The sequence below is a fragment of the Salinisphaera sp. genome (assembly GCF_002729955.1).
Taxonomy (GTDB): domain Bacteria; phylum Pseudomonadota; class Gammaproteobacteria; order Nevskiales; family Salinisphaeraceae; genus Salinisphaera.
The window spans coordinates 1-55684 of the sequence record NZ_PBYA01000037.1 but is presented as its reverse complement, the minus strand read 5'-3'; the positions used below and the strand labels follow the sequence as shown (position 1 = coordinate 55684).

56 protein-coding genes, 1 tRNA gene and 3 pseudogenes (1 of these 60 cut by a window edge) are annotated in these 55684 nt (G+C 62.9%); 29 read left to right on the top strand and 31 right to left on the bottom strand.

From position 1 onward, the window contains the following. The 4 genes in view from CMN27_RS11215 to CMN27_RS11200 are tightly spaced (at most 38 nt apart) and all read right to left on the bottom strand, a layout consistent with a single transcriptional unit that may run on beyond the window. A protein-coding gene (locus CMN27_RS11215; protein WP_293626483.1) for a class I SAM-dependent methyltransferase crosses the window boundary here: on the bottom strand, positions 1-106 show its beginning. 740 nt of this gene lie to the left of the window's left edge; the window shows 106 of its 846 coding nt (coding positions 1-106); it begins with the start codon at positions 104-106; the stop codon falls past the left edge of the window. Continuing rightward, positions 103-1146: a glycosyltransferase family 4 protein gene (locus tag CMN27_RS11210; RefSeq protein WP_293626481.1), complete on the bottom strand. Its 1044-nt coding sequence runs from the start codon at positions 1144-1146 to the stop codon at positions 103-105. The genes CMN27_RS11215 and CMN27_RS11210 overlap by 4 nt, the downstream gene beginning before the upstream one ends. After that, positions 1143-1541 carry a 6-carboxytetrahydropterin synthase gene (locus CMN27_RS11205; RefSeq protein ID WP_293626480.1) on the bottom strand — a complete coding sequence of 133 codons (399 nt, stop codon included), beginning with the start codon at positions 1539-1541 and terminating at the stop codon, positions 1143-1145. The genes CMN27_RS11210 and CMN27_RS11205 overlap by 4 nt, the downstream gene beginning before the upstream one ends. Positions 1542-1579: 38 nt before the next feature. Beyond that, the gene (locus tag CMN27_RS11200) at positions 1580-2560 is read right to left on the bottom strand and encodes a zinc-binding alcohol dehydrogenase (RefSeq protein ID WP_293626479.1); all 981 of its coding nucleotides are present in this window, start codon (positions 2558-2560) and stop codon (positions 1580-1582) included. Between the two features lie 214 nt (positions 2561-2774). Between CMN27_RS11200 and CMN27_RS11195 the strand changes: the two genes are divergently transcribed. Next, complete coding sequence (locus CMN27_RS11195; RefSeq protein ID WP_293626478.1) at positions 2775-3536, top strand: CDP-alcohol phosphatidyltransferase family protein; 762 nt, start codon at positions 2775-2777, stop codon at positions 3534-3536. A gap of 85 nt (positions 3537-3621) precedes the next feature. On the opposite strand, the gene CMN27_RS11190 is transcribed toward CMN27_RS11195, so the two are convergent. After that, positions 3622-4062, bottom strand: a complete 441-nt coding sequence (locus CMN27_RS11190) for a universal stress protein (protein WP_293626476.1) — start codon at positions 4060-4062, stop codon at positions 3622-3624. Positions 4063-4257: 195 nt separating this feature from the next. Here CMN27_RS11190 and CMN27_RS11185 point away from each other — a divergent pair, with 195 nt between their 5' ends. Then, complete coding sequence (locus CMN27_RS11185; protein ID WP_293626474.1) at positions 4258-5499, top strand: cyclopropane-fatty-acyl-phospholipid synthase family protein; 1242 nt, start codon at positions 4258-4260, stop codon at positions 5497-5499. Here the strand turns inward: CMN27_RS11185 and CMN27_RS11180 are convergent. From CMN27_RS11180 to gspC, 13 genes are all read right to left on the bottom strand, one after another. After that, on the bottom strand, positions 5469-6932 hold the full coding sequence (locus CMN27_RS11180) for a Na+/proline symporter (RefSeq protein ID WP_293626473.1): 1464 nt from the start codon (positions 6930-6932) through the stop codon (positions 5469-5471). The genes CMN27_RS11185 and CMN27_RS11180 overlap by 31 nt on opposite strands. Positions 6933-6937: 5 nt before the next feature. Further along, positions 6938-7690, bottom strand: coding sequence for a type II secretion system protein N (locus CMN27_RS11175; protein WP_293626471.1), 753 nt, complete (start codon positions 7688-7690; stop codon positions 6938-6940). After that, a complete protein-coding gene (locus tag CMN27_RS11170) occupies positions 7687-8187 on the bottom strand; it encodes a type II secretion system protein M (RefSeq protein ID WP_293626469.1) in 501 nt (166 codons plus the stop codon). The genes CMN27_RS11175 and CMN27_RS11170 overlap by 4 nt, the downstream gene beginning before the upstream one ends. Further along, on the bottom strand, positions 8184-9395 hold the full coding sequence (gene gspL / locus CMN27_RS11165; RefSeq protein WP_293626467.1) for a type II secretion system protein GspL: 1212 nt from the start codon (positions 9393-9395) through the stop codon (positions 8184-8186). The genes CMN27_RS11170 and gspL overlap by 4 nt, the downstream gene beginning before the upstream one ends. A gap of 253 nt (positions 9396-9648) precedes the next feature. Further along, complete coding sequence (gene gspK / locus CMN27_RS11160; RefSeq protein WP_293626466.1) at positions 9649-10593, bottom strand: type II secretion system minor pseudopilin GspK; 945 nt, start codon at positions 10591-10593, stop codon at positions 9649-9651. Then, positions 10590-11240 carry a type II secretion system minor pseudopilin GspJ gene (gene gspJ / locus CMN27_RS11155; RefSeq protein WP_293626464.1) on the bottom strand — a complete coding sequence of 217 codons (651 nt, stop codon included), beginning with the start codon at positions 11238-11240 and terminating at the stop codon, positions 10590-10592. The genes gspK and gspJ overlap by 4 nt, the downstream gene beginning before the upstream one ends. A gap of 5 nt (positions 11241-11245) precedes the next feature. Continuing rightward, on the bottom strand, positions 11246-11713 hold the full coding sequence (gspI, locus tag CMN27_RS11150) for a type II secretion system minor pseudopilin GspI (RefSeq protein ID WP_293626462.1): 468 nt from the start codon (positions 11711-11713) through the stop codon (positions 11246-11248). Continuing rightward, positions 11710-12249, bottom strand: a complete 540-nt coding sequence (gspH, locus tag CMN27_RS11145) for a type II secretion system minor pseudopilin GspH (protein ID WP_293626460.1) — start codon at positions 12247-12249, stop codon at positions 11710-11712. Before gspH ends, gspI begins: the two co-directional genes overlap by 4 nt. A gap of 18 nt (positions 12250-12267) precedes the next feature. Then, positions 12268-12726 carry a type II secretion system major pseudopilin GspG gene (gene gspG, locus CMN27_RS11140; protein ID WP_293626458.1) on the bottom strand — a complete coding sequence of 153 codons (459 nt, stop codon included), beginning with the start codon at positions 12724-12726 and terminating at the stop codon, positions 12268-12270. 88 nt (positions 12727-12814) lie between these two features. Then, positions 12815-14029, bottom strand: coding sequence for a type II secretion system inner membrane protein GspF (gene gspF, locus CMN27_RS11135; RefSeq protein WP_293626456.1), 1215 nt, complete (start codon positions 14027-14029; stop codon positions 12815-12817). Then, a complete protein-coding gene (gene gspE / locus CMN27_RS11130; RefSeq protein WP_293626454.1) occupies positions 14029-15579 on the bottom strand; it encodes a type II secretion system ATPase GspE in 1551 nt (516 codons plus the stop codon). Before gspE ends, gspF begins: the two co-directional genes overlap by 1 nt. Before the next feature lie 288 nt (positions 15580-15867). Continuing rightward, on the bottom strand, positions 15868-17952 hold the full coding sequence (gspD, locus tag CMN27_RS11125; RefSeq protein ID WP_293626452.1) for a type II secretion system secretin GspD: 2085 nt from the start codon (positions 17950-17952) through the stop codon (positions 15868-15870). Beyond that, the gene (gspC, locus tag CMN27_RS11120) at positions 17953-18810 is read right to left on the bottom strand and encodes a type II secretion system protein GspC (RefSeq protein WP_293626450.1); all 858 of its coding nucleotides are present in this window, start codon (positions 18808-18810) and stop codon (positions 17953-17955) included. 99 nt (positions 18811-18909) lie between these two features. Between gspC and CMN27_RS11115 the strand changes: the two genes are divergently transcribed. Genes CMN27_RS11115 through CMN27_RS11100 form a run of 4 tightly spaced genes read left to right on the top strand, consistent with a single transcriptional unit; the run spans position 18910 to position 22698 of the window. Next, positions 18910-20778: an ExeA family protein gene (locus tag CMN27_RS11115; protein WP_293626448.1), complete on the top strand. Its 1869-nt coding sequence runs from the start codon at positions 18910-18912 to the stop codon at positions 20776-20778. Positions 20779-20781: 3 nt separating this feature from the next. Continuing rightward, positions 20782-21618: a general secretion pathway protein GspB gene (locus tag CMN27_RS11110; protein WP_293626447.1), complete on the top strand. Its 837-nt coding sequence runs from the start codon at positions 20782-20784 to the stop codon at positions 21616-21618. Continuing rightward, entirely contained in the window at positions 21618-22229 is a 612-nt protein-coding gene (locus tag CMN27_RS11105) for a DUF2845 domain-containing protein (RefSeq protein ID WP_293626445.1), read from the top strand. Before CMN27_RS11110 ends, CMN27_RS11105 begins: the two co-directional genes overlap by 1 nt. Before the next feature lie 52 nt (positions 22230-22281). Further along, entirely contained in the window at positions 22282-22698 is a 417-nt protein-coding gene (locus tag CMN27_RS11100) for a VOC family protein (RefSeq protein ID WP_293626444.1), read from the top strand. Between the two features lie 61 nt (positions 22699-22759). On the opposite strand, the gene pilB is transcribed toward CMN27_RS11100, so the two are convergent. Next, entirely contained in the window at positions 22760-24493 is a 1734-nt protein-coding gene (pilB, locus tag CMN27_RS11095) for a type IV-A pilus assembly ATPase PilB (protein ID WP_293626443.1), read from the bottom strand. Positions 24494-24653: 160 nt separating this feature from the next. Between pilB and CMN27_RS11090 the strand changes: the two genes are divergently transcribed. Next, on the top strand, positions 24654-25097 hold the full coding sequence (locus CMN27_RS11090; RefSeq protein ID WP_293626442.1) for a hemerythrin domain-containing protein: 444 nt from the start codon (positions 24654-24656) through the stop codon (positions 25095-25097). A gap of 382 nt (positions 25098-25479) precedes the next feature. Continuing rightward, positions 25480-26159: pseudogene (locus tag CMN27_RS17470) on the top strand (SOS response-associated peptidase). On the opposite strand, the gene CMN27_RS11075 reads toward CMN27_RS17470, so the two are convergent. After that, positions 26160-26645 carry a hypothetical protein gene (locus CMN27_RS11075; protein WP_293626438.1) on the bottom strand — a complete coding sequence of 162 codons (486 nt, stop codon included), beginning with the start codon at positions 26643-26645 and terminating at the stop codon, positions 26160-26162. Positions 26646-26726: 81 nt separating this feature from the next. Here CMN27_RS11075 and CMN27_RS11070 point away from each other — a divergent pair, with 81 nt between their 5' ends. Both CMN27_RS11070 and CMN27_RS11065 read left to right on the top strand, forming a co-directional pair. Further along, positions 26727-27278, top strand: coding sequence for a thermonuclease family protein (locus CMN27_RS11070; protein WP_293626437.1), 552 nt, complete (start codon positions 26727-26729; stop codon positions 27276-27278). A gap of 861 nt (positions 27279-28139) precedes the next feature. Continuing rightward, positions 28140-28559, top strand: coding sequence for a hypothetical protein (locus tag CMN27_RS11065; RefSeq protein WP_293626435.1), 420 nt, complete (start codon positions 28140-28142; stop codon positions 28557-28559). 72 nt (positions 28560-28631) lie between these two features. Here the strand turns inward: CMN27_RS11065 and CMN27_RS11060 are convergent. Further along, positions 28632-28708 (bottom strand) — tRNA-Pro (locus CMN27_RS11060). Positions 28709-28710: 2 nt separating this feature from the next. Further along, positions 28711-29679: a polyprenyl synthetase family protein gene (locus tag CMN27_RS11055; protein WP_293626434.1), complete on the bottom strand. Its 969-nt coding sequence runs from the start codon at positions 29677-29679 to the stop codon at positions 28711-28713. A 163-nt stretch (positions 29680-29842) separates the two neighbouring features. Here CMN27_RS11055 and rplU point away from each other — a divergent pair, with 163 nt between their 5' ends. The 4 genes from rplU to proB all read left to right on the top strand — a co-directional run bounded on the left by rplU (position 29843) and on the right by proB (position 32816). Further along, positions 29843-30157, top strand: coding sequence for a 50S ribosomal protein L21 (rplU, locus tag CMN27_RS11050; RefSeq protein WP_293626433.1), 315 nt, complete (start codon positions 29843-29845; stop codon positions 30155-30157). A gap of 64 nt (positions 30158-30221) precedes the next feature. Further along, complete coding sequence (gene rpmA, locus CMN27_RS11045) at positions 30222-30482, top strand: 50S ribosomal protein L27 (RefSeq protein WP_293626432.1); 261 nt, start codon at positions 30222-30224, stop codon at positions 30480-30482. A gap of 122 nt (positions 30483-30604) precedes the next feature. Further along, positions 30605-31693: an Obg family GTPase CgtA gene (cgtA, locus tag CMN27_RS11040; protein ID WP_293626430.1), complete on the top strand. Its 1089-nt coding sequence runs from the start codon at positions 30605-30607 to the stop codon at positions 31691-31693. Further along, the gene (gene proB, locus CMN27_RS11035) at positions 31677-32816 is read left to right on the top strand and encodes a glutamate 5-kinase (RefSeq protein ID WP_293626428.1); all 1140 of its coding nucleotides are present in this window, start codon (positions 31677-31679) and stop codon (positions 32814-32816) included. The genes cgtA and proB overlap by 17 nt, the downstream gene beginning before the upstream one ends. 110 nt (positions 32817-32926) lie before the next feature. On the opposite strand, the gene rpsT is transcribed toward proB, so the two are convergent. After that, positions 32927-33196, bottom strand: a complete 270-nt coding sequence (rpsT, locus tag CMN27_RS11030; protein ID WP_293626427.1) for a 30S ribosomal protein S20 — start codon at positions 33194-33196, stop codon at positions 32927-32929. A gap of 239 nt (positions 33197-33435) precedes the next feature. Here rpsT and murJ point away from each other — a divergent pair, with 239 nt between their 5' ends. Genes murJ through lspA form a run of 3 tightly spaced genes read left to right on the top strand, consistent with a single transcriptional unit; the run spans position 33436 to position 36448 of the window. Then, positions 33436-35001 carry a murein biosynthesis integral membrane protein MurJ gene (murJ, locus tag CMN27_RS11025; protein WP_293626426.1) on the top strand — a complete coding sequence of 522 codons (1566 nt, stop codon included), beginning with the start codon at positions 33436-33438 and terminating at the stop codon, positions 34999-35001. A 2-nt stretch (positions 35002-35003) separates the two neighbouring features. After that, entirely contained in the window at positions 35004-35942 is a 939-nt protein-coding gene (locus CMN27_RS11020) for a bifunctional riboflavin kinase/FAD synthetase (protein ID WP_293626425.1), read from the top strand. Further along, complete coding sequence (gene lspA, locus CMN27_RS11015; RefSeq protein ID WP_293626423.1) at positions 35939-36448, top strand: signal peptidase II; 510 nt, start codon at positions 35939-35941, stop codon at positions 36446-36448. Before CMN27_RS11020 ends, lspA begins: the two co-directional genes overlap by 4 nt. Before the next feature lie 417 nt (positions 36449-36865). On the opposite strand, the gene CMN27_RS11010 is transcribed toward lspA, so the two are convergent. From CMN27_RS11010 to CMN27_RS10985, 6 genes are read right to left on the bottom strand one after another with little or no spacing between them, the layout of a single operon-like run. Beyond that, complete coding sequence (locus CMN27_RS11010; RefSeq protein WP_293626422.1) at positions 36866-37279, bottom strand: type IV pilin protein; 414 nt, start codon at positions 37277-37279, stop codon at positions 36866-36868. A gap of 3 nt (positions 37280-37282) precedes the next feature. Further along, positions 37283-40984, bottom strand: a complete 3702-nt coding sequence (locus tag CMN27_RS11005) for a PilC/PilY family type IV pilus protein (protein WP_293626421.1) — start codon at positions 40982-40984, stop codon at positions 37283-37285. A 15-nt stretch (positions 40985-40999) separates the two neighbouring features. Beyond that, entirely contained in the window at positions 41000-41599 is a 600-nt protein-coding gene (locus CMN27_RS11000; protein ID WP_293626420.1) for a PilX N-terminal domain-containing pilus assembly protein, read from the bottom strand. Continuing rightward, complete coding sequence (locus tag CMN27_RS10995) at positions 41596-42357, bottom strand: PilW family protein (protein WP_293626418.1); 762 nt, start codon at positions 42355-42357, stop codon at positions 41596-41598. Before CMN27_RS10995 ends, CMN27_RS11000 begins: the two co-directional genes overlap by 4 nt. Next, positions 42354-42866 carry a type IV pilus modification protein PilV gene (pilV, locus tag CMN27_RS10990; RefSeq protein WP_293626417.1) on the bottom strand — a complete coding sequence of 171 codons (513 nt, stop codon included), beginning with the start codon at positions 42864-42866 and terminating at the stop codon, positions 42354-42356. Before pilV ends, CMN27_RS10995 begins: the two co-directional genes overlap by 4 nt. Then, complete coding sequence (locus CMN27_RS10985) at positions 42866-43393, bottom strand: GspH/FimT family protein (protein ID WP_293626416.1); 528 nt, start codon at positions 43391-43393, stop codon at positions 42866-42868. The genes pilV and CMN27_RS10985 overlap by 1 nt, the downstream gene beginning before the upstream one ends. 321 nt (positions 43394-43714) lie before the next feature. On the opposite strand from CMN27_RS10985, the gene CMN27_RS10980 reads away from it, so the two are divergent. Together CMN27_RS10980 and CMN27_RS17465 are read left to right on the top strand one after the other, a co-directional pair. Next, entirely contained in the window at positions 43715-44923 is a 1209-nt protein-coding gene (locus CMN27_RS10980) for a site-specific integrase (RefSeq protein ID WP_006912000.1), read from the top strand. Positions 44924-45249: 326 nt separating this feature from the next. Continuing rightward, on the top strand, positions 45250-45441 hold the full coding sequence (locus tag CMN27_RS17465; RefSeq protein ID WP_202962190.1) for a helix-turn-helix domain-containing protein: 192 nt from the start codon (positions 45250-45252) through the stop codon (positions 45439-45441). Between the two features lie 374 nt (positions 45442-45815). On the opposite strand, the gene CMN27_RS10975 is transcribed toward CMN27_RS17465, so the two are convergent. Then, the gene (locus CMN27_RS10975) at positions 45816-46298 is read right to left on the bottom strand and encodes a hypothetical protein (protein ID WP_293626411.1); all 483 of its coding nucleotides are present in this window, start codon (positions 46296-46298) and stop codon (positions 45816-45818) included. Between the two features lie 48 nt (positions 46299-46346). Between CMN27_RS10975 and CMN27_RS10970 the strand changes: the two genes are divergently transcribed. From CMN27_RS10970 to CMN27_RS10955, 4 genes and pseudogenes are all read left to right on the top strand, one after another. Continuing rightward, positions 46347-46511, top strand: coding sequence for a hypothetical protein (locus CMN27_RS10970; protein ID WP_293626409.1), 165 nt, complete (start codon positions 46347-46349; stop codon positions 46509-46511). Positions 46512-46863: 352 nt separating this feature from the next. Next, positions 46864-47145 (top strand): hypothetical protein, encoded by a 282-nt coding sequence (locus tag CMN27_RS10965; RefSeq protein ID WP_006911997.1) that lies wholly within the window; start codon positions 46864-46866, stop codon positions 47143-47145. Between the two features lie 158 nt (positions 47146-47303). Beyond that, positions 47304-48668: a DUF945 family protein gene (locus CMN27_RS10960; protein ID WP_293626406.1), complete on the top strand. Its 1365-nt coding sequence runs from the start codon at positions 47304-47306 to the stop codon at positions 48666-48668. A gap of 720 nt (positions 48669-49388) precedes the next feature. Beyond that, positions 49389-50303, top strand: a pseudogene (locus CMN27_RS10955) (IS481 family transposase); the annotation flags it as partial. 108 nt (positions 50304-50411) lie between these two features. Here CMN27_RS10955 and CMN27_RS17460 read toward each other — a convergent pair. Continuing rightward, positions 50412-50501 (bottom strand): annotated as a pseudogene (locus CMN27_RS17460) (hypothetical protein); the annotation flags it as partial. A gap of 974 nt (positions 50502-51475) precedes the next feature. Here CMN27_RS17460 and CMN27_RS10950 point away from each other — a divergent pair. The 6 genes from CMN27_RS10950 to CMN27_RS10925 all read left to right on the top strand — a co-directional run bounded on the left by CMN27_RS10950 (position 51476) and on the right by CMN27_RS10925 (position 55261). Beyond that, the gene (locus CMN27_RS10950; RefSeq protein WP_293626405.1) at positions 51476-51928 is read left to right on the top strand and encodes an A24 family peptidase; all 453 of its coding nucleotides are present in this window, start codon (positions 51476-51478) and stop codon (positions 51926-51928) included. A gap of 918 nt (positions 51929-52846) precedes the next feature. Beyond that, positions 52847-53026, top strand: coding sequence for a hypothetical protein (locus CMN27_RS10945; RefSeq protein WP_293626402.1), 180 nt, complete (start codon positions 52847-52849; stop codon positions 53024-53026). Between the two features lie 61 nt (positions 53027-53087). Further along, positions 53088-53537, top strand: coding sequence for a hypothetical protein (locus tag CMN27_RS10940; RefSeq protein WP_293626400.1), 450 nt, complete (start codon positions 53088-53090; stop codon positions 53535-53537). Positions 53538-53644: 107 nt separating this feature from the next. Beyond that, the gene (locus CMN27_RS10935; protein WP_293626398.1) at positions 53645-54691 is read left to right on the top strand and encodes a tetratricopeptide repeat protein; all 1047 of its coding nucleotides are present in this window, start codon (positions 53645-53647) and stop codon (positions 54689-54691) included. 300 nt (positions 54692-54991) lie between these two features. After that, on the top strand, positions 54992-55117 hold the full coding sequence (locus CMN27_RS10930) for a hypothetical protein (protein WP_293626397.1): 126 nt from the start codon (positions 54992-54994) through the stop codon (positions 55115-55117). A 6-nt stretch (positions 55118-55123) separates the two neighbouring features. Continuing rightward, a complete protein-coding gene (locus CMN27_RS10925; RefSeq protein ID WP_293626396.1) occupies positions 55124-55261 on the top strand; it encodes a hypothetical protein in 138 nt (45 codons plus the stop codon). Positions 55262-55684 lie beyond the last annotated feature (423 nt).

The following is a 55684-nucleotide window of genomic DNA, read 5'->3' as shown; positions in this document are numbered from 1 at the left end:
GGCTGGCGGCGTCGGTCAGCAAGGTGGCGCGAGCCTGGTGATCGGCAACCTCGCGCAGGCTCAGCCAGTCGGCTTCGAAATAGGCATGGGGTGCGGTGTCCTTCATGACGAGAGCACGGCCGCGAACTGGCGTGCCACGGTGGGCCAGTCACGTTGTCGTTCGCGCGCGGCGCGAGAGGCCGCCGCTGCACAGCCGCGCTGTTCGCTGTCGGCGATGAGCGTGCGCAGTGCCCCGGCCAGTGCGGCCGCATCGCCGGGCGCTACGGCCATGCCGGCCCCGGTGGGAAAGGTATCGGCGAGGGCACCGCCGGTTGTGGTCACGATCGGCAGGCCGTGGGCAACGGCTTCGTCGATGACCATGCCATAGCCTTCGTACCAGGAGGCAAGCACGAAGATATCGGCGCGGGCGTAGTAGCCGTCGAGTGCCTGTTGGTCCTGTGCGCCGCACAGGCGAACTCGCTCTTCCAGGCCTTGGCGAGCAATGGCTTCGCCTATGGCCCGGGCCTCCTCCGCGTCGCGCCGGTCGTCGCCGACGAAATCGCAGAGCCAGTCCAGCTCGGCGACCTGCGCCAGCGCCTCCACCAGCAGGCGGTGGCCCTTGCGCGGGGTGAGGCTGGCCACGCACAGCAGGCGGCAGGGCCCCTCGGACGCGGCTTGCGGTTGCATGACGGGGTGCACGCCGGGCTCGACGACCGTGATATCGCCTTCGGCGGCCAGGTTGAGCGCGACCAGACGGTGGGCGGTGAAGTGGCTGGTGACCACCACATGGGCTGCACAGGCCAGCGCGCGACGTTCCAACTCGAGCAGATGGTCGCGGGTATCGGCGGCCAGCCCGGTCTCGTCGCAGAGCGGATGGTGAACCAGGATCACGATCGCGCGGTTGGCGGCATGGAGGGCCACCACGTCGGGCAGGGCGCAGGCGGCCAGGCCGTCGATAACGATGGAGGCGTCGGACGAACAGGCTGTGAGTGCATCATCGAGCGCGGTGCGGGCGGTCGTGTCTGCCAGCGGGAATGCGCCCTCGAGTTCGACGATGTTCACCGCGATCCCATCGGCCCGGAGGCCATCGATGATGGCGCGATCGTAGAGGTAGCCGCCGGTCGGCTGGTCTAGCGCCCCGGCGACCATGAACGTGACCGGCTTCACACGTCGCCCTCGTAGCTGGCCCAGGCGATATGCGACTCGGCCAGGGTGACGCGCATGGCCGCGAGCGCGGTGGCGGTTTCGCCAAGCTCGCCAGCATGGATGGCGCTGCGCAGTCGGTCGAAGACCGCCTTGGCCAGGAATTCAGTGGTCGTGTTGCGGCCGCTGAATTCGTCCACGTCATCGAGATTGCGCATGTTCAGTTCGGCCAGCGTGCGCTTGAGCGCTTCGCTGGCCAGACCAATATCGATGACCAAGTCGTTGTCGTCCAGCTCGGCGCGCATGAACGACACGTCCACCACATAAGTCGCGCCGTGGGTGTGCTGAGCGGGGCCGAAGATCTCGCCGGTGAAGCTGTGGGCGATCATGAAGTGATCGCGAACGGTCAGGCTGAACATATTCAGTCCTTATTGATGGGTAAAGAGAAAACGCCCGGTCAGTCGTAACGGATGCGCTGGCACAGGCTGTTATCGGACGGTGATGCCAGGCGATGCATCACCGATGGCAGATCGTCGAAAGCCGCATCCTCGGCCTCGAAGAGTGCATCGAAGCGGGCATCGGCAAGCAGCGAAACGGCAAGCGCCAGACGCGAACCATGATCGCGACGCGTGCGCCGGCTGGGCGATACCGCGCCCACCTGGCTCGAACGCAGCGTCAGGCGCTGGGAATGAAACGCGCCGCCCAGGCCGACGGTCACGGGTGCGGCACCATACCAGCTCATCTCCAGTACCGTGGCCTCGAAGCCGGCCAGCGCGATCGCCGTATCCAGACCGGCACTGCTGGCGCTGGCATGCACGACCACGTCGCGATCGATGCTCGCCGTATCGGGCCGCTGGAAGGCAACACCGAGCGCCTGTGCCAGCGCGGTCTTGGCCGGGTCGATATCGATAAGCTCGACCTGGGTGCCCGGTATGCCAGCGGCCAGCCCGGCGATCAGCGCGCCGATCACCCCCGCGCCCACCACGCTGACCCGGTCGCCCACGCCGATGCCGGCGTCCCAGAGCGCATTCACCGCGGTTTCCATATTCGCGGCCAGCACGGCCCGTGCGGCGGGCACATCAGCGGGCAGGGCGACCACCGCATCGGCGTCCACCACATAACGTGTCTGGTGGGGATACAGGCAGAACACTTCGCGGCCGAGCCAGTCCTCGGGGCCGTCTTCGACAACGCCGACGTTCGCATAGCCGTGCTTCACCGGCCCCGGCAGGCTGCCCGCCTGAAATGGTGCACGCATACGCGCGTATTCGCTTTCCGGAACCGCGCCCGAAAACACGAGGGTTTCGGTGCCCCCGCTCACCGCCGAGTAGCGGCTGCGAACGAGCAACTGACCCGCCGCGCGTTCGGGCAGCGGCTCCCGGTGCAGTGCACAGGCATAAGGCGGCTCGAGCCACAGGGCGCGGGCGAAACGATCGGTCATGGGCATGTCATACAAATGAAACGAAAAACGGCGGGTTTACGTACACTCGTGATCAGGCTGATGCCCCGATGACGTCAGCCGCCAAACGCCGGCGCCGATGCGCGCGCTTGATCGAGTACGAGCTTCAGTGCGAAATGTAACCCGCATCACACCCTTGCAGCGACCGGTCGCTTCCCACCGGCTGCCCGCGACCCGGGTTTTAACCACCCCGGGCATGCGCGACGTTTCGCCTGTGGCACGGGCGCGCTCCAGCGATACGCCTGCGGCGCTGTTCGAGTTGTTGCTGGGGTTCACGGCGCTTGGCGTGGTGATGGAAGCGTTGCTCTATGCGCTGGCTGGCCCGGCCGCGCTGCGCGTGACCGTGGCGGCTCTGTACATGGGCTTGGCGGCGCTGCTTTATGTTCGCCGCGCGGCCTGGCCACGGCCGTTCGGCTGGGCCAATCGAATCACGCTGCTGCGCGGCGCGATCGTCATGCTGCTTGCCGGCGCGGGCCTGTTTCCCGCGTTTCTGAGCACCCATGTTCATACGTTCGTCGCGCTGGCTTTGGGCTGTCTGCTGCTCGACGGTGTCGATGGCTGGGTGGCGCGCCGTACCGCCAGCAGCGGCGCATTCGGCGCGCGCTTCGATATGGAGCTTGATGCCTTTTTTCTGCTGGTGCTGTCGATCGTGCTCGTCGCCCTGGGCAAGGCCGGCCCCTGGGTTCTTGCCATCGGCCTGGCCCGCTATGCCTTTATCGCCGCACAGGCAGTGTGCCCGTCGCTCAGACGGCCCTTGCCGCCCTCGCGCCTGCGCAAGATCGGCTGTGTATGGCAAGGCGCCACGCTCATGATCTGCCTGCTGCCCGTGGTCAGCTCATCGGTCGCCAACACGGCGCTTCTCGTCGCGCTGGCGCTGCTCTTGCTGTCGTTCGGGCGCGATACGGTCTGGCTGCTGCGGCGGGCGAACGAGCCGCTTGCCGCCCCTGCCAATCCCTGACTGAGCCCGCCGCCCGCACCAGCGCGCCGTCGGCACGCCTGGGCGACGATTTCTGTACGGGCCAGACTGGGCTGGCCGGGGCGTTCTAACGCGTCGTAAGGCAGGCACAGGGCGCGAGATGGGCGACCTTGTGCGAGGTGCTGCCGATGACCAGGCCGGTGAACTCGCTCAACCCGCGCCGGCCCATGACGATAAGATCGGCCTTCACCCGTTTGGCGGCGGACACGATCTGCTGGGCCGGGTCGCCGCCCATGATCTCGGTTTCGATTTTCTGGCAGCCGGCGGCTTCCAGCAAATCCCGGGCGGCTGAGACGACCGACTGCCCTGCGGCTTCAAGTTCGGCCTGGGAGGGCTGCAGCGTGATCGCCGCGCCGCCCAGCGCAAGCGTCTTTTCGTGGCCGGTATGTTGCGGGATGTGCACAACATGCACCGTGGATGCATAGCGGTGGCCCATATCGGCGGCGATTTCGATAGCGCGTTTCGAGTGCTCGGACCCGTCGACTGCGACGAGAATGGTGTCGAACATCCTTTTTCTCCTTGTAAGACCGACTTGTCTCCAGACTACACGCGAGAGCGCGTATGAAAAGCGCATGCGCAATCGAAATCAGGCATCTTTCATGCTTATGCAATATGCATGGAATCGGTGACTATGTAATATCGGGTTGGGCATGAGAACGCGGTTGGGCGTCGCGCATGCGTCGCCCGCGGCGGGCGGGACACCATGAAGACACGCTTTTTCGACCGGCTGATCGATCAAGGCACGCTCGTTATCCATTTTCCGGATACAAGCACCCGCGTTATTGGCCAGGGGCCGCCGACCGCGCATATCCATTTGCGCGAACGCAAGGTGCTGGCTCGCCTGCTTTCCGACCCCCAGATGGCCTTTGGCGAAGCCTATATGGACGGTGACTGGTGGCCGGGCGAGGGCGGCCTGCTCGCAGTCTTCGAGCTTTATTTCGCGAACGTGGACAAGTTCGCTTCCAGCCGTCTTGTCGATCTGGCGCGCCATGCACTGCGCGGCCTGCGCGAAGCCAATTCCTGGCTGCGCTCACGGCGCAACGCCCGGCACCACTACGATATCGATCACGAGCTGTTCGCGCGGTTTCTCGATCGCGAGATGCTGTATTCCTGTGCCTATTTCGAAAGCGCGGACATGGACCTGGAAGCCGCACAGCAGGCCAAGTGCCGCCATATCGCGCGCAAGCTCTGCCTCGAACCGGGCGACCGCGTGCTCGATATCGGCTGCGGCTGGGGCGGATTGGCGCGCTATCTGGCCCGCCACTATGACGTAACCGTCACCGGCCTGACGCTCTCGGACGACCAGTACGAATATGCCCACACGCGCGCCCAGCGCGAAGGGCTGGGTGATCGCCTGCGTTTTCTCAAGCAGGACTACCGCGAGCATCGGCGCCACGAAGGCGATGGCTACGACGCCATCGTGAGCGTGGGCATGTTCGAGCACGTGGGCCGGCCGCAGTTTCAGATCTTTTTCGACCAGGTGCAGCGTCTGCTCAATCGCGGCGGTCGCAGTCTGATCCATACGATTGGCCGCAATGGTCCGCCGATCGAGGACACCCATGGCTGGATCGAGAAATACATCTTTCCGGGCGGCTATGTACCGTCGCTGTCGGAGGTGTTGCCCTGTGTGGAGAACACCGGCATGAGCCTGGCGGATATCGAAATCTGGCGCCTGCACTATGCGCGGACCCTGGCGTGTTGGAATCAACGCTTCCAGCAGCATCGCGACGCGTTTGGCCAGCGCCTTGGCGAACGGTTCTGTCGCATGTGGGAGTTCTATCTGCTGGGCTGCCAGGCCATCTTTCGATGGGGCGACCTGGTGGTGTTCCAGCTACAGCTCGCGAAAAACAACCAGGTGGTGCCCGTGACCCGCGACTATCTCTACAAGGCGCGGGTCACGCCTGCGCGTCGGATTCAGGATACCGAGTTCGATCGCACCGGCTGAATGGCCGGCCGCCGCGGGCCAGCGGCGGCAGCGGCTGCCACGAACAGGGGGGTACACAGCGCCAGCCCCCAGACATTGATGCCAAGCGTCTGGGCGTAGGGGCCGCTGCCCAGTGCGAATGCGTCCGGAATCAGATCGAGGCCGGCCAGGCGTTCGAGGGCGAGGGCGATACCGATGACGACGCCGGGCCAGAGCGCGACATGAAACGAGGCCCGACCCGCGCCGGGCAGCCAGGCCAGCAGGAAGATGGGCGCCAGGCCCATGATCGCAGTGCCGCTGATGGTGGTCGCGGCAATGACCGCCGGGCCGACGCCTTTGATATAGAGCGACAGCAGCGGCAGATTACCCACCAGGGCGATAACCCACATCGCCCGGCGGCCGCGCCGCTGGTCTTTGTAGGTCGGTACGGCACGGGCCACCCGCCAGTCGCGAGCCGTGAACTTGGCCGTGGAGGCAAAGGTGGAATCCAGCGTGGAACCCGCGCTGGCGAGCATCACCGCGTTGAACAACAGCATCATGCCCAGGCCCAGCGCCATGGGTACGGCCACGGCCACCGATGGCGTCGCCGCGATGTTTTGTGCCAGCGCATACAGACCGGCCACGCTGAAGCCCGCGATCAGCGCGCCGCCGAGCAGGGCCGCGAGTACGAAACTGGCCACCATTTTTTGCGGCGAGCTGACGAAGGCGCGGTCGGTGAGCACCGGATCGTGAAAGCCGTACGACAGCGTCTGCACAAGGGCGAGCAGGGCAAAGGTCAGGCCGTGCATACGCATCTCGGCACTCACAAGGGACGCGTCGGCGCCGTTGTCGCCGGCGCTGATCAGCCCCGGCGCGAGTACGACCAGGGTCACGATCAAAAGCAGCGCGATCAGCACCATCTGGGCGGCGTCGGTCACGATGGAAGAACGCAGCCCGCCGCGACGTGCGTAGTAGAGAGTCAGGCCGGTGAAGGCGATCACCGCCACCCAGTAGGGCGCGCTGCCCTCGCTGCCGAAATAGAGCGCGGCCACCTTGGTGTTGGACCATATCTCGTTGAACAGCCGAATGCCGATCACGACCAGAAACAACCGGGTCGCCGCTGCGCCGTACTTGCGTTCGAGAAAGGCGGCCAGCGAATTGTCATGGCCACGGCTGCGGATGAAATAGACCGCGATGGCCACCACCACGAAGGCTAGCCAATAGCTCGCATAGCCGATGCCGCCCCAGTAGCCGAAGGCGGCGGTCAGGTTCATGGCGTTGTCGACGCTTTTGGCCATCACCCAGGAGATGGCCGCGGACGCGCCAAGCAGCCATACGCCGGGCGCGCGTCCACTCAGCGAATGCCCGCCGAAAAACCCCATGGGCCCGGCGGCTCGCGGCGTGGCCCGGAGCACGATCAGCGCATAGATCGCAAAGACGAGCCACGGGGTGAACGCCAGGGCGCCGGTGAGCACGTGATTCAGAGTCGGCCCTGTTCGCGTATCGGGTGCCAGCCGTCGGCGTCGGCCCGGCCGAGCTGGTCGAGCATCTGCGGCAGGCGCTCGTCGGCCCCGGCGCGCGCGCGTAGACGTACGTCGAGCAGATAGCGCCGGGTGGCGTCGAGGGTCAGGCCGCCGTCGATCGCCAGCGGGCCATCGCTTTCCACCACCGTCGCGCGCAGGCCTTGTTCGGACTGGGCGAGGGCCGCCGTGAAGCGACCGAGCGGCACGGGCGGGTTGAACAGCTGCCAGCGCGTGTTCACGAGGCTGATCTGGCCGGCCAGCGCGTCGAACTGCAGTTCGTCGTCGAATACGGCTTCATCGATGTTGACTCGAACATCGCCGGATAGCGGCAGGAAGGTATAGCCGCCCAGTTTCGCCAGCCAGCCGGCCGAGGCGCTGCCACTGACGTTCCTGATCGTGGTCTGCCCGAACAGCGAACGCGATACATCGGCATCGAAGCCGCTCAGATCGGAGTCGATCTGCAGGCGTGCACTGATACGGGCGAGCAGAAGCGATGCCGGCTCAAGCTGCCAGGAGACATTCTCGATGGCCCCGTCGGGCCCGGAAATATAGCTGGCCCGGCCGTCGAAGAGCGTACCGCTGACCCCGCCCATGGAGATAGGGCCCATCTGTTCGGCCCAGCCGGCCGCCACCCGGGCCGGCAGGAAGGCCACCAGCCCGATGACGAAAGCGACCAGACCGATCAGGCCATAGCGAAGCGCGCGCATCATGCGTTGCCTCGCGCGAGCGTCAGTCGTGCCTGCACGGTGCCGGCCTCCTCATCGCGGGTGATCGTCATCTGCTGGGCGGCCACGCCGTAGTCGCGCTGGAGGCTGCGCAGCCAGAACAGCATCTGGTTGAAGTTGGCCTTTTCGAGCGTGACTGTGGCCTGATTGTCGTTGTCCGGCTGGATGCGTCGGACCGCCTCGCCGAGGCCGTTTTCGCGGCTGGTGGTATCCACGATCGACAGAAGCGAATCGTTGCGGCCCTGGATACGGCGCTGCGTATTGTCGGCCTGCAGCAGCCGGGCTTCGTCGCGAATGCCCAGCATCCAGCGTGTTTCATCGGCCTGGGCGGTCAGGCGCAGGCGGCCTTCCTCGACGCTGCTGTTCAACGGCCGCCACAGGGCGTAGTAGAAAAGTGCGATCGTCACCACGATCGCACAGGCGAGCACGGCCACGCGCTCGCGCGGGGCCAGGCCCTCGTACCACTGGCGTAATGCGTTCATGAAGCCCCCGCGGTTACGCTCGCGCGTATCTGCACACCGTTGGCTGCCGCATCGGCGCTTTCCACGTTCAGCGTGGTGCCGGGCTTGCGTGCGAAGCCGGCGCGCAGCGCTTCCAGTGACTGCACGCTGTCGCCGCGCAGGCTCAGATACAGCGCGCCGTCGCGATATTGCAGCGATTGAATGGTCAGGCTGCCGGCCTGGCCGGTGACTTCGGCCGTGGCCTGAAGCAATGGAAAGACGCCGCCGCTGCCCCCGCTGCCGCGCAGCGCACGAATATTCTGTTCGGCCTGCACGCGCAGGTCGTTGATCGTGCCCACGTTGGGGAAGGTTTCACGAAACACGCTTTCGCTGCGTGCTTCGAGTGAATCGATACGCTGGTGCAGCTGATAGCTTTCGATACCGCGGGCGGCCAGTGCCACCAGAAGCCACGCAGCGGCCAGCCCGGCAGTCAGCCGAAATGGCTGCCACCAGGCCTGCATCGCCGAGGCGCGGGCCAGCTCGCCCTGGCGCAGGTTGATGGCCGTGCGGGCATGGGCGTCGGCTCGGGCGAGCAGCTGGGCGAAGACGGTGTCGTCGTCGCCGTGCTCGATTGATTCGATTTCGGGTGCCGGCTCGAAGGCAAGCTCGTTGCGCAGCCGTTGCGCGTTGTCATTGCGCCTGGCCGCTTCGAGGCACAGCCGCTCAGGCGGCGTACAGCCGCTGGCCAGCACCGGCCAGAGCGACGCCTCGCAGGCAAACCCGTGGCCGTGGTCGGTACGGGTGAGCACGCGCTCGTCGATGACGGCTACATGCCAGCTCTGCTGAGCTTCGGGCAGGGCGAATACGTCGGGCACGGCCTGTACGATATCCAGCCCCGCGTTCGTGCAATCGTCGACCAGCCCTTGGAGCAGGGCGCGATCGACCACCAGAACCGGGGTATCGCCGTCGGCGTCGGCCTTGGCAGCCAGGGCGAAATGCAGGTCGTCCACCCGCGTGACCAGGCGATCTTCCAGGGCAAAGGCGGCAGCCTGGAGCCGGCGCCTGGCCTGACGGATCGGCGGCAGTGCGACCCGGGTGATGAGGACGTCTTCGCTGGGAACGAGCAGCGTGCATTCACGCCCGTCGGCGGCCAGCGCGGCCTCGTCGAGCGGACCGCGCACGAGTTCATCGGCCGCATTCAGCCAGGCGGCGCGCTCGCCGTCGAAATGCACGATGAATCGTTCAGCCACGAAAACATACCCCCGGAATCGCGGACCGTGACGCATCTGGCAAGGCCTCGCCCTTGCGGGCCGCACAGGCGTCGATCCGCGGCCAGTCTACCTGAATCGAAACGGCTTTCAGTAATCCGAAAATCATCTATTTTGATGCCGGGTTAGTAACGTGCATAGCTGCCGGGAGACCGCCGCCGAGTTCGAACGCCGCGGGCAGGCGCGCGCTCGGCTGCGACGAAACCCTTGCAGACAGCCCCGTCGTTCTGTCGGATTAATCGACATTGGTACTGTGGCGCACGGTACGTACGGCCCCGTTGTCGCCGCGCTCGAGCACGCTGAAGAACTGGACCTGGGCGCGATCCACGGTGATCTGGCCGGTGGCCAGGAAATAATGGGTCTTTACGTCCAGACGGTTGGCGTTGATCTCGCGGCCGGCCAGGGCCGGATCCTGAAGAAAGGCATCGACCGACTTCCAGGGCTCGTCGGCGCGCGACTTCACGAGTGCTTCGCCGGTGCTGGGCGGCAGCTCTGGGGCGATCGTCGCAAGCACCGGGGCGGGCGCGGTATTCACGTTAATGGCCGTAAGCTGGGGCAGTGCGGTGATATAGGGCTCGAGCGCGGCATAGATGGCCGGGGTGACGCCCTTGACCAGGCGCAGCTCGCTGGCGCTGGCCATCAGGGTGTTCGCGGCGCGGTAGGCCGGCGACAACCCCAGGTAATAGTCGTCTTCGGCGCCGTCCGGCAGGGTCGGGTTGATATCGGCGTCCAGCCAGTCGCGCGTCGAGGCGGCGATGGTGCGCGCGGTGACCTGATCGGTATCGGCGACCAGTTCGATGAGCCGCTGGAACTGCTCTTGTGCCGCTTCGGCGTCCGAGCCGCTGAGGTTGTTCAGGTTGAAACGGCCCTGCAGATCGATGATGCGGCCCTGCAGTGCGCCGCCGTCCAGCGGCAGATAGTCCACCGGCTGGGCCCAGGCTTCTTCCAGGCTGTCGATATCGCTGTGCTGGGCATCCTGGCGCAGCAGCTTGCCCAGCCAGTTCTCGATACCGACCGCATACCACCAGGCCTGTTCGGATTGCCAGATGTTGCCGCTGCGATGCAGGGCCAGGTTCATCTGCGAGAGCATGCCGGCGCCGATGATGCCGACCAGGGCGATGATGAGCATGGCGGTGAGCAGGGCCACGCCGCGCTGGGCTTGCCGGCGCAGGCGTGTCATTTGTCGGCCCCCGGCACCATGAACAGCAGGCGCAGATCGCCCCATGCCGGGGTGGTCACCCGCAGTTCGATCGCCAGCGGCGGATCATAGCTGGCCGCGACCGTGCCCGCCGGGGTCTGGACCGCCGACGTAGCCGCGCCTATCGACGTATTCGCTGGCCAGCGGTCCTGCCATTCACGGTCGCCGTCGAGAAAACGCCATTCCAGGTTGGAAACGTCTTCGAGCAGCACGGACTCCACCGGCGCGCTGTCCTGCGAGCGATCGAGCACCCGCCAGTGCACGCGCACGAGGTTGTTGTCTTCGTCGATACGATAGGCCACCCGCTGCAGATTGCTGCGGATATCACCGAGCGGGTTGCGCCAGCCGTTACGGGTGAACTGCAGGCCGATATCGGGGCTGCCGTACAGGGCGGGCTCGCTATCGCCGAAGCTGTCGCGAATCGGCCGGTTGACGATCTGTTCGAGGTCGTTGCGCATGCGCCAGACCGCCATCTGCAGCGTCTTGCTGCGATCGAGCGCGGCGGTGACCGTTTCGCGAGTCGAGATCACCGACGACAAGCCGCCATAGGCCATGGCTGCCATTACCACGAAAACGGCGATCGCGATCAGCAGCTCGATGAGGGTGAAGCCGCGTTGTCTTGCCGACATCGCCATCAGAAGTTGGACCCGTAATCGCGGGCGGTATCGGCGTCGGCCTCGGTCGCATTGCCATCCGCGTTGGCGGGCGCGTTCTGAAGCGCGACATGCTGGGTGACGAAGCCGCTGAGCAGGGCGACCGAATCGGCTTCCGGCTCGCCGCTGTTGGGGTCGATACGGAATACGCGAACATCGATACGGCGTACGTCAGGGTCCGGCGATTCCTGAATTTCGGCTTCCCAGTGCCAGTTGGTATCGCCCATATCGGTGTCGCCGTCTTCCGTTCCGGTGCCGGGCCACTGTTCGGCGATCTGGTACTGCACCAGCTGATTGCGGGCCACCCACTGGGCGATCGTGCGGTCGTGAATATAGCGAGCATAGTCGGCATAGCGCGCGCCGCCGGAAACGAACGCCCCGAGCGCGAGCGCGATGATCGCGGTCGCCACCAGCACTTCGACCAGCGTGAACCCCTCTTCGCGTGTCATCGGGGGCCGTCGACCCGAATCATTTCGAGCGTGCCGCCCGCTTCGCCGGTGATGCGGTAGCGATAGTCGACGTCGTTGGCGTAAAGCTCGAGCTCGAAGGGCACGAACTCGCCGCTGGAGAGCAGCACTGCCTCGGGGCGCACGAGGTCTTCCTCGTCTTCGTCATCCTCGGCGCGTACCAGGCGGGGCCGGTCATCGCCGCGGTCGACCAGCACCAGAACGATGGCATCGCCCAGCTCGCGCGGGCGCAACGGCGTGTCCGGTGCGTTCAGCGGTTGCCAGCCGTCGTCGCCCAGGCGCAGGAAGCGATAGCCGCCGCGGGTGATATCCAGGCCGAGTTCGCGCCCGTAGAGAATCGCGTCGTCGGCGGCGGTCTGCAACAGGGCGTTGAGCCGATCGGCTTCGGTATCGAGCCGGTCGGCCGGACCGGTGGGGTTGATCGACAGCGACACGAAGGCCAGCACCACGCCGATGATCAGGGCAACGACGAGTACCTCGATCAGCGTGAAACCGTGCTGTTGACCCCGTGCCGGCACCTGCAAATCAACCGAGTGCTAGCTGTCCAGCGCCCAGTTGCCGATATCGGCGTCCGAATCCTCGCCGCCGGGGCGGCCGTCGCGGCCCAGCGTGTAGACGTCGATCTCGCCGTGTTCGCCGGGGTTGCGATAGTGATAGACGTTGCCCCAGGGGTCGGTCGGAATACGGTCAAGATAGCCGCCGGACTTCCAGTTGCGCGGCTCGGGCTGGGTGGTCGGCTTGTCCACCAGCGCGGCCAGACCCTGTTCCGTGGTGGGGTACTGGAAGTTGTCCAGACGATAGAGCTTGAGCGCGGATTCCACCGCGCGTATGTCCTGGCGGGCCTTGGCCACGCGCGCCTCGTCCGGGCGCGAGATGATCTGCGGCACGACCAGCGCGGCGAGAATGCCGAGGATGACCACCACGACCATGATCTCGATGAGGGTGAAACCGCCCTGTGCGCGCGGCGTTGCGGCGCGAAGCCCTTGTCGTGTCATGTCCTTCTACTCCTCGATGGCTATCGGTTCGGGTCGATGTATGAGTGTACGCGCGCCGCCCGTGCGCTCGTGCAACGCAGGCCGCGGCTTATTTGACCAGCTGGTTGAGGTTGAATACCGGCTGCAGGATCGCGAGCACGATAATCAGCACCAGGCCGCCCATGAGCAGGATCACGGCCGGGCCCAGTATGCCCATGACACCTTGCCGTAATGTTTCCACCTCGCGTTCCTGATGTTCGGCCGCGCGTCCCAGCATCATGTCCAGTTCGCCAGAAATCTCGCCGTTGGCGATCATGTGCAGGGTGATGGGCGGGAACAGCCGCTCGCGCCCGAGCGCGCGATGAATCGCATCGCCTTCACGCACGCGGGTGGAGGCCCGCTTGATGGCATCGCGCATGGGCAGATTGGTTACAACGTCGGCGCCGATGGTCATGGCATCGAGCGCCGGCACGCCGCTGCGGGTGAGAATGGAAAGCGTACGGGTGAAACGAGCGGTGTTCACGCCGCGCACGAAGCGCCCGATCAGCGGCAGCTTGAGAATGCGGGCCTGCACCGCACGCTTGAACGCGGGCCGGCGCATGCCGTAGACGAAGGCGGTGACCGCGGCCGCGATGATAAGTGCCAGCAGCCAGCCCCAGACGCGCAGAAAGTCGCTGACCGATATCAGGCCGGTGGTCAGCGCGGGCAGGTCGGCGCCGACGCTGTCAAAGACCTGTACCAGATCGGGTACCACGGTCGTCAGCAGCGCGATCACGATGGCAATGGCCACGATCGACAGAAACGCCGGGTAGATCAGCGCGGCCATGACCTTCTGGCGCATCGACTGCTGATCTTCCACGTAGTCGGCCAGGCCGTTGAGCACTTCGTCGATACGTCCGGACTGTTCGCCCGCGGCGGTGGTTGCACGATAAAGCTCGTCGAAGCTGTTGGGGAACTCGCCCAGGGCGTCGGCCAGGGTATGGCCTTCCACCACCTGCGAACGCACGCCGACGATGATCTTGCGTACCTTGTCGCTGTCGGTTTGTTCGGCCACGGCCTTGAGGGCTTCCTCCATGGGCAGGCCGGCATGGGTGAGCGTGGCCAGCTGGCGGGTGAATAGCGACAGTTCGGTGACGCTGATGCCGCGCCGGAAGGAAATACTGCGCGAGCCGCCGCTCTTGCGGTCGGAGACCTCGCTGACCTCGAGCGGGGTCAGCCCCTGTTCGCGCAGCTGGGCACGAATGGCACGGGCCGCATCGCCTTCGAGAATGCCTTTCTTTTCCCGCCCGCGGGCGTCAAGCGCGGTGTATTCGTAGGCGCCCATCAGCCTTCACGCGTGACGCGCAGCACTTCCTCGAGGGTGGTGTTGCCGGCCAGTACGTTGGCGACACCATCCGCGCGGATGCTGGGCGTGCTCTGGCGAGCATGTTTTTCCAGCTTCTGTTCCGAGGCCTGTTCGTGGATGAGGTTGCGCATTTCGTCGTCGACCACCACCAGTTCGTAGACGCCGGTACGGCCGCGAAAACCGGACTGGTTGCAGGCATCGCAGCCGGCGGGCTTGTAGAGCGTGGGCGGTGTGTTCGGGTCCACACCGAGCAGTTCGCATTCGCGCCGGTTGGCCTCGTAGGGGGTTCGACAGCTCTTGCAGAGCGTGCGCACAAGACGTTGCGCCATGATGCCGATCAGGCTCGAGGACAGCAGAAACGGTTCCACGCCCATGTCGCGCAGGCGGGCAATCGCGCCCACCGCAGTATTGGTATGCAGGGTGGAGAGCACCAGATGGCCGGTCAGCGAGGCCTGAACGGCGATTTCGGCGGTTTCCAGATCGCGGATTTCGCCGATCATCACCACGTCGGGGTCCTGGCGCAGGATCGCCCGCAGCCCGCGCGCGAAGCTCATGTCCACCTTGGAGTTGACCTGGGTCTGGCCGATGCCGTCGAGGTAGTACTCGATCGGATCCTCCACGGTCATGATATTGCGGGTCCGGTCGTTGATGCGGGTCAGCCCGGCATAGAGCGTCGTGGTCTTGCCCGAGCCGGTCGGGCCGGTGACCAGCATGATGCCGTGCGGCTTATGAATGAGTTCGTCGATCGCGGTGAGCGTATCGGCGGGCATGCCCAGCTGGGGCAGATCCAGCCGCCCGGCCTGCTTGTCGAGCAGACGCATCACCACGCGTTCGCCGTTGCCCGAGGGGATGGTGGATACACGCACGTCGACGGGGCGGCCGGCGATACGCACTGAAATACGCCCGTCCTGGGGCACGCGTTTTTCGGCGATATCGAGCTTGGCCATCACCTTCACGCGCGAAATCAGCCTGGGAGCGAGCTGGCGCGGCGGGTTGAGCACCTCGCGCAGCACGCCGTCCACGCGAAAGCGCACGGTCAGCCGCGCTTCGAACGGCTCGATATGAATATCCGAAGCGTTTTCCTTGATCGCCTCGGTGAGCAGCGCATTGATCAGGCGGATGATCGGCGCGTCGTCGGAGGATTCCAGCAGGTCGGCCGGCTCGGAGAGCGCACGGGCGGCATCGGACAGGTCCATGTCCTCGTCCATGCCCTCGACGATCTGCATGGACTCGTTGGCCTTGCCTTCGTAGTCGTGCTGGAGCAGGGCATCGAAAGAGCCGGCGTCCACGCGTTCGATGGCCAGCGGGCGTCGGCAGTAACGGCGTACTTCCGACAGCGCGGCCTGATTGACGGGGCTGCGTACGGTGACCTGCACGGCGCCGTCGCGTTCGCCCGCGAGCATGATCCCGTGGCGCTTGGCGAAGGCGAAAGGCAGCCTGTCGATGCTGCCGGCGCCCGAGGCCGGCGCGGCATCGCGATCGTGCTCGACGATCGGTTCGAGGCTGAGCGTTTCCAGGCTGTCGCTCATGTTTGCTCCTGCCGGTGGCGGCTAGGGCCTGTTAACGCTAGCGAAATCGCCGCGCCGCGGCCCATTTTGTACAAGACACTGCGCGGTGCGCGTGGTGTGGCTTTGCGACATGAGCGCGCTGCAATGCCGGATTGCACAAAAATGGCCCGCGTCCCGACGGGTTGCGTCCAGAAATCTACCATGCCGCGTTGCTCGTCGTTCATTTGGCTCACCAAACATCTCTCCCCGCGCCTTGCCGGGCGAATTTCCGGAAGGCAACGCGACGATCGGCGTGAGTGTTAACCGGCCCTAGAAATCGTCACCGCGGCGTTTTCCGCCGCCGTTGCCACGCTCGCTGTCGCGTACGCTGCTTGTATCGCTGCTCACGCCCGAATCCCGCGAGAACGAGTCACGGTCATCATAGTCTTCGATCGGCGGTAGCTGCGGGCGCTGTTCTTCACCCATCAGCGGGATGCTGGTTTCGGCCTGCTGTTCCTGCAGCGAACGAATATAGTTGTACTTCTTACGGGTGAAGTAATCGGCTTCGCCGCCGCCACGAAGAATGGTGGGGCGGATGAAGTTCAGCAGGTTGCGCTTGTCCTTGGTTACGGACCGATTGGTGAACAGCGCGCCGAGGATCGGGATATCGCCGAGCACCGGCACTTTCTGTTCCGTCTCAGTCACCTGGTCGTCGATCAGGCCGCCGAGCACCAGGATCTGACCGTTCTCGACCTCCACGGAGGTGGTGAGCGTGCGGTTGTTGGTAATCAGGTCCACCGCGCCGGTCGCGCTCGAGCCCTGGGCGATGCTCGAGACTTCCTGGTCGATGGTCAGCTGAATCGTATCGCCCGCGCTGATCTGCGGGGTGAAGCCGAGCGTCAGGCCCACGTCCTTGCGCTCGATGGTCTGGAAGGGGTTGGTCAGGCCGTTGGTGGCACCGCCGCCGGTGGTACCGCTGGTGTAGTTGCCGGTCACGAACGGGACTTCCTGGCCGACCTTGATCTCGGCTTCCTCGTTGTCGCGGGTAATCAGCGATGGCGTGGAGAGCACGTTGGTATTGGTATTGCCGGACAGGGCGTTCACGAGCACCGCAAAACTGGTGCCGCTGTCGTTGATGGTGCCCAAGCCGAGATTAATGCCCTGCTGGACGAGATCGAGCGGCGTGCCGTCGAGCGCGAGCGAGGGCACGACATTCAGCGTTCTCTGATCGAGAATGCTGGCCGCCGCCGGTCCGCCGTCTTCAAACGCGGCCACGTTCACGCCGAGCTGGCGAGAACGCGAGAGCGTGACTTCCGCGATGATGGCTTCGACCAGCACCTGGCCGCGGCGGATATCCAGCTGATTAATGACCTGCTTGATCTCGCGCATCATATCCGCCGGCGCCGTCACAACGAGGGCATTGGACGCCGGCTCGGCGATTACGGTGACGCCGTTGGCGCTCGCGCCGCCGGCCGAGCGCGTGGCCGCGTTGCTACCGCTGGCCGAGGTCGGGTTGCTGGCACTGCTCGCTGTCGCGCCGTTACCGCTGGCGAAGTTCTGCAGGACGGGGGCCAGAGATTCGGCGTCGGCGTAGTCGAGATAGACGACCTGGGTGCCGCCGGTCTGTTCGGTGGCCGTGTCCAGATCGGCGATGATGGCACGCAGGCGCAGACGTTCCTTGCGCCCGCCGCTGATGATCACGCTGTTGGTGCGCTCATCCGGGATCACGCTGAAGTTGACCGCGGCCGCATTGCCGCTCGAGCCGGCCTTGAGTTGGTCGATCACTCGGGCGACTTCCGGCGCACTCGCATACTGCAGGCGGATCGTCTCTACATCCTGCAGGCCGTTGCGATCGATCTTGTTGACGATCTCGGCGATGCGCTCGGCGTTGGCTTCGCGGTCGGAGATGATTAGCGTATTGGAAGCCGAGTAGGCCGCCAGATGGCCGTATTGCGGCACCAGCGGACGCAGAATCGGCACCAGCTGATCGGCCGGCACGTTGGACACCGAAATCACCCGGGTCACGATATCTTCGCGGGTCGAGCTGCCGGACCGGCCGAAGCCGCCGTCCTGCTTGGCGTTGATCTGCGGGATGATCTTCGTGATTTCGCCCGAAGGCACCGCCGCGAAGCCGTGTACTTCCAGCACCGACAGGAAGGTTTCATAGAGTTCGGCCGGGGTCATCGGCTCGGTCGACAGAACCGTGACATCGCCCTTGACCCGTGGGTCTACCACGAAATTGCGGCCGGTCACCTCGCTGACGGTGGCGATCAGGGTAGTGATATCGGCGTTCTTGAGGTTGAGCGTGAACGCATCGCCCGAACCACTGGCGCCCGACTGGGCCATCGCGCTCTGACTTACGGCAAGCAGTAGAAGTGCAAACAGGCAGAACCGGCGCAGAACAATAGCTGTCATCTAGAAATTCACCGTAACGGTACGTTGCTGGCCATCGCGTTCGAGCGTTACGGACGCGCTGCTCGCCGACGCGAGGTTGCTCAACAGCTTGAGCGACGCGGCCGGGTTGTCGAGCGGCTGTCCGTTAACGGCGGTGACCAGTTCCCCCGATTTCAGGCCGGCCTTTTCGAAAAGCCCTCGGTCGGCCCCCGGATAGATCCGGTAGCCGACGAGGTTGCCGTTTTGTCGCTCCGGCTGCAAGCGAATGTAGCGCTGCGCATTGGCCGGGTTTGCCAGGATCTGCTCGCGCACTTCACCGAGGTCGTCGGCCAGCTCGCTGGAGACGGCCTGGGTGCGTTGTACGCCGGTCATGTTACGAGCTTGTTTCACGCTTTCCAGCGTCAGCGTCTCGTAGCGGCCGCTACGATCCAGAATCACGCGATTGGCATAGATCGCATGCAATTTCACGCCGTTACCGATGTCACCGCCGACGGCATAGCTGTCCTGATCGTTGCGCCCGCTCTTGATGAGCGCTCGCGAACGATCGCCGTTGGCTTCCGAAATGATGCCGGTCAGCACCAGATTGAGCCGTGTTTCCGGCGCGTCGATGATCTCGCGCTGCTCGGCCGCGCGGTCGGCGACCGACTGTTCACCAAACAGATGGGCGCTGGCGATGGTATCGACGTCCACGGCACTGTCCTGTGCCGCGGCCTCGGCACGCGTGGTGGTGGTAGGCATGAGCTCGTTTTCATCGGCGGGCCAGGCCAGCCAGAACAGGCGCGCCAGCGACAACGCGATGAGAATCACGAGCAAAATGTTGACGATTTCCGGCAGCCGGCCAAGCCAGCGCTGGGCGTCGCGTGAGAGTTCAACGGCCATGCGGGCAAGTCTACCCCAGCAGAAAGCGTCTGCGGTTGTGATGCATCGAATTTCACTTGGCCGCATGCCAGTTTGCTCGGCCGCGGGTGGAGGTTAGACTTGGCGGGTTGCCGCCTTCCCTGTTTTCTACGCATGTATCTGCGCTATTACGGCTTTGACGACTACCCGTTTTCGGTTACCCCGGATCCGGCGTTCCTGTACCTGAGTGCCAGCCACCGCGAGGCGCTCGGGCACTTGTTGTATGGCGCGGGCGAGCACAGCGGCTTTGTCGCCCTGATCGGCGAAGTGGGTACGGGCAAGACCACGCTCATCCGCGCGCTGGTCGAAAACGACATGCCCGACCTCGATATTGCCCTGTGCTGGAACCCGCATCTGGAAGTGCGCGAGTTCGTGGCCACCATCTGTGACGAGTTGGGTGCGCCCTACGACGCCCGCCGGGATACCTCGCTGAAGGATCTGGTGGATCGGCTCAACCAACACCTGCTGGCCACCCATGCCAACAATCGGCGTACCGTGCTGGTCATCGACGAGGCACAGAACCTCAGCCGCGGCGTGCTCGAACAGCTGCGCCTGCTCACCAATCTGGAAACACACAAGCACAAGCTGCTGCGCATCATTCTCGTAGGCCAGCCCGAGCTGGAACAGCTGCTGGCACGCCACGACCTGCGCCAGCTCTCTCAGCGCATTACCGCACGCTTTAAGCTCAAGCCGCTCGGCTATTCTGAAACCCGGGCCTATGTACAGCATCGCCTGCGCCTGGCGGGCGGCTCGCAACACCTGTTCACGGGTACGGCGCTGCTGGCCATTCGCCAGACTACCGGCGGTATCCCGCGGCTGATTAATATGGTCTGCGAGCGTGCGCTCATGGGCGGCTATGCACACTCGCGGGCGCGTATCGGCGCACCCATGGTGCTGCGCGCGGCGGCAGAAACACTGCCGCGCGAACGGAGGTCGCGCTGGCTGCGCGTGGCCGTGCCGGCACTGAGTCTGTCGGCGCTGGCGCTCGCCGGGGCGCTGGCCTGGTATCCGGGCATGGAGCTCGGTCGGGCGGCCGAGTGGGTGCAATCGTCTCATCTCTCCAGGGATGATTCGGTGTCGCAAGAAGCGAGCGCCGCGCCAGCCGTTCAGGCCGATGCCGATGCGGAGGCCGAGGACCGCGGCCACGGCGGCGACAGCTACGGGCCCGAAGGCCAGGACGCCGGCGAGAAGGCCGCCGAGCCCGAGGGCGAGCAAGCGTTGGCCGCGGCCGCGGAACAGGCGGGCGTGCCGACCGCCGCCGAGGGCGCGCAGCCGGAGGCGGCAGACGACGACACCCAGCTCAGCAGCGACAGCGGCGGTGGCATGAGTGCCCGGGATGCCGCGGCACTCGAAGGCGTGCCCACCGGCGATGCCACCATCACCCAGCTGCTCCGGCTGTGGGGCGTGTTCGGCGCCCAGGTGCGCAGCGGCTGTGCGAACCTGCGTATCGGCGATCTGCGTTGTCTGGCCGACACCGGCGACTTTTCCATTATCAAGCGTTACAACCGACCGGCGCTGCTCACCATTCAGCGCGACGGACGGACCCACAAGGTGCTGTTGAGCTCGCTCGAAGAAGGCGACGCGACGCTGGTGGGCAGTGACGGCACGCGGCGTATCTCTCAGGCCGCGCTCAAACAACTATGGACGGGCGAATTCGAGGTGGTCTGGCGGGCCGATTCCGGTGTCGGCCTGATTCAGCCCGGTGCGGTCGGCTCTGCGGTGGTATGGCTACGCAAGCGCCTGGACCGAATCGATGGCCAGAACCCGGAAACCCGGCTGGGGCCGGCGTCGCCGGTGTATGACGACGCGCTCGAACGCCGGCTGCGCACCTTTCAGACCGCCAATGATCTGAAGGTGGACGGAATCGCCGGCCCGCGTACGCAGATGATGCTCAACGGCGCCGTGCCTTCGCCGGGCTCGCCGGCGTTGATCCCGGTGGCACAGGAGTAGGCCGTGTCGTATCTCGTCGATGCGCTGAAAAAAGCCGAGCGCGAACGTCACGAAAATCAACGGGCTGACCTGCGTTCGCTGGCCGGCGGCGGCCCTGCCTCCACCCCCGGCGGCACGGCCCTGCGCTGGCTGGTGGGCATACTCGTGGCCTGTAATGCAGCGCTGCTAATCTATCTTTTCTTGCCGGCCGCGGTGTCGGACGCTTTCGTGGCGCCGGCCCCCACCGTCGAGAATACGGGCGCATCGGCGCCGTCGGTGCCGGTGGCCGAGCCCAGCCCGGTGGTCGGGACCGGGCCGGCGCAGCCGGACGAAACCGAGCCGCGGCGTTTGCTGGACGATGGCGCATCCGCAACTGCGGCTGCACCCGCGCCGCCGGCGGATTCCGCCGATGTAGCATCCTCGCCCGCGGTGGCGGGCCAGGATGCCTCGTCAATGCCGGCACGGGATACGTCTTCGAGCCCGACCTTGCCGCCGGCAACGCCCCGCGTTGACGACGGCCGCTTCGATACGTCTGCGCCGGCGTCCCAGGCCGATGATCGGCCTGCGACACGGGGGCAAGTCACCTATTCGGCCACGCCGCTGGACGACGACGCTGATTACGTGGAGGATGAATCGCGCTCGGCCCCGGTCAGCGACACGGCGCCGCCCGGGGCGCCCGATGTGGCCATCAACGGCCATTTGTACAGTTCGGTACCGGGACGCAGCTTCATTCTGGTGGGCGGCCAGCGCTACCACGAGGGCGAGCGTCTGGTGGCCGGCCCCGCGGTGGAGAGCATCGATGCCCGCGGGGCAACGCTCAACTACCGCGGCCAGCGCTACCACGTACGGGGACCCGGCTGATGAACACGAACCGATTATTCCGGCCATTCGTCCTGGCCACCGCGCTGATCGTCGCCGCCGGTGTGCTGGCTACGCCGGCCCGCGCCGATAATCTGCGCTGCGGTGGCTCGCTGGTACAGGAGGGCGATCCGGCCGCGGCCGTGCGTTCGAGCTGCGGCGAGCCCGACTTCGTCGACCCCTGGATCGGCGGCGTGGATATTGCCTACGGCGCGGTACCCAATATGGAAGCCTGGACCTACAACCGCGGGCCGGGGCGTTTGCTTCAGGTGCTGATATTCCGCGATGGGCGGCTCGACCGCATTCGCGAGGACGGCTACGGATTTCGTGTGCCCGCGGGACCGTCTGAATGTCAGCCGGCCAGCATCACGCGTGGCATGAGCAAGTATCGACTGTTGGTCGCCTGCGGCCAGCCCGCCCAGAAAAGCGGCGGCTATGTGTTGAGCACGCGTGGTTCTCAGAGCACTTATGATTTCCGCCGACGCGGCGTGGTGCCGGTGTATCGCGAGCAGTGGATCTTCAATTTCGGCAGCAGCCGGCTGTTGCGCGAGGTCACCCTCGAAAACGCTGTCGTGGTCGAAACCGATACGCTCGATCGCGGCTACGACGATTAGACACTGCCCGGTGCGCGCCACCGTGCGCGGGCCGGGCCCATCGGGTTAAGCCATGCCAAAACTCAACGGTGTACTCGAAACGGTGCTCTATACCCGCGACATGGCGGCCGCACGGGCGTTTTTCGAATCCGTGATGGGGCTGGACGCACATACGGCCGATCATCGCTTTACCGCCTACGCGCTGGACTGGAACATGCTGTTGCTGTTCGCGGTGGGGGAGACCACGGAAACCGTGCAGCTGCCGGACGATATGGGCACCATCCCGCCGCACGACGGCGAAGGCCGGCAGCACGTGGCCTTCGCGATCGAAGACGAGGCGCTGGCAGCTTGGGAGAAACACCTGGGCGCACACGATATCGCCATCGAAGGCCGTACCCGTTGGCCAAAGGGTGCGGTGAGCCTTTATTTCCGCGATCCGGACGGCCATTTGCTCGAGTTGGTCACCCGCGGCATCTGGCCCAACTACTGAGGCGAGCACGCCCCCAGGCGCAGCAGGCTCCTGTCGTGGCCCCGTTCTTACCGTCGGGCGGCTAGTCGACGGTTACGCGGTTGACTTCGGCGAGGCTGAGCAGGCCGGCACGCATTTTCTGCAGGCCGGCTTCGCGCAGGTCGATCACGCCGTCGAGCGTGGCCTGGCGTTCGATATCGGCGGCGTTGCCGCCTTCCATGATGATCTGGCCGATTTCGTCGGTGACCGGCATCACCTGATAGATGCCGATACGGCCCTTGTAGCCGTTGGTGCAGTTATCGCAGCCGTCGGGGTTGGCTTCGTACAGCTCGAGCTGGTCGAGTTCGTCCTCGCGAAAACCTTCAGCGATGAGCTCCTCGCGCGGAATCTGTGCCTCGAGCTTGCATTGGGGGCATAGTCGTCGCGCCAGGCGCTGGGCGATGATCAGCGAAACCGAGGCGGCGATGTTGTAGGCCGGCACGCCCATGTTCACCAGACGGGTGAGGGTTTGCGGCGCATCGTTGGTATGCAGGGTGGAGAGCACCATATGGCCGGTCTGCGCGGCCTTGATGGCGATTTCCGCGGTTTCGAGATCACGAATCTCGCCGACCATGATCACGTCCGGATCCTGGCGCAGAAAGGCGCGCAGACAGCTCGCGAAGGTCAGTCCCACCTTCGGATGAACGTTGACCTGGTTGATGCCGGGCAGATTGATTTCGGCGGGGTCCTCGGCAGTCGAGATGTTGCGATCCGCGGTGTTGAGCATGTTCAACGCCGTGTACAGCGATACGGTCTTGCCGCTACCGGTCGGGCCGGTGACCAGCACCATGCCGTAGGGGCGGTGAATGGTTTCCTCGAACAGCGCGCGCTGGTCGTTTTCGTAACCCAGGGCCTCGATCCCCATCTGTGCGCTGGTCGGATCGAGAATACGCAGCACGATTTTTTCGCCGTGCAGGGTCGGGCAGGTCGAAACACGAAAGTCGATGGCGCGGTTCTTGTTCAGGTTGAGTTTGATACGCCCGTCCTGAGGAACCCGGCGTTCGGCCAAGTCGAGTCGGGCCATGACCTTCAGGCGGGCCGACAGGCGCATGCCCAGCCCGGCTGGCGGGGCGGCGACTTCGCGCAGTACGCCGTCCTGGCGCAGGCGTACGCGATAGCTCTTTTCGTAGGGCTCGAAATGAATATCCGACGCGCCCCGGTTGATCGCGTCGAGCATGACCTTGTTCACGAAACGCACCACGGGTGCGTCGTCGGAATCCACGCGGCTGGCATCGGCCTGCGCATCGGGGGTTTCGCCGGTATCGTCGAACTGAATGCTGTCGAGGGATACGTCGTCCAGGCCGGCCATCGCGCTATCGATAGCGCTGAAGGCATTGCCGATCGCCTTGGCCAGCTTGTCCTGCTCGACCAGAATCGGCTCGATATTGAGGCCGGTACTGAACTTGAATTCGTCCAGGGCCTGCAGGTTGGTGGGGTCGGCAACCGCCACCATCAGGTTACGGCCGCGCTGGTAGAGCGGCAGCACGCCGTGCTTGCGGATCAGGTTCTCCGGTACCTTCTTGATCGGCATCTGGTCGGCGTTGACCGCGCGCAGATCGAGCAGCGGCATGGAGAACTCTTCACAGGCCGCCTTGGCCAGCACCGCCGCCGAGAGCACGCCGCTGTTGACCACGCGGGCCACAAAGGACTCATCCTCCTGATAGGCCTGCTGCTGTATCTCGCGTGCCTTGTCGGCATCGATCAGCCCGTCCTCGACGAGCTGGCGTGCCAGGCCGCCCAATGCCGGCGTGGCAAGCGTGTTCTTGTTCGTGGCCATAGGGTGTTCTCGAAATCGGTCGTATCCACCGTGCATGTTATCGGCAGGCGCGCGAATCACGGCAGGGTGGCTTCACTGCAACAGCAAGGATTTTATGGCGTATGCCGCCAAGGTACCATCAACGCCGTCAAGACCACCGAGACAGATACAAGGATTCAAAGTGAAAAACATTTTCCAGGCACTACGCGAAAGCCACGACAAACAGCGCCGTCTGCTCGACGCGTTGACCGACACGCACGGCGATACGGACAAGCGCGAAGGCCTGTTCGCTGCCCTCAAGGCGGAGCTGCACCACCACGCCGCGGCCGAAGAGCGTCACTTCTATGTGCCGCTGATGGAATACGACCAGACCCAGGAGAAAGCGCGCCATAGCGTGGCCGAACACCACGAAATCGACGAACTGGTGGAAACGCTGGAACAGACCGACTACAGCTCACCCGGTTGGCTGGCATCCGCCAAGAAACTCCAGCACCTCGTCACCCATCACCTGGATGAAGAGGAACAGGAAGTCTTCCAGGTCGCCGGCAAGGTGCTCAGCGACAACGAAAAGACCGAGCTGGCGCGAACTTATGACGAAATGATGGAAGAACAGGCGGGCGCGTAGAGCCACGCCTGCGATTGGCCTTAAATCGGGCGCAACAGCGCCCGGTTGCCAGTCACACGCCTCGCCGGTAAGGCGCGCGCCGGCTGAATAAGTAGCCGTCGGCCGGAGCGCTGATATAGAAGCGAATAACCACTAATCGTCGACTTTGCATCTTGCCGTTTTTTTAAAGTTTGAATGCGCGTTTATTGGTGAGAAGGTGGGAAAAAGCCCACATATGGTGTGCGGGGCAACTAAGTTCCGGGGCGGTCGATCACGCAAGCGACAACCGCGAAACTGCAAGTAACTGGCTAGGGTGGCCTGCCGAATAGTTTTCGACGCGCGGCAATTTGGCGCCTCGTGCGGCGCCTGAACTTCGCCCGTTATCTCAGGCATACTCCGCGCAATGTGCGGACGTTACAGCAGATACACCGCGGCCGAAGCTTATGCAGGCATCATCGATGCGATGGTTTCGAATCGTTTAGACGATTCGCCCAGCTACAACCGGCCGCCCGGTACGTTCCAGCTCGTGGGGCTGTTGAACCCGGACAATGGCGAGGCTGCGCTCGGGCCCGCGTGGTGGGGCTTCATTCCGAACTGGGCGACCGATACCAAGCTATCGCCGATCAACGCCCGGTCAGAGACGGCCGCCGAAAAAAGCTCTTCGTGAAGGCCTTCGAACGCCAGCGCTGTCTGGTCGCGGCCGACTACTGGATTGAATGGCAGCGCGGCGAGGGCGGCAAACAGCCGTTCGCAATCCGGCCCAGCGAGGCCCAACCGTTTTTCTTCGCGGGTATCTGGAGCAAGGCGGCGAAGCTGCCAGACGATCACCCAGCGAGCGGCGAGGTCACCTTCGCGATTCTGACCGGCGAGCCTAACGACGACATCGCGCACATTCACAATCGCCAGCCGCAGGTGCTGACCGCCGAGGCATTGCGGGCGTGGATCGATCCGGACACCGAGCCGGCGCATTTGTCCGAGATCCTTTTCGACGGTCGATACTCGAGCTACGAATCGTGGCCGATAGACAAACGCGTCGGGAAGCCGAGCGAAGATCATGCGGCGATTCTTGAACCCATAGCGTAGCTATTCTGGGATTAGGTCCTCGATAGCATGCTTTAGCCTCGCAACGGTGCGCCTGATTCTGTTGCGGGCCGTCTCTTCGCTATCGGTTAGGTCTTCACCTAAAGCGCTGACGTCTACTTCATCGTAGTTGTTAAAGCAGAATGCGACCGTTGTTAACCATTGTCCATTGGCCGTTTCAAGAGCGTTGAAATGCGGGCCGAGCGACCGATCGAAGTACAAGCGCACTAGCATGCGAATTTGTTCAAGCTCTTGGTGCGCTGTTTTCTTCACCGCCCGTTCATTGCGATTTACACCATGGATACTATCGTGCGTTTCTTCGACTATCTCTTTCACGCGGTCGCAGAGCTTGTAAAGCTCTTCTAGACGTTCGCGTTTTCGCCGATCTTTTTCTTTCGAATTGTGCGAGTACGTCTGATAAACCGAAGCGCCGACCGTTCCAATTGCGACGACCAACGCGCCGACCAGTGCGGCGAAAGGCTCATTCATATGTCATTCGATGATCTAGCCGATGCAAAGGTATGAGACGGGAGGGGTATGGCATGTACACGCTAGCCTTAGCGTTGGCGCTTGTTTTTGCAAGTCGCGCAGGCTAGCGGCTACGGCACCGCCACCGTCGAGCGCATGACGTCGATCTACGACGGCGACACATTCCGCGGCGATATTGCGGGCTGGCCGCCTATCATTGGCGAGCGCGTGCCGATCCGGCTGCGCGGCGCGGATACGTCCGAAATGCGCGGCAAATGCCAAGCCGAAAAGGACCAGGCGAGGGCGGCGAAGCAGTTCACCGTCGTCAAGCTGCGCAGCGCGCGCGAGACCCGGCCCGATGACATCGACCGCGGGAAGTATTTCAGGATCGTGGCCGATATCATGGTCGACGGCCGCGACCTGTCCGACATGCTCATCGGCGCGGGCTGGCCCGCCCTTATGAAGGCGGGCACCGGCAGGCTTGGTGCGCCGAATAGAGGAGATATAACGAATGGATCTAGAAGAGTTCGTCGCGACATCAATCGAACAAGTCCTGAACGGGGTGAAGCGAGCACAAGACAAGGTCGAATACGGCACCGTTTCACCCAGGTTAACGATCAAGGCGCAGCAAGAAAATCTGCTTGCTACCGCTGATTACAATGCTTCGGCTTTTATGCTCCGGTTTGATGTCGCCGTTCGCGCCACCAACGAACAATCAATGGGGGGCGGGGCTAAGCTCAAAGTAGCGAGCGTTCTGTCGGTTGGTGGAGAAGGTGATAGGAGCTCGACAGATGAATCGGTGAGTCGCATCCAGTTCGAAGTCCCGATTTCTTATCACTTGGATGCTACGTCGAATGACGAAGCGAGGGACAGGGCTAAAAGGCAGCGAGAGGCGACGGCGAAAGCGAATCGTCGACGACGATCACATGGGCCGCATTTCGGCTAGTGGTGGCGGACTGTGCGCACGTACAGAATCGGCTATGCCCAAACCAGGTGGACCGACCCTCGAGCTCTGCCTACCGCTTAACGACGAGCTGCGCGTCTACCTATGGCGCGACTTCGATCTTGTATGCCTGGCGTGGTTTGCGCGCCTGCAGAAGCGCGTAGACGGGCGTTGGCGCAACGCGGGCCGTACGTGCGCGAGGCAAGCGAGGTTGAGCTACTGGGGGCGCTGGTGAGGGCGTATCGGGATACGGCCGACCTGATCGAAGCCCGCTATAAACACCCGTCAGTTGATGCGATTGATGAAGACTGTCCAGGGTGCGGCTATCAGCACCCGGCGTTATTCCGGGGCGAGGGTGGGCTCGTGCTTCGGTGTCCGATATGCGGCGGTCGGTGATTCTTAAGTGGCCGTAGCGCTTCACCGAAGATGAGCGCGGTACTAGACTTCTCAAGCTGTCATGGTTTCTAGGGGGGTGCATGGTTACGGTGCTGAGTTCCTTTCTCACTGTGGTTGGGATGCTTGCGACGACTTGGCTAACTCTTCGAGCTGCTAACCAAAGGTCTGACTCTGAGTTGAGTCACGAGGCTGACCGCGAGTTAAAGGAACGTGCGCGGAGTAGGCTGGAGCGCCTGTACCTGGCGACATTGCATCTACGCCGCGATGTAAATCTTCAGCTAGCGAACGCCACCTTCGCCCTTAAAAGGGGTATCTCGCCGGAAGGTCGCCCCGCCCGAGAGGTGCCGCCTTTGTTTGAACTAGAGATGCTTGTCGAACTGTATTTCGGCGAGTCGCTCAGGGATGGTTTTGCGGGCATGCTCGCGGCGGCAGAAGACCACGTGAACGCTTATCTAGCAGCCGTAAAGATCGCGCAAAATAGCGACGACGCGGAAGAGCGATCAGAGGCTTTAGCCAATGCAAGAGAAAAGGCGAGTATCGCTAATGCGCGAATAGACGAGTTCGCGACGAGCCTAAAGGTGGGCGTCCCGTTTTAGTGTGGCCGCACTTATCCAATACTTAGGCAAAATAAAAGGGCTTAGGCGATTCGCCTAAGCCCTTGCTTTGTATGGTCGGAGTAGCAGGATTTGAACCTACGACCTCCACCTCCCGAAGGTGGCGCTCTACCAAGCTGAGCTATACTCCGAATCAGTGTCGTCGCTGGACCGAGAACCGGGCCAGCTCGACGAGTCCTTGCTTTGCTTCGGACTCTTCGAAAGCGGCGAGTGAGGCGATGGCCTTGTCGGCCTCCTCCTCAGCGCGGCGGCAAGTGTATTCCATCGCTTGAGTGGATTCAATCGCTTTCATGATTGAATTCATCGCATCGAGGTTACCGTCGCGAAGCGCGGTGCGAATGGGGGCGGCATGATCCGCGTCGAGACAGGCCAGGGCACGGATTACGGGCAGGGTGGCCTTGCCTTCGGCGAGGTCGTCGCCGACGTTCTTGCCGTAGCCACCATCGCCGCGGCCGTAGTCGAGCGCGTCGTCGATGACCTGAAAGGCCACGCCGAGGTGACGGCCGTAGTCGGCCATGGCCTGCTGCTGTTCGGCGCTGCAGCCGCCCAGCTGTGCCGCGAGGCGGCAGCCGGCGGAAAAGAGGCTGGCGGTCTTGCGATCCACCACTTCCAGATAGTCGGCTTCGGCGAGGTCGGGATTGTGCGCATGCATCAGCTGGAGCACTTCGCCCTCGGCGATGCGATTGGTGGCATCGGCCAGCACGCGCATGACGTCGAAGCTTTCCAGTTCGACCATCATCTGGAATGCGCGCGAGTAGAGGAAGTCGCCGGTCAATACGCTGGCGTCGTTGCCCCATACCGTGTTCGCCGTTTCCTGGCCGCGGCGCATGGTGGATTCGTCCACCACGTCGTCGTGCAACAGGGTGGCGGTATGGATGAATTCGATGATCGCGGCCAGCAGATGGTGCTGTTCGCCGGTATATCCGCTCGCGCGTGCCGCCAGGAGCACCAGCGCGGGGCGTAACCGCTTGCCGCCGCTGGATATGATGTATTCGCCCAGCGTGTTGATGAGAATGACATCGGAATTCAAACGTGCGCGTATGAGCGCGTCGACCGCGCGCATATCATCATCGACCGGCTTGAGAAGCGGCTGAATACTCATGGGACAGGGGCTGAGAAAACAGCGGCAAACTTAGGCGCGCGCCCGTTTGCTGTCAAGAACAGCGATCGCTGTATTCAGTCGTTGACCGGGGGCGTTCGAAAACGTATCATTCGCGCTCTTCAAACGGGCATCAGCCCTTGTTTTTACGCGATGTGGAGTGGTCATGCACGCGGTTATACGCACCGGCGGTAAGCAGTACAGAGTGGCAGAAGGCGATATTCTGCGCGTCGAAAAGCTGGATGTTGAAGCCGGCAGCACCATCGATCTGAGCGACGTGCTCTTGATTTCGGACGGCGACAACGTCCAGATCGGCACGCCGGTACTCGATGGCAAGGCGGTCTCCGCCGAGGTGATGACGCATGCGCGCCACGACAAGATCCAGGTGATCAAGTTCAAGCGTCGCAAGAAGTATCGTCGTACCCACGGCCATCGCCAGCACTACACGCAGCTCAAGATCAAGTCGATCCCGGGCGCTTAAGCGCCGGACGATTTGCGGGCGCTTTAGCGCTCGGCTCACCCGATCAGGTTAGAGGACAGCACTCATGGCACATAAAAAGGCAGGCGGCAGTACCCGCAACGGTCGCGATTCCGAATCGAAACGCCTGGGCGTAAAGAAATTCGGCGGCCAGAAGGTCAAGGCCGGCAACATCATCGTGCGTCAGCGCGGCAATACGTTCCATGCCGGTGATGGCGTGGGCACCGGCCGCGACTTCACGCTGTATGCCAACGCTGATGGCATCGTGAATTTCGCCGTCAAGGGCCCGCGTAACCGCAAGTTCGTCTCGATTCAGGCTGTCGAGTAACGAATAGCGCGTAACTCGCGTAAAAGGCCTCGCCGAGCGCGGGGCTTTTTTTTGTCCGACAATCGGGCGGTGCGACCATAGCGCGCATCTTCCTTTGCGGTCACGAGCCAAGAGAGTACGGCATGAAGTTCGTCGATGAAGCCAATCTGCGTGTTGAGGCGGGCGATGGCGGCCATGGCTGCCTGAGTTTTCGGCGCGAAAAATACGTCCCGCACGGTGGGCCGGACGGCGGCGATGGCGGTGATGGCGGCAGCGTCTACATGGTGGCCGATCACAACCTGAACACGCTCTACGACTATCGCGTGAGCCGCGTTTTCAAAGCCGAGCGTGGTGGCAACGGTGCGGGCAAGAACCGCACCGGCTCCAAGGGCGAGGATCGCTATCTGCCGGTGCCGGTGGGCACGCTGTGCTATGCGCGCGAAACCGGCGAGCTGATCGGCGATCTCACCCATGACGGGGATACGCTGCTGGTGGCCCAGGGCGGCTTCCACGGTCTCGGCAACGCACGCTTCAAGTCGAGTACCAACCAGGCGCCGCGCAAGACCACCGACGGCACGCCCGGCGAAATCCGCGAATTGCGCCTCGAGCTCAAGCTGCTCGCCGACGTGGGCCTGGTCGGCATGCCCAATGCCGGCAAGTCGACGCTGCTCGCGGCCGTCTCCGGCGCACGCCCGCGTATCGCCGATTATCCGTTTACGACCCTGAACCCGCAGGTGGGCGTGGTAAGCGTAGGCGCGCTCCGAAGTTTTACGCTCGTCGATCTGCCGGGGCTGATCGAAGGCGCGGCCGAAGGCGTGGGCCTGGGCCATCGCTTTCTGCGCCATATCCAGCGCACGCGACTGCTGTTTCACGTGGTCGATCTGCTCGATTTCGAACAGGGCGACGTGGCCGAAAACGTGCGCATGATCGCCGACGAGCTGGCCCGGTTCAGCCCGCAGCTGGCCGAACGCCCGCGCTGGCTGGTACTCAACAAGACCGAGGTGCTCGACGCACAGGAAGTCGCCTCCCTGCGCGATCGCATCGTACAGACCCTGGAATGGGAGGGGCCGGTTTATACCGTCTCGGCGGTCAAGCCGGATACGCTGCGTACGCTGCTGGGCGATGCCATGGATCATCTCGATGCCGAGCAGGCCCGGCGCGAATCGGAACCCGCTGCATCGCAGGACGACGTGAGCGATAGCGACGGCGAAGGCGATGATTTCGACTCGTGAGGACCTTGCCGGCGCGCGGCGCTGGGTGGTCAAGATCGGCAGTGCGCTGCTCACCGCGGATGGCCGCGGGCTCGACCGCGAGCGTCTGGCCGGCTGGGCAGCCCAGATCGCTGCGCTGCAGAAATCCGGCTGCCAGGTGGTACTCGTTTCATCCGGCGCGGTGGCGGAAGGGCTGGTCCGGCTGGGCTGGCGTGAACGCCCTTCGAGTCTGAGCGCGGTGCAGGCCGCGGCGTCGGTGGGCCAGGCCGGGCTGGTGGAAGCCTATGCCCGCTGTTTCGAAACCCACGGGCTGCGTACCGCGCAGGTGCTGCTGACGCACGAGGATGTTTCCGATCGCCGGCGCTACCTCAATGCGCGTAGTACGCTGATGACGCTGCTGGGGCTGGGCGTCGTGCCGATCGTCAACGAAAACGATGCGATCGCCACCGACGAAATACGGGTGGGCGATAACGACACCATGGCGGCGCTGGCAGTAAACCTGCTCGACGCCGACGGGCTGATCATCCTCACCGATCAGTCCGGCGTCTACGACGCGGACCCGCGCCAGGCGCCGGATGCCCAGCGGATCGCTGAATGCGATGCCCACGACGCGGCCCTGCTGGCTGCCGCGGCCGGCACGGGCGGCGCGCTGGGCCGGGGCGGCATGCGCACGAAAGTGCTCGCCGCACGCCAGGCGGCCGATTCCGGGGCGGCGACGATTATCGCCGACGGTCTGGCACCGGATGTGCTTGCGCGCATCATGGGCGGGGAGTCGATCGGCACGCTGCTCACGCCCGGCCAGGGTGCACGCCGTGCGGCCCGCAAGAACTGGATTGCCGGTCAGCGCCAGGTGCGGGGTGCGGTTCATCTCGACGCCGGCGCGGTGAAGGTGCTGCGCAGCGCCGGACGCAGCCTGCTGCCGATCGGTATCACTGCTGTGGACGGCAATTTCCGACGGGGTGATCTGGTCGCGTGTATCGGCCCCGAGGGCGAGGAAATCGCGCAGGGGTTGGCCAACTACGATGCGCGCGAGGTTCGCCAGCTTGCCGGTCAATCGAGCGATCAGATCGAAGCGCTGCTGGGTTACGGCGGAGAGCCGGAGTTCATCCATCGCAACAACCTGGTGCTGTCGCGGGCTGGCTAGCGCAAAGCTATTCGCTGCGAGACAGCGCTGCCGGCGTTATTCTTGTAGCCACAAAAAAGCCCGCACGTAGCGGGCTTTTTCGTTAGGGCCAAGTGGCCCGTCGAGTCTTATCAGGCGCTCGCCAAGGCCTTGATCTGAGCGTTCAGGCGCGACTTGTGGCGTGCGGCCTTGTTGCGATGGATCTGGCCCTTGCCGGCCATGCGATCGATGATCGGTACCGCGGCCTGGAAAGCGGCGCGCGCGTCGGCTTCGCTGCCGGCGGCGATGGCTTTCTGCACCTTCTTGATGTGGGTGCGCACGAGCGAGCGCTGCGCCATGTTGCGTTCACGACGGGTAACGGCCTGTTCGGCGCGCTTGCGGGCTTGCGGAGAGTTCGCCACTGAGCGGCTCCTCGAATTCGTTGAATGTAAGGTTGGCAGGCGCGCGATTATTATGATTCGCAGCGCTTTTGTCAACTATGGCGCTGCCCGCCTTCAAATAGAGCGGGGTGGCAGAACGGCAACGGCCGGTTATAGAGAGGGTTTGCGCGCGGCAGCGCTCGCCCTGTCACGGCTCGCTTTCACAGCATTCGGCAATCCGGCTATAGTGCGCCGCACTTTGGCGCATTCCTAGGATATCCATGGCTTCGTCGCTAGCGCGATCCACGAGTACGGTCGGCGTAATGACGCTGTTGTCACGCGTGCTCGGCTTCCTGCGCGACGTGATCTTCGCGGTGATCTTCGGCGCGGGCGTGGGCATGGACGCGTTTCTGGTTGCCTTCAAGATTCCCAACTTCATGCGCCGGCTGTTCGCCGAGGGCGCCTTCGCACAGTCGTTCGTGCCGGTGCTGTCGGCGACCAAGAGCCGGGATACCGGGTCTGATGTCCAGCATCTCATCGATGTGGTCGCCGGCACGCTCGGGCTCATCCTGTTCGGCATTACCGTGGTGGGTGTGATCGCGGCACCGCTACTCATTTACTTATTCGCGCCGGGTTTTTCCCAGCAACCGGAACAGTTCGAACTTGCCGTCGATCTGCTGCGATTCACCTTTCCCTACCTGCTGTTCATTTCGCTGACCGCGCTCGCGGGCGGCATTCTCAATACGTACGGGCGTTTCAGCGTGCCTGCGTTCACGCCGGTATTACTCAACGTATGCCTGATCGGCGCGGCCGTCGGCCTGGCGCCGTATTTCGCGCGCCCGGAAATGGCGCTCGCCGTGGGGGTGCTCGTCGCCGGTGTGGTCCAGCTGGCGTTTCAGGTGCCGTTCCTGCTGCAGATCGACCGGTTGCCGCGCCCGCGCTGGGGCTGGTCGGAGCCGCAGGTACGCCGCATTCTGTCGCTGATGCTGCCGATCTTGTTTGGTTCGTCGGTGGCGCAGCTCAATCTGCTGCTCGATACCGTCATTGCCTCACTGCTGGCCGCGGGCAGTGTGAGCTGGCTCTACTATGCCGATCGGTTGATGGAATTCCCGCTCGGCGTGTTTTCGATCGCGATCGCGACCGTCATCCTGCCCAGCCTGTCGGCACGTCATGCAAGCAAGTCTGCACGCGAGTTTTCCGATACGCTGGACTGGGCGCTTCGGCTGCTGGTCGTGGTGGGGCTGCCGGCGATGGTGGGCATGTTCGTGCTCGCCGGGCCGCTGGTTACGACGTTGTTCAATTATCACTCGTTCGATGGTCACGACGCGCTGATGAGTCAGTATGCGTTGATGGCCTACGCGCTGGGATTCATGGGGTTTTCGTTGGTCAAGGTACTGGTCACCGGGTTTTTCTCGCGGGAAGATTCGCGCACGCCCGTGCGTTGCGGGGTGATATCGCTGATCGGCGCGATGGTGATGAACCTGTCGTTTGTGGGGCTGTTCACCTATATGGGCTGGCCGGCGCCGCATGCGGGGCTGGCGCTGGCGACCTCGCTGGGTGCGTTCATTAACGCCGGTCTGCTGTATCGCTATCTGCGCCAGGCGGACGTTTACAAGCCCAGCGCGGCCTGGGGGCGTCTGATGCTGCAGGTGGGTATCGGCTGTGTCGCGATGGGCGGTGTGCTCTGGATCGGCGCGGCTGATCTGCCGGTCTGGGTTGCGCGCGGCGCGCTGGCCCGGGTCGAATGGCTGCTGATATGGATCGGTGCCGGCATTGGCGTGTATTTTCTTGTGCTTGCGCTACTCGGCGTACGCCCGCGCCAGTTCATTCTCCGGGAAACGGATTAAGCATGCGTGTCGTTCGTAACGTTCGCCGCATGGGTGCGCTCGACGCAGGCTGCGCGCTCACGATCGGCAACTTCGATGGTCTCCACCGAGGTCATCAGGCCATCGTGCGCCAGCTGCGCGAGCGTGCGCAGACGTTGGGTGTGCCGAGCGTACTGATGAGCTTCGAGCCGATGCCGCGCGAGTTCTTTGCGCCCGAAAGCGCACCGGCACGACTCTCGTCACCGCGCGAAAAGATGCGCATGGCCCAGGCCCTGGGCGTGGATATCTTTGCCTGGGCGCGCTTCGACGCCGCCTTTGCCGGCATGTCGCCGCATGCGTTCCTGGAAGATCTGCTCTCGGCGCGCCTGAATGCACACTATCTGTTGGTTGGAGAGGACTTTCGCTTTGGCCAGAAGCGGGCCGGCGATATCGAAACCCTGCGCGCATTCGCCCACGACCGTGAAATGGAGGTCGCACCGCTGCCCGACGTACAGGTCGACGGCGCCCGGGTCAGCTCCACACGTGTACGCGATGCGCTCGCGGCGGGCGACGTGGACCAGGCCAATCGTCTGCTCGGCCATGCCTATTGGGTGAGCGGGCGGGTGGTTCGCGGCGAGCGCCTCGGGCGCACCCTGGGTTTTCCGACCGCGAATATTCGGCTCGCGCGCAAGCCCGCGCCGCGCTTCGGCGTCTACGCCGTGTGGGTCTATATGGCTGACGGCGTGCGCCGGGCCGGGGCCGCGAGCTTTGGCGTGCGCCCGACGGTGAACGGCCGTGAGCCGCTGCTGGAAGTGTTCGTGCTCGACTTCGACGGCGATTTATACGGCCAGCGGATTGACGTATCCTTCGAAGCGTTCATTCGTGCCGAAGAGCGCTACGATTCGCTCGAGGCGTTGACCGCCCAGATGCATCGCGATGTCGAGCGCGTGCGCTCGCATCTGCAAGAGCCGAAATCCCCATGACGCTATCCACCGACAAGACCACCACGCCCGACGAACGCGGCTTTCAGCTGCAGAACGTGCACTGGCTGTGGCTATCGGCCGCGGTGATTGCCGTGGATCAGATCACCAAACAGCTGGTGGTAAACAATCTCGAGCTGTTCGATCGCATCCCGCTGTTTAGCTGGTTGAACCTGACCCTGATGCACAACACGGGTGCGGCGTTCAGCATCTTTGCCGGGGCCACGCCGTGGTTCTTCGTTGGCCTGAGCGTGATCGTGGCGATCGGCATCCTGGTGTGGATGCGCCGGCATCCGCACGGCGAGCGGTTGGTCGCTGCCTCCTTGGCCCTGATCATGGGCGGCGCGCTCGGCAATGCGATCGATCGCGCCGCAAGGGGCTATGTGGTCGACTTCGTCGATTTTCATATCTACGGCTGGCATTACCCGGCGTTCAATGTCGCCGATAGTGCCATCGTGCTCGGCGCCATCCTGATGGGCGTTGATATGCTGCGCCCGCGCCGGGGCTAGCTAACCGTTGGCGCTGAGCGTCGCCGGCGGCTCGTGAGGCTGCTACGCGCTATATTGGCCCCAATCGTCCGTTGCGGACGATTTCAGCGATGCTCGCGTTTCATGACGCGCCGTAGTACACGAAGCGTGCTTCCGGGCGCCTCCTCAACGTCCCGAATTCTCGTCGGCCAGCGATGACCGAAGCGCCCGATACGTCGGGTTAGCGACACTTCTCTGGCCTGCGCCAACTTCGAGACGGCGGTTCTGGCCGTTGCGTAAAACGTTCTGCCAGGTGACGCCTATGGCTGCCAAATAGCAGCGTAGCCTCTACGGCCGCTCGCGGACATTGGTTCGAGCCGTCCCGGAAGGTGCGGTATAGCGCTCGCCAAATGACGCGCTCACAACCGTCTACAGCGGCCGGCGCCGAGTGTTTCGCTGTTACCAGCAGTCCTGACTGATCGCCGTGCCCACGCCGGTACCATTCGCTGTTTTCTCACCACGCTGGTTGATCGTAAGCGTGGTGCAGTCGTCGTTGGTCTGATCGTCCTTGGCGTTCGCGGATATCTGAAAGCCGTTCGCGTCCGCACTATTGATCGTGAGCGTGTACGCCTCGTTCTCGGTTTCGGCCGCCATGCCAAGATCGCTTAGGTTCTGGGTATAGCTGTACTGCGTCGTGTACAACCGCTCCTGGCGGTTGGCGGCCTGGAGCAAGGCGCTCTGTGCATCCGCACGCCGCGATTTGCGGACCTGGTCGAGATAGGACGGGTAGGCGATCGCGGCAAGAATGCCGACGATCGCCACGGTGATCATGAGCTCGATAAGCGTGAAGCCGTATGTTTTGCGGTGTCGCATGGTCTATCGCCTGATCTCGCGCCAGCTGACGCGCGAGTTCGTATTTTGCCCTGTATCCAGCAGCCAAGTGAGGATACCGCCTTCGCTCGTACCGGACTGTACCTGAGCGATGCCGTCACCGTTGCTATTGACACCCAGGCCACCTACGGGCGAGGCGCCGAGAACAATGCCGGAGGGGGCGACCTGGTTATCGTCTCCGCCGATCAGATCGCCACTGTCGTGCTGGCGATTGCGGTCCAGATCGAATACCGGCCGGTTGGCGCGCCCACCCGTGTCGGCGCGCACCGCCATGATGGCGCCCGATGCCTGATCAAGCGAGCACGCCTGCTCCGGCGGGACTAGGGTGGTGAACAACACCAGATCGCCTACGAGCGTCGGCGTGTTGATCAGCAGTTCGCCGCTGTTCGCCGGCATATCCATATACCAGCCACGTTGCCCGCCATTTCCGTCGGCGTCCGTGGTGTAGTTGACCGGGTTATCACTGACGACGCGGTAGGTTGTGCCGCCGGATTCGACGTTCGTTAGCGTCTGGTTCTGAAGATTGGCGCGCGTAAAGCCGCCGGGTGCGATTCCTGGCGCGGTGGCGGTGGCGCGGTAACTGAATACGCTGCTGTCCCAAACGGCGTAGAAACTGTTTTCCAGGCCGCTGTTGAACAGGGCGTCGTTTTTCTCCAGGTACTTGCCGGTGCCGAAATAGACCATCACGCCATAACCGGGCCCGTAAGGGTGGATGCCGACCTGGGGCGCCATGGTGATGGGTTGTACGCTGCCGCCCGGGCCCCTGGCCGTGAACAGCTTCGTAACTGACCACTCCGACGTTGATTTCGACGTGAGATCGAAGCGCCACATATTGCCGTAGAGGTCGCCCGCGTAGACGTAGTCGATGATGAAATCGCCATCCACATCGATCGGGGTGACCTCGCTGAGACCGTTCGGGTAGGCATCCGCGACCGGCGCGGAGTTCGTATCGATCGCGCTACGGACCGGTATGCCGTCGGCCATTCGTACGATATGAAGCGACGCGCTGCGGCCCTCGCTGTTATAGCCGTTGCCGAACAGAGCGGCCCAGTCACCGTTATGAAGACGCGAGATCGAGGGTTTACCGTAGGTCTGGCCCAGTGCGCCGGAGGCTGTGTATTCCCATAGAACCGTGCTTGAGGCATTGGCTTCGCTGAAGCTATCCGGATCGGTGATATCGAGCGCATATACGGCATTGCCGCCGTTGTTCATGCCGCCCACGAGCACCGAGTGCCATTCGCCGCCAAAGAATGCATCGCCGGTCGCTGGTGAGCCATCGACGTAATAGCGGTGGGTGTAGCCGGGTTCGGTCAGCGCATCCACGTCGTCGAGCAGCGTGCCCGGCACATAGGCAATTCGCTCCGCGCCCGTGTTGGCATCGAAGCCATGAAGCATGCCGTCGTTGGCGCCGACATAGACCATCGGGTCGCGATTGGCGTTTTGCTGTGCGAAACCGTTGCTGCCCGGATTGCTGTACGGGGTGCCCGCGTTTTCGGGGAAGTTACCCGGGTCGCCTTTCAGGTGGTTGTCCTTCCAGACGAGCGGATAACGAACCCGATCCGGTTCGGCGACGTACGTGGGGGTCGAGTTGATGATATCGCCTAATACATGGTCGCCGCGGTTACGGAAAGGCCCACCATTGCTTTGCTCCAGCGTCCGGACGCCCCGGAGATATTGGGTTTTCTCTGTACTTAGACCGAGTACGTCGTACAGGGATTCGAGCGCGGTAGGGCGGAAGGGCTTGCCGGTGAATTTCCCACCGCTTTCGGTCGAAGTCAGTATCACGCGGTCGTTAGGCGCGGGCACGTTTTCCGAAGCTTGCCATTCGGCTGTGCTGCCAACAGAGCCGTCGCCCAGGCGAAAGGCCTTGAGATCACCCGCCCAGTCGCCTCCCGAATACGTTGCCTGGAAAGCTAGGCTTTCCGACGCCAAACTGCGTGAGTTGAGCGCTACGCCACTAAACGAGCCTTCAGCGCTCAGGATTTCTTCCAGCGCGCCGGAGAAGGCACTGGCGATCTCTGCCGGCGTGCGCGCGTTGAGTAGCTTGCCACGCGTGTTGATGGTGGCGTGCCACAAATCGTCAATCTGTTCGCTGCCGTAGTTATCGAGGCTGGGCAGTGCCGACCAATTGGGTGGATTCGTTCGATACACCCGCTCGTCGGTATAGTTCTGACTGGGGTCGAACAGGACGCCGCGCTGGCCGAGCGTTACACCAAGCGTGACCATGTGCAGATCGGTCTCGCAGTCGAGCCATGGGTCGGGCCGGACATCATTACAACCCGGCGGTACACGCATCTGGCCGCGCTCAAAATCACCGATCTGGCCAAGATTTTCGTAATATTCCATCGCCACATCGGCGATTGAGTCGGATTCACTATCGCCAAAGGGCGCCCCGTACCTGGCGTTCGCGCGGCTGTCGCGATCGGCGTTGTCGACGCCGCTGACAGACGAGTTGTTATAGCCGTCAGTGAACAGGATCGCGAAGTTGGCCTGACAGGCGGACTCGATGATGTTGTTGTTATTGCGCAGCTGTTCGCCAAGATACTTCAGCGCCGGGCGGTTCGGCGTACCCCTCGCCTGCGAGAAATCGGTATTGAAAACCTGGCTGTAGAAATTAGCGCGGCCATCGGGCTGTTCGCTGTTTTCGATACCGAGATTGCGCATGACCAGGTTGGGCGGACTGCTCTGGTTGGCCTGATTGATCGTCGTTGCACCCACGCGCACGCCGCTGATTTCGTCGAACGCTGCGACCACGCCTGCACGGGTGGCCAGATGACGCTTGCGGTAATACGTGTACCAGTTGGCGAAATTCTGGATGGCCTTGTTATAGGCCGTGGTGCTGGCGAAATTGGCCGGCTTGATTTCGTAGCCCACGAGCGTCCGGTCGCCGCCGGGCGTGCGACCGACCAGCGTCGGCGCGCCAGACTTCCAGCCGAAGGTTGCGGGCAGCGGCACGTTCGATGGCAGGTAGAAGGTGGCCGGGAAGTAAGAGATCGGGACCAGCTGATTGTTGTTGAATGTCGCCGTGCTTGAGCTGGTCTTCCATTCGTAACCGTATTCGCGACAACCGAAAAAGCCGGAGCGTACGCACACGACGTCGGCATATCGGACGTTGCCGAACGGGGTGTTGTTGAATACGGCGAAGGTATAGCCATCGTCCGTGCGCTCCAACACCTGGGTCAGGTTGAGTCTGTGGCTGCCGGTGACCGGATCGGCCGGTGCGTTCGTTGGGCTGCTATTCGGCTTGCCAAGCCACGGATCGTACGTAGGCACCGACGGGTCGAAATAGGCGCTGTTGTAAGCTGGGGAGCGCGCGAACGCGAAGGCCGGAATGGGCGGTGCCGCGTAGTAGTTCGAATAGATACGGCGGTCGCGATCGGAGCCGTTATAACCGTTTGGAAACAGATAGGCGTAGGAGTTGTTGCTGCTCCGCACGAAACCAGTGCCAGTCCAGGTCGAACTGCGGTTGCTATCCCAGTACAGCAGGCCGCTGTCGGTGGGAAAGAGCGTTTCAAAGTCCATCGAGCCCGAGTCATCAACCGCGACCAGGATATTGGGTGGCACATTCACGCCGGACAGGAGCGGCCGATCAGCCAGATCGAGATTGGCTGCATGTGCCGTACCCGCAAAGAGCAGGGGCGCCATGCAGGAGAGGACCAGGCGAAAGATGCGAGATTTGATTGGCATAATATCGCCCTCGGCTCAGGGGAAGGTTCGTTCGTAGATGCTTTGCGTCACGGCGATGGCAGCAGGATTGGCACCGCGGGCCAACGCAGTGACGCGATAGCGGATCTTGCCCGCTGCACGTGCGCAAACGTCGGGATTTACAGTGTCGGTACAGCCTTCGAGTTCTTCGATGACGTATCGCACGCTCGGCGTCGTGGTAGCGCTGGTCCCTGTCGACGCGGGCGGTGAATAGGTCTGAACGCCGGCCGAACCCGAATCCCATATCGCCGCGTCGAAGTAATTCTCGCCGCCGCTGTCCTCGAATATGCCTTGCCGACAGATTACGAGATTGCTCGTGGCATTCCCGGTGCTTCCATCCGCAGAACATTCCCGCGCACGCTGATAGTTTGCCGTCACCGCGGTCGAAAGACTGGTTTCGGCAGCGCGCAGGGCGGCGTCGGCGGCTTGACGAGCCCGTGATTTCTCGCGCAGGTTCGACGCCATACGCTCCTGCAGCGTCGAGGAACTGATCGCCGAGACGGCGAGCAGGGTGATGACCACTAGAAAGATAAGGCTGGTGACGAGCACAAAGCCGTTTTCGGTTCGGGGGTTCGGTAGCTTGATCGTATGTTTCATGGGATCGCGTTACGCAGAGCGACGACCTGGTCGACCAATTGGTATGCGTGACGGTTGGTAGCGGTGAAATCGTTGCCGTAGGCGAAAGCGAAGTTGTGACTCGTCGCGGTGGGAGTGATGTTGTCGTCGCTTTCCAGCAATAACTGCAGACGAACGCTCACCACGTTCGCGGCATTGGCGCCGCCAAGCGAGTTGGCGTAGGTATTGACCGAACCGTCACCGTCGGTATCTATCCCATAGGTGACCTTGAATCGTGCCACGTTCTCGACAATAGGCTGCGGCACCGAGCCGGACGAACGATCGCGGCACAAGAGACTGTTCTGGTCGTTCACGTACAGCTCCAGATCGGTCATCCCCAGGTTGCTGAGCGGCAGTTCGGCTACGCCGGCGTCCGGGCCATTACAGCCGTCGTGGCCGGTGCCTGCCTGGAAGCGCAGGCGCAGGGAATCATTCCCGTCTGCGCCGCCGCTCGTGCCCGTCACGAAGGCACCGTTGGCAAAAACGCCGCCCGCATCGAACAGGTCATTTCGGTCCAGTTCCACGCGATAGCCAGCGTGCGCCACGACATTTTCGATCACGAAGGATGCCAGGCGCCCGTTTTCCTGCAGGCCGGCCATATCGCGCTGAAAGCTGAAGCTGTCGCGATTACTCAACAAAATCTGAAGCACGCCCGCGAGCAGCACGAGCGAGACCACCATGGCCACCATGAGTTCGACCAGGCTGAAGCCCGCGCTACGGTTTGGCTTAAAAGGCGTCATGGGCGCACCTCGGTCACGAACGAGCGGCTCGTCGGCGCGGTGGACCCGCTGGTGTCATCACGCTCCTGCCAGGTGATGGTGACCTGATAGCGCAGGCAGGCGGCACCATCGTTTTGTACGCAGTCGATCGCACCGCGCCCGTTGGGTAGCAAACCCTGTCCGCTAGCGCTCTGATCGCCCAGCGACCGATCCCAGACATAAGCGTCGTAGGTCGCCATTTGCGTGGGCGAGCAGGAGGCACCGTTTTCACACAGTGTCGGGGCCGAACCGGCCGAGGGATTGTTCACGCCGTCGTAGGCGTCGGCGGCGACCCCGGCCCGGTTCGCGCGCATGCGGTCCGCGATATTATCGGCGGCGAACGTCGCCTGGGTTCGAGCCGAAGACACCTGGGTATTGACGATGCTGACGGTCTGCAATCCAAGCAGCCCCAGCAGTCCAATGGAAACGATCACGATCGTGACCAGGGCCTCGAGCAGGGTGAATCCGGCGGCGTGGGTCGGATGGTTCATCAGGAGCCCCGGGATTCCAGACGTTCGATCCGTCCGCTGGTGGCGATACGGATTTGCGTGCTGTCACTGGTGTCGTTGGAGGTGATGGCGAAGGTGCCGTTGCTGGCACGAGCGAAGCCGTTGGCATCGAAGACCACCGGTGTGCCGGTGCCGCGGCTGAAACCCACGTTGATGGTGCCGTCCAGGCGGCCGTGCACGCGAAGAATGTTGTCGTTCGTGGGTGCTGTTGTGCCCGCAGCGGGTGCGAATATGATCCAGCCGTCATCCCAGTCGCCGCCGCAGCTCGTCTGATTGGAGCTTGCGCAAACATGGACCGGCCGCCCGCGGGTCACGGCCTCGCTCCGGGCGTAGTTGAAGTCGCCGACCAGATCGTTCGCATTGGCCGCGATCGTATTGCGTTGGACCATGCCCAGATACGACGGGATGGCGATCGCCAGCAGGATGGCGGCCACGGCGATGGTCACAAGCAGTTCCAGCAGGGTGAAACCGCGGGTGTGGGTCGGAGCAGACGAACGCAGATTACGCATGATTGCAGTATCGGCGTTCAGTCGGGGTTTATTGCGGATGTGCCGACCGGCGTAAAACAGGCGCCGATAAACGGCAGCGGCGTTCGCTCGAATAGGGTGAGTCTTCGGCTATGGGTCGGTTTTGACCGAGCCTTTCAACGCACAGGGCCATGCGTTGTGAGAGGCCGATGGTGCCGGGGAGAAGTGTCGGGAACATGTTTTATCCAGTATCAAGGCTTACCAATGAGCTGTATATTCCTTTTAAAATAAATAGTTACTTGATTCGTCCAGTAACGCCACGTATCTTCCAATACCATCGCTATTGTTGGGTAGGTCGTTGGGATGCCAAAAAAGGGAATCGAACTAAGCGCGATTCAGGTGAAGCGATTAGATAAGCCTGGCATGCATGCCGTGGGCGGCGTGGCCGGATTGCTACTCCAGGTTTCGAAATCCGGTGCTAGATCATGGATTCTCCGTGCCACCGTCGGTAGTCGAAGACGAGATATCGGGCTCGGCGGTTTCCCTGACGTCACTCTGGCTCAGGCGCGCGAAAAAGCACGCGTTACACGCGGCAAGATTGACCAGGGATTTGACCCCATCGAGGAGCGGAAAGCGGCGAAGGTGGCGTTGCGCGCGAGTCAGGCTAAACGATTGAGCTTTGCCGAGGCTGCTCGTCGCAAGCACGAGGCGATTGCTCCAGAGTTTCGCAACGCGCGTTCTCGTGCAAATTGGCTTTCCTCCCTAGAGCTATATGCAGTTCCAGTCGTTGGCGACATGGAAGTGGCGGACGTCGAGATGTCGCACGTCTTATCGGTTATCGAGCCGATATGGAGGGACAAGACGCACACCGCGAATCGCGTTAGACAACGGATGGAGGCGGTCTTTGATTGGGCGATTGCCCGCAAATATCGCGAGACCGCGAATCCAGCAGCATGGAAAGGAAATCTAGCGGAGGTGTTGCCGAAGCCGACAAAAATTTCGACGGTAAAGCATCACCGCGCACTACCGTGGCAAGAAATACCTGGATTCATGAGACGGCTCCGAAAACGTACAGGGATGTCGGCGAGGGCGCTTGAGTTTGCGATATTGACGGCCGCTCGATCTGGGGAAGTGCGATTCGCCACTTGGAATGAAATCGACTTGGACGCTGCATTGTGGGTAGTGCCAGGACAGCGAACAAAAAACGGTAAGGCGCACCGAGTGCCACTATCGAAAGAGGTAGTCGCGTTGTTGCGTACCTTACCCAGATTTGAAAACGAGGACACGGTATTCACGGCCTCGCGCGGCGGGTCTTTATCAGATATGAGTCTATCGTCGTTAACCAGAAAAATGGATGTCGACGCCGTGCCGCACGGTTTTCGATCTAGCTTTAAAGACTGGGCCCGCAATTGCACCGACGCCTCAGATGAGGTGAGCGAGCTAGCGCTTGCACATGTCAATAGCGATTCCACGCGAGCAGCTTATGCTCGTGATGAGCTGTTGGAGCAACGCTCCATAATGATGGAGCAGTGGGCTAGGTTTTGCTGCAACCCGATCCCGCTTGGCGAATAGCTACTTGGTCGCCTCATGCCAGGGGGATCTCAATAGCCAACTATAGGGTCGCACTCGGCTCTCGTGGGAGACTACGAGCCGCTGCAGTCTACAGTCTGAAAGAGCGAGCATTTCGTGACTCGCCGATTCCTTCGCTTGCTTACTGTCCAACATGAGGCGGTCTGTGCTTGCAGCGTTACGTAATAGGTCTAAACGTTTTCGTCGCTTTAGATATCTTCTCAACGATGGCGATAGCACTCGTGTTCATTGCGTGTATTTAACTCGACAAAATAGATCATGTAATGCCGTAGCTTGTTCTTGTGAATTCAAACAGCGCACTGAAAAGCATGGCGGGAAAAATCGACATGACACTGCGGTACGAGCGAGACCGGGACCTTGCAGATCGCTTTCTAGTATCGCGAAATACGATATGGCGTTGGGCCCGGGAGGGGCGGCTGCCGCAGCCGGTCCGACTCGGACCTGGATGCACGCGCTGGAGACTTTCCGATGTAGAGGCGTTCGTCGCAAGCAGGGGTTGAGAATGATTCACTCGTATCCTCCGGAGCGATGCCTACGGATCAGACTGACTCGGTTACGTACGCTATAGCCGGGCCTGGCGTGGAGTTAATCAGTTGCCAGAGCCATTTAACTGGTACGGAAAATGGATTTGCTGCACAGCGCCAATTCGAAACCGAACTACGCTAAATTAAGCGTGGCGTGGCTCTCCTGAAAATGCTTTGCGGTGCTAAAACTCAGCGCTGGGTAAGGAACCGCGAGGACTAGCGGAGGCGCCTGTGGCGATTCTTGTACTTTTCCCGTTCATTATGGTCGCTGTCTTAATGCTCTGGAGATTGAACCGGTACGGTGTATCCAGCGACACAGAACACCGCGAGCACGAACGTGACGGCAGAGATCAATAGGCGTCCAGCCGTTCGAGCGTGGTATCGATCAGTGCTCTGTCGTGAACATCGTAGAGCACGAAGCTATAACTCGCTGCCGACTTAAGCCACCGCCGCAGGTTGGCAAATCTACCTTCGAGCTGCGAGCAATAGTAGCCAGCTGGGGAAATGACGACGTTTATAGCTGGTGCGGTAGGGCTTGTAGCAAACGGGTATGTCGATGAACGGCGATAGATCGGCGCGCCGGCCGCACACGCAGTTGGGATCGACAGCATGGTCATCAAGGCGGTCGCAGACCGGCTGCGCATGCCGGCCTCCTCGATGATGCCCTCCCAATGCGCGGTGGCGTCATGAGCATGGCCAGCAACGACCTGGTCAAATTCGCCGAGGAGTTCGGCGAGCTTGTCTAGCAGGCAACAACGACTGAAACCGACGAACACGGCAATGTCAGCCCCGGTGTCCAGGCCGGGCTGACCAAAGAAATCGCGGACGTTCATGCTGCGTCGCCTTCGTCGGCGAAAAGCTCGCTCTGGATTCAGACACCCATGTGCAACACCCTTAAAAACCGGCAGATGCTGGACGCGACCAAGCCCGACGACGGCGGTCGCGCCTACCAACTGGCCGGCCCGCTTGTTCAACAGGTCGCCAAGAAGGCCAGTTGCCCCGCCAGAGGTAAACACTGGGACGAGGCTGTGTCGTTGGCCGAATGACCGACGCGGGACATGGCATGAGTCATCGCAGCCGCGGAGTATGTCGCCGGCACGCACAACCTCGCCCGGCACGCTATTCAAGATGGGATACAGCACAAGATTGCGCGCTTTCGCGGGTGGGCTACCTTTCGATCGCTTAGCCGTCAAACGCCCGGCAGGGCGAAATCATCGGGGCGCAAGCTGCGGGGTAGGGCAGCGACAACCGCTTGTCTGAAGCCGCCTTTGCGATCCCTGGCGGCCGTGCCATGCTGAAACCGGCCAATGCGGCAGAGCTCAATACACGCCGGCCCCGAACGGGTCGAATAAGAACAGACCGCCGGTTCTCGCCGGCGAGCAGCCAACGCATATTCCAATGACCGCAACCCATACCGCTACCGTTCAATCCATCGACGTGCCGGGCGACTGGCCACTGCCGGTTCGACACTTCGACAGCCAGACCGGCCAGCTCGATATCGTCGAAGGCACCATCGAAGCACTCGAGGACGTCAACGACCTCGAGCGCGGCACCATCACCGACGACGTGTTCGGCTACATCCTCATGGCCTGGTACCGCCAGCGTCGACAGGCCGGTGATCCGCCGCATTCGGTCATGGAAAAGCTCAAGCACGCCCGCGAAATTCGCACGCTGCACTAAGCGGCGGCGTAGACGAGTCGCCTCAGGGCGCGGCCCGTCGAACTGTTGTCCGCATATCGGCGGGCAACGCTTTACCCGGTCGACCAAGCGCGTAGCCGTTTTTTGCGGGATAGCCGTGTGCCGGCGTTGGCCATCATCATTACGAGGGGGAAACTCACGTGAAAAAGATCCTTGCGATCGTTTTGGTACTGGTCGTGGCCATCGCCGCGCTCGTGCCGTATTTGACCGGCTCCGAAGTCGAAAACCAATTCCGGGCCGGCATCGACAACATGAACAAGCGCGGTGACTTCGATTTCGCGATCGAATCCTATGACCGGGGCTGGATGAGCTCACAAGCCGAGGTCTCGGTCGGTGGCCTGGGTGACGAGCGCGCGACGTTCAACAACGAAATCACCCATCCGTGGGTGCCTGGCCTCGGGCAGACGCACATCGTCAGCACGCTGTCGCGTGATGCTGACCCGGACCTGTCGAGCATTTTCAGCGAACCCCCGCTGCGGATCGAAACGTGGGTTACAGACGACGAAAACTTCCGGGTCGAGCTGCGCTCGCCCGTCGCGCAAGGCACGAGCGAAGATGCCAACGGTGTGCAGACCTATGTCGAGTGGAACGGTCTGTCTGGTTTCTACGAACGCGCTGACCTTGATGAAACCTTCGAGCTGGTTGCCCCCGGCGTGCGTATTTCCGACAGTCAGGGCGGCGTTGCGGTGAACGAGCTTCGTCTCGTCGGCGATTCGCGCATGGATGACCGCTATGAGCAGACGGTACTGCGCTCCATGCTCGGCTCCGGGCAAGCCAAGATCACGATCGGCAAGTTCTCGTTCAACGCACCCAGCGGCGAGTCGGTCTCGTTCGCAGCCGACTTCGACGCCACGGCAGACTACCGCGACGAGCGCGGCGACTTCCGATCGAAGCTGGCCATCAGTGACGTCGAACTCGATCGCCCGGGCGTTGCGCAACGCGACCAGGTCGACATCAAGGGCGGCACCGTCGAGTTCAACCTGAACAAGATGCGCGTGGATGCGCTCGCCCGTACGCTCACCACACTGGACAAGATCGGTAATACGCCGATGCAACAAGTGCCCGAGCGTCAACGCATGGCATTTCTCGATGACGTGGCCTCCATCTTCGATACCGACTCGGAAATCGAACTCGACGTGTCATCGTTGGAAACCAGCCGGGGGAATGCCGGCATGGGCGTCACGCTCAGCCTCGGTGAGCCGCTATCCGAACGGGCCCGTGAGTACATGCCGCTGCCGGCGCGGGTGATGCAGCGCATGCAGGTCAGCGCCGCCGCCTTCGCGGATCGTTCATTGCTGGCCTACGGGGTCGAACAATCGTCCAACCCCAATCAGGTCGCACGCATGATCGACCAGTGGGAGAATAACAACCTCGTCACTGTGAACAACGCGCGCTACAGCATGGTGTTGGACTACAAGGACAACAGCCTCGCGCTCAACGGCAACACGTTGCCGCCGCAGGTCATGCAGGCCCTGACCGCCCAGATGGGCGCGCTCGGCCAGTAGCCATAAAAAAGCGGCTGCGGCCCCGAAGGGCTGCAGCCGCCATGTCTGGGATCGAGGGCCTTATCCGGCCAGCAACTTGGCCTTGCGTGACTCGTATTCCTCCGCATTCAGCACGCCTTTCTCAGTCAGATGGGCAACCGTTCCCATTGACCAAGGCAGAAGAGCGCACGATAGATCTAGTGCAGCGCCAGCGGCCCGTAGGCCCTGTCCGGCGATCCCGCACCAGCCATGCCAGACGCTGTAACAACGACAAATTCCGTGTTGCCACTCCGCCTCAGCGCCGGCCATGTAAGCCTCGGTATCCGCTGATATTTATTCGCGACCCACCAGTGCGGCCATCGACGTAACAACGACAGATTCCGGGTCGGCTCAAGCCCGCCAAATGGCGCTGTACATCCGCTTTATAATCAGCAACCTAATCAGGGCTTCGCAGTGCCTGTGAGGAGTCTAACAACGACAGATTCCGTGTTGAGCGACAGACGCGAATTCCGATGTGAGTTGCGTCTTAAAATCAACAACTTAAAGCGCGAATTCTAGTTCTAGCACCATGCTAACAACGACACATTCCGTGCAGCATGCGGGCCGGGGTTCCACTAACAACGACAGATTCCTGGCCGAAACTGGAACGCCTAGCTGTGATCTCTCAGTGGGTTGTTCATCCGGGGCGACCGCCTTGAGGCTGATGGGTGTCGAATCCTTCAAGCTTCAGGAGTGACCCGGATGAACACGCACAAGAATGCGCGTCTGACCGTTCATGGTCGAGCCCTGCTGGTCCGCCGGATCCGGGAGGACGGCTTGCGACCCATCGAGGCGGCGCAAGCGATGGGCGTAAGTCCGCGAACAGCCTACAAGTGGCTTTCTCGATACCGGGCGCAAGGACAAGCAGGCCTGCATGAACGCAGTTCACGCCCGGCCCGTTGCCCGCATCAGCTGTCGGCGGTGACCCAGCAACGGATCGTAGCCTTGCGGCGTGAGCGCCGTATCTATCGCGCGATCAGTGGCGAGGTCGATGTGCCGGTGACCACGGTTGCACGCGTGCTTCAGCGGGCCGGCCTGAACCGGCTGTCCGTGCTCGATCCGGCGCCGCCGATCCAGCGCTATACCCACGAGGCCCCCGGTGACCTGCTGCATCTCGACATCAAGAAACTCGGCCGCTTCAAGCGCCCCGGCCATCGCATGACCGGCGATCGGCAGGCCGGCCGCTCACGGGGTGCCGGCTGGGATTATGTGCATAGGGCGATCGACGACCACAGCCGCGTCAGCCATGCCACGATCTGGCCCAAAGAAAAGGGCGTCAGCGCCGTGGCGGCACTGATCGCGGCCTTGCGATACTACCGACGCCTGGGCGTGCCCTTTGATCGCGTGCTCACCGACAATGGCGCCTGCTATCGCTCACATGTGTTTGCCAAGGCGTGTCGCCGACTCGGGCTCAAACACCGAAGAACGCAGCCGTACCGTCCGCGCACCAACGGCAAGGCCGAGCGGCTGATCCAAACGGCGCTCCACGAGTGGGCGTATGCCCGCGCCTACGAGAATGCGGATCAACGCGCGGCGCATCTGCCGCACTGGCTGCATGACTATAACTGGCATCGCCCGCACGCCAGTCTCGATTACCACACTCCGATCAGCACACTCGGCATCGGCGTGAACAAGTCGCCGTGTAGTCGGAATGGATTTCTCTCTGGGGGAAGCAAACCCGCTTGGTTCGACACCGGCGACCCAGCTCTGACCTCTCACGTCGACATCAACACCGCTGGTCTGGTTGCCGCCGAGCGATTCATCCAGATCAGCCGCGGGTCCGGCGCCGGCCGGCAATCGCTCATGAATCGTCATGTTGCGAGCCGCACCACCCGCCACCTTCAGGTTCGAATAGCCAACATCGAGGCCCATGAAATACATATCTCGTTCCTTAAATAGTCGATCTGGACACGTGTCGGCCTCCTTAGAGACGACGTCAGAGCGAACAAACGGTAAGTCGAGATGGGCTCAGGGAATGTCGAGGAAACTGCTGTCGCACTGCAGTCGCACTCTAGTGCGACAGGGCGGGGCCGAAACGGGACGGCGCAGACGTGCGGATCCGCCTGTCGCACGCGTGTCGCACTCTAGTGCCACTAGAGTTCACTTCCTGATAAAGAGGCGACGGTAGATCAGTGGGGTAGCACGCGTGTCGCACTAGAGTGTGACCCGATCGCCATGCTGCCCGAACAGGCGAATCCCGAGCGGCCAGGCCGTACGAGGCCACCGCCGCCATGCGGTGCTTGTCGCCAGCCGGATCTTCGGCAGTCGAAAGGTCGACGTGGCTTGGATGAACGGACTGATACCTTCCCAATCGTTCGGTTCAGCCCAGGAATAAATGACCCCTTTGGTTCGCCATATAAGGCCAGAAGCCCCCCTTCCAGCCCTGCGGCCCCAAGCGACACGAAGAGTCCGTGAGGACGGAAGGGGTGCCAAGTGCCTATATGGCTCACCAAAGGGTGGCAATTCAGGCCAAACGGGCGAACCGATTAAGACCCTTTGGTCAGCCATATACGGCCAGAAGCCCCCCTTCCATTACCGTCACCTGGGCACAGTGCGAATGATCTCCGCTCAGAACCAAAGGGGGGCGTTTTCCCTTATATGGCTCACCAAAGGGTGCAAATCTGCTCAAAAACACGTTCAAAACGACACCCTTCCGTCAGCCATATAAGGGAGATTGACCCCCCTTCTGACCCCTTCGTCGCGTTTGCGAAGCGGTCAGAGGCAGCGATCCCTATGGCTCACAGAAGGGGGTCGAAAATCCCTCTAATAGGGCCAGAAGGGTGAAATCGATGGAAGCAAATATCCGGCCGATGGTTCGGCAGATCCTGCTCGAGCGTGAGCGACTCCTCCGGATCGCCGAGACGCGGGCCGAAAAGTTCATGGCTGAGCACCGAAAAGCCTCAAGCGTGAGAAGAGCGAGTGGGGCGATCGCCGGGTACGGCGTGCTCTGGGTTATCGCCAACGGGTTCGAGCTAGTAAGCGATCAGCAGGGCTTGGGGTACGGAGACCTCAAGTCCGTCGCGATGGTCGGGGCATGGCTCGGATGGACGGCGATACCCGGCGTGATATTCATCGGTGCCACGGCAGCCTTCGCTGTTGGCACTGCCCAGATCCTCACCCGCAGGGCGAGCCGCGACACGCCGCAGCCGTTTGGGCCTTACCTCGTCGCGTCTTCGCTGCTGATGGTGTTCGCTGGACCCGAGATCAACCACGCGTATCTCGTAGCCACAGGCATCGCTTAGCCGCGAGAGCACTATGCCCCTCAGCACCCGCCTTCTCGCGGGTAGCAGCAAGCTCACCCGACACTCGCAGCAGAACCATGGATCGAGGAACGAGGCTCAATGCCGAGCTGCGAGGGCAGCAGGTAGAGCGGCACCCGATCGCACGCAGCCCACGCGGCAACCGCACTCAGTTCGTGCTACGCGAGCCGTCCAGCCGATAGCGCGATGATGCGAGGCACGAGGGGCAGCCTGCTCAATGCACGTCTGAGGCACGCACAAGCGCCTTATCCTGCGATGGCGTGCCAACACGCGTGCTGATCGGCGCGCCCCGAGATAAAAGCTTAGAACGGCGCACAGCGCCTCGCTGACGTTGAGCCAATACACGCAGAGCCAACACTCACGCAGTACGCAAAGCGCCAACAGCCACGCTGCACACAAAGCCCCATTGCGCGAGCATTCACGCCAACCACGCAGTACACGCAGCGCCATCACCACGCACTGCGTTCACAGTATCGACGCCACCGTTACATCGCGTCCCATAGCGCATCGCACGGGCCGGGTCAGGCGCATTGCCGGGCGCCGTGCGTCCACGTCGGTCGCAGTCCTCGGATCCACCGCGGCACGCACGTTACAGCCGCATCACCACGCGGTACGTACGGTTCCGACACCAAGCTTTGCGAAGAGCATCAATGCAAGCCCTATAGACGTAGCCCCAAGCCAGTGCCGCCACGTGCACCCAGTAAACACAGCGTCACCCGCGCGGAGCGTCGCATTCGATGACCACCCGCGACACACCACGCGAGACTGTGGCCTCTAGCGGTCACGAACGCGATTCGAGCGCGCCTGTCTCAGGCGACAGCCGTTGTCGGATCGACCATCCCCCGCAATTGAGTAGCGCGCCGAACAGGCACACGACAGCGCCGCCTGTGAAGGCGCGGCATGAAGCCCCACAAGCGCGAACGGCTCAAGGCGCGCAAGGCCGTTGCCGATTCAGGCAAGCGAGCGCTGATCAGCCTGGCGACGCAGGTACGCGACATCAGCCCCAGCGAAGCCGACTCGCTCGATCGGATCATCCGCCGCATCGAGGCATGGCAACATCGCGGGCCGGGCGGGCTGTGATGACACACGAAACACGACAGGCATTTGGGCTAGAGCACACGCCCAAGGGGGAGATGGGCAGGTGATACCGCAAGCGATCCAGGCAACCGAAGAATGCGTCGGGACGGTCTTCGACCACGCCGCGCTGAGTCTATGCGCCACCAACCAGCCCGACTGCTGGCTGCTGCGTGTCGATCAGGACGGCCCCGCGTTCGTGCTCGACAACGGCACATTCCAAGCCCTGTGTATCGCGCTGCAAGGCTGCATCGACACCGCCTTGAAGCCGCACACGCAGCCGGGCGCGACCACGCTGACCCAGACCATTGCCCACGGCTTGCGCACCACGCAGTCGAATGACGGCGCGCTGTGCGCCTCGGCAGATTGGTCAGGCGATCCGATCATCGAACTCAACTGCTACCCCGGCTCGCCCAGCGATCACCCGCGCATCACGCTCACCCACGCGCTCGAAGACGCCATCGACTTCCAGACGCAGCTGCTCACCGCCTACAGCGAACGTGTCCGCAGCCAGTGACGCGAGAGCGCCGCCAATGCGAGAGCACCTGAAAAGCAGGTGAAAGGATTAGCGCGATGGGCCGCTATTTTTCACCGGCTTGAACCGAATCACGAACAGGGGACGTTATGCGGCGCGCTATCGCCATCACAGCCGGGATCGCCGGTCTGGCCGTCGTATTGGCGACCGCCGCCACCTACCAGCGGCTCGGCTATACCGCCCAGCGATTGGTCGATACTGCCTACCAGGTCGATAGCAGAACCGGCTCGACCTATTACACGCCCCCGGATCTGTACTGGCCGCCGTTCGAGCCCGTCTATCGCCCGTTGATTCACGTGCTCGCCAACGCCGGGGTCGCCCGCGCCCAGACCGTGATGGGCGCGCGGGCACAGTACGGCCCGCCCAAGAACATGGCGGTCATGATTCGACAGTACGAAGCTGGCGCCGCGCAGGGGTACGGCCCGGCCCTGTTGCTGCTGGCGCAGCTCCACGCGCCCTATCAGACCAATGGCTTGATGGACGAGTGGGCGTACACGCGTGACTACTCAGAAGTCATCGAGCGTGACGGCGTGCGGATCGAGAAGAACGACGAGCGGGCCTACCAGCTCTTTGAGCAAGCCTGGGACACCGGCATCACGCTCGCCGGTTTGCGCTTGGGCAATCTGTATCTCGCCCAGGTGCGCATGGCCGACGACAAAATCAACAAGGCCGCGCAGTGGTTCGAGCGTGCCGCACGGCAGGGGAACGCCCGCGCCGCCGCCGAACTCGGGGGACTGTACGAGATCGGGTATGGCGTACCCGAGAACAAATCCGAATCACGCAAATGGCTCACCCGCGCCGCCGAAGGTGGCGATACCGAGGCCGCCTATGAGCTGGGCACGTCGATGGTCAACAGCAAGCCGGTATGGCGCGATTACGACGAAGGCGCACGCTGGCTCGAAAAGGCCGCCAATGACGGTTACAGCACCGCACAGACCAGCCTGGCATGGCTCTACCTGAAGGGAACCGGGATGCCACGCGACTACATCCGCAGCTATGCCTGGGCCAACGTCGTCGCCACCGGGGCGACACAAAGCGGGCTGCGCGACGAACTCGAAAGCCGGATGACAAGCGAACAGATCACCCGCGCTCAGGATCTGTCCCGCGAACTGACCGAGCGTATCGCCAATCCGTGAGGCCCGTTCGCCGGGTAGGGCGGTTCGCCGGTGGGGTGGTGACACCCGCGTCACACAGACGCGGGTTTCGTGTCGCAGCGGTTGCCAATAGCCTGACCGCATATAGCATCGAGCGGGCTTGATCGGTGCGGCCCGTGCCGCGACCCGTACTCAAAACGCCCATCGTCATTTCACCCTCGAGCCCCGGCAGGCGGTTCCACACCGACCTGATAACCCTTGGGCAGCCCACGGCAGAGCAATCGCCGCACGGCGGCACAGCGCAATCACATCCGCGTCAAAACGAGGGAGCACGCGGGTTACATGATCCGATTTCTAACCGACAAGAACTATCGAAAAGCACTGAAACTCGAGCGCGTGATGATGGTGATGGAAGATGCCTTCGAGAAAGGGGAGTACAGCACGCTTCGGCGCGGCATCGTCGAGTAGGAGAAAGTGCTGCGCTGGTTCAACTTCGAGGGCGATTGGTCCGAGCAGGAGCTGGACGAATTTTTCGACAGCCGGGGCATGGTGCGCAGCTTCGACGGAGAAGGCTTTGTGGACCGTATGTCAGAAGCCGCCTACGGCATCTGATCGCCTATTCGGCATTTTGCGCCGGGCGTGGCCCTATCGCTGTCGAAAGCTCGACACACAGGGCAGGGCGTGCCGCCTATGGTGTGCATAGGCCCACTCGGATACCCCGGCGCCTATGACCGACCCGGTTGCATAGCAGCCCGTTACGCGCAGCCGCCTCAGGTCTAGACCGGCACGGCGGCGGTTGCGGCGCACCCGCGACATGCGCGCTCGCAAGCGCGTGCATTGCAGCGTCGACAGTCGGACCCCGAAGACGCCGCGCCCCCGAAGCACGTCCGTTTAGGCCCGGCAGTGGGTCATCTCCGAAGAAAGACAAGCCGCCCCGATTGCGTCTGCTATCGGCCCAGGCTGTGTGAAAACGCTCCCACCGGCTAAACTTCTCTCAGGCTATTGGCGGAGTGCTTGATGAGTCGTTTCGTGACT

What these genes read in the sequence shown, in the direction of transcription:
- gspK (WP_293626466.1), bottom strand. Translation starts at nt 10,593, where the DNA reads ATGACACGCCTGCGCCGGCAAGCCCAGCGCGGCGTGGCCCTGCTCACC.
- murJ (WP_293626426.1), top strand. Translation starts at nt 33,436, where the DNA reads ATGGCTTCGTCGCTAGCGCGATCCACGAGTACGGTCGGCGTAATGACG.
- CMN27_RS10965 (WP_006911997.1), top strand. Translation starts at nt 46,864, where the DNA reads ATGACCGCAACCCATACCGCTACCGTTCAATCCATCGACGTGCCGGGC.
- gspG (WP_293626458.1), bottom strand. Translation starts at nt 12,726, where the DNA reads ATGACACGACAAGGGCTTCGCGCCGCAACGCCGCGCGCACAGGGCGGT.
- gspF (WP_293626456.1), bottom strand. Translation starts at nt 14,029, where the DNA reads ATGGGCGCCTACGAATACACCGCGCTTGACGCCCGCGGGCGGGAAAAG.
- CMN27_RS10945 (WP_293626402.1), top strand. Translation starts at nt 52,847, where the DNA reads ATGAAGCCCCACAAGCGCGAACGGCTCAAGGCGCGCAAGGCCGTTGCC.
- CMN27_RS10985 (WP_293626416.1), bottom strand. Translation starts at nt 43,393, where the DNA reads ATGCGTAATCTGCGTTCGTCTGCTCCGACCCACACCCGCGGTTTCACC.
- CMN27_RS10930 (WP_293626397.1), top strand. Translation starts at nt 54,992, where the DNA reads ATGATCCGATTTCTAACCGACAAGAACTATCGAAAAGCACTGAAACTC.
- CMN27_RS11205 (WP_293626480.1), bottom strand. Translation starts at nt 1,541, where the DNA reads ATGTTCAGCCTGACCGTTCGCGATCACTTCATGATCGCCCACAGCTTC.
- CMN27_RS11170 (WP_293626469.1), bottom strand. Translation starts at nt 8,187, where the DNA reads ATGAACGCATTACGCCAGTGGTACGAGGGCCTGGCCCCGCGCGAGCGC.
- CMN27_RS11000 (WP_293626420.1), bottom strand. Translation starts at nt 41,599, where the DNA reads ATGAAACATACGATCAAGCTACCGAACCCCCGAACCGAAAACGGCTTT.
- CMN27_RS11200 (WP_293626479.1), bottom strand. Translation starts at nt 2,560, where the DNA reads ATGACCGATCGTTTCGCCCGCGCCCTGTGGCTCGAGCCGCCTTATGCC.
- CMN27_RS11005 (WP_293626421.1), bottom strand. Translation starts at nt 40,984, where the DNA reads ATGCCAATCAAATCTCGCATCTTTCGCCTGGTCCTCTCCTGCATGGCG.
- CMN27_RS11020 (WP_293626425.1), top strand. Translation starts at nt 35,004, where the DNA reads ATGCGTGTCGTTCGTAACGTTCGCCGCATGGGTGCGCTCGACGCAGGC.
- CMN27_RS11105 (WP_293626445.1), top strand. Translation starts at nt 21,618, where the DNA reads ATGAACACGAACCGATTATTCCGGCCATTCGTCCTGGCCACCGCGCTG.
- pilB (WP_293626443.1), bottom strand. Translation starts at nt 24,493, where the DNA reads ATGGCCACGAACAAGAACACGCTTGCCACGCCGGCATTGGGCGGCCTG.
- proB (WP_293626428.1), top strand. Translation starts at nt 31,677, where the DNA reads ATGATTTCGACTCGTGAGGACCTTGCCGGCGCGCGGCGCTGGGTGGTC.
- gspD (WP_293626452.1), bottom strand. Translation starts at nt 17,952, where the DNA reads ATGACAGCTATTGTTCTGCGCCGGTTCTGCCTGTTTGCACTTCTACTG.
- CMN27_RS11185 (WP_293626474.1), top strand. Translation starts at nt 4,258, where the DNA reads ATGAAGACACGCTTTTTCGACCGGCTGATCGATCAAGGCACGCTCGTT.
- CMN27_RS10975 (WP_293626411.1), bottom strand. Translation starts at nt 46,298, where the DNA reads ATGAACGTCCGCGATTTCTTTGGTCAGCCCGGCCTGGACACCGGGGCT.
- gspE (WP_293626454.1), bottom strand. Translation starts at nt 15,579, where the DNA reads ATGAGCGACAGCCTGGAAACGCTCAGCCTCGAACCGATCGTCGAGCAC.
- gspI (WP_293626462.1), bottom strand. Translation starts at nt 11,713, where the DNA reads ATGACACGCGAAGAGGGGTTCACGCTGGTCGAAGTGCTGGTGGCGACC.
- CMN27_RS11190 (WP_293626476.1), bottom strand. Translation starts at nt 4,062, where the DNA reads ATGTTCGACACCATTCTCGTCGCAGTCGACGGGTCCGAGCACTCGAAA.
- gspC (WP_293626450.1), bottom strand. Translation starts at nt 18,810, where the DNA reads ATGGCCGTTGAACTCTCACGCGACGCCCAGCGCTGGCTTGGCCGGCTG.
- cgtA (WP_293626430.1), top strand. Translation starts at nt 30,605, where the DNA reads ATGAAGTTCGTCGATGAAGCCAATCTGCGTGTTGAGGCGGGCGATGGC.
- lspA (WP_293626423.1), top strand. Translation starts at nt 35,939, where the DNA reads ATGACGCTATCCACCGACAAGACCACCACGCCCGACGAACGCGGCTTT.
- CMN27_RS11055 (WP_293626434.1), bottom strand. Translation starts at nt 29,679, where the DNA reads ATGAGTATTCAGCCGCTTCTCAAGCCGGTCGATGATGATATGCGCGCG.
- CMN27_RS10980 (WP_006912000.1), top strand. Translation starts at nt 43,715, where the DNA reads ATGCCAAAAAAGGGAATCGAACTAAGCGCGATTCAGGTGAAGCGATTA.
- CMN27_RS10950 (WP_293626405.1), top strand. Translation starts at nt 51,476, where the DNA reads ATGGAAGCAAATATCCGGCCGATGGTTCGGCAGATCCTGCTCGAGCGT.
- CMN27_RS10995 (WP_293626418.1), bottom strand. Translation starts at nt 42,357, where the DNA reads ATGACGCCTTTTAAGCCAAACCGTAGCGCGGGCTTCAGCCTGGTCGAA.
- CMN27_RS11100 (WP_293626444.1), top strand. Translation starts at nt 22,282, where the DNA reads ATGCCAAAACTCAACGGTGTACTCGAAACGGTGCTCTATACCCGCGAC.
- CMN27_RS17465 (WP_202962190.1), top strand. Translation starts at nt 45,250, where the DNA reads ATGGCGGGAAAAATCGACATGACACTGCGGTACGAGCGAGACCGGGAC.
- CMN27_RS11175 (WP_293626471.1), bottom strand. Translation starts at nt 7,690, where the DNA reads ATGATGCGCGCGCTTCGCTATGGCCTGATCGGTCTGGTCGCTTTCGTC.
- CMN27_RS10935 (WP_293626398.1), top strand. Translation starts at nt 53,645, where the DNA reads ATGCGGCGCGCTATCGCCATCACAGCCGGGATCGCCGGTCTGGCCGTC.
- CMN27_RS11075 (WP_293626438.1), bottom strand. Translation starts at nt 26,645, where the DNA reads ATGAATGAGCCTTTCGCCGCACTGGTCGGCGCGTTGGTCGTCGCAATT.
- rpmA (WP_293626432.1), top strand. Translation starts at nt 30,222, where the DNA reads ATGGCACATAAAAAGGCAGGCGGCAGTACCCGCAACGGTCGCGATTCC.
- pilV (WP_293626417.1), bottom strand. Translation starts at nt 42,866, where the DNA reads ATGAACCATCCGACCCACGCCGCCGGATTCACCCTGCTCGAGGCCCTG.
- CMN27_RS11195 (WP_293626478.1), top strand. Translation starts at nt 2,775, where the DNA reads ATGCGCGACGTTTCGCCTGTGGCACGGGCGCGCTCCAGCGATACGCCT.
- CMN27_RS10970 (WP_293626409.1), top strand. Translation starts at nt 46,347, where the DNA reads ATGTGCAACACCCTTAAAAACCGGCAGATGCTGGACGCGACCAAGCCC.
- gspJ (WP_293626464.1), bottom strand. Translation starts at nt 11,240, where the DNA reads ATGTCGGCAAGACAACGCGGCTTCACCCTCATCGAGCTGCTGATCGCG.
- rplU (WP_293626433.1), top strand. Translation starts at nt 29,843, where the DNA reads ATGCACGCGGTTATACGCACCGGCGGTAAGCAGTACAGAGTGGCAGAA.
- CMN27_RS11010 (WP_293626422.1), bottom strand. Translation starts at nt 37,279, where the DNA reads ATGCGACACCGCAAAACATACGGCTTCACGCTTATCGAGCTCATGATC.